Annotated in this window: 33 protein-coding genes and 1 riboswitch; of the genes, 18 read left to right on the plus strand and 15 right to left on the minus strand. The window is 68.9% G+C overall.

The window, feature by feature from the left end; translation table 11 throughout:
* The first annotated feature begins 153 nt into the window (after positions 1-153).
* From ACFWP7_RS11090 to ACFWP7_RS11100, 3 genes are all read left to right on the plus strand, one after another.
* The gene (locus tag ACFWP7_RS11090) at positions 154-6996 is read left to right on the plus strand and encodes an RHS repeat-associated core domain-containing protein (RefSeq protein WP_384379478.1); all 6843 of its coding nucleotides are present in this window, start codon (positions 154-156) and stop codon (positions 6994-6996) included.
* A gap of 210 nt (positions 6997-7206) precedes the next feature.
* Positions 7207-7416, plus strand: a complete 210-nt coding sequence (locus tag ACFWP7_RS11095) for a hypothetical protein (protein ID WP_384379481.1) — start codon at positions 7207-7209, stop codon at positions 7414-7416.
* A gap of 455 nt (positions 7417-7871) precedes the next feature.
* A complete protein-coding gene (locus ACFWP7_RS11100; protein WP_384379484.1) occupies positions 7872-8459 on the plus strand; it encodes an immunity 21 family protein in 588 nt (195 codons plus the stop codon).
* Positions 8460-8486: 27 nt separating this feature from the next.
* Here ACFWP7_RS11100 and ACFWP7_RS11105 read toward each other — a convergent pair whose 3' ends face one another.
* From ACFWP7_RS11105 to ACFWP7_RS11115, 3 genes are all read right to left on the minus strand, one after another.
* Complete coding sequence (locus ACFWP7_RS11105; protein ID WP_384379486.1) at positions 8487-9251, minus strand: transposase; 765 nt, start codon at positions 9249-9251, stop codon at positions 8487-8489.
* A gap of 72 nt (positions 9252-9323) precedes the next feature.
* On the minus strand, positions 9324-9521 hold the full coding sequence (locus ACFWP7_RS11110; protein ID WP_384379489.1) for a DUF397 domain-containing protein: 198 nt from the start codon (positions 9519-9521) through the stop codon (positions 9324-9326).
* Positions 9522-9532: 11 nt separating this feature from the next.
* On the minus strand, positions 9533-10387 hold the full coding sequence (locus tag ACFWP7_RS11115; RefSeq protein ID WP_384379492.1) for a Scr1 family TA system antitoxin-like transcriptional regulator: 855 nt from the start codon (positions 10385-10387) through the stop codon (positions 9533-9535).
* Between the two features lie 246 nt (positions 10388-10633).
* Here ACFWP7_RS11115 and ACFWP7_RS11120 point away from each other — a divergent pair, with 246 nt between their 5' ends.
* The 4 genes from ACFWP7_RS11120 to ACFWP7_RS11135 all read left to right on the plus strand — a co-directional run bounded on the left by ACFWP7_RS11120 (position 10634) and on the right by ACFWP7_RS11135 (position 15562).
* Positions 10634-11113: an ATP-binding protein gene (locus ACFWP7_RS11120; RefSeq protein WP_384379495.1), complete on the plus strand. Its 480-nt coding sequence runs from the start codon at positions 10634-10636 to the stop codon at positions 11111-11113.
* Between the two features lie 92 nt (positions 11114-11205).
* A complete protein-coding gene (locus ACFWP7_RS11125) occupies positions 11206-11808 on the plus strand; it encodes a Uma2 family endonuclease (protein ID WP_384379498.1) in 603 nt (200 codons plus the stop codon).
* 138 nt (positions 11809-11946) lie between these two features.
* Positions 11947-13671 (plus strand): succinic semialdehyde dehydrogenase, encoded by a 1725-nt coding sequence (locus ACFWP7_RS11130; protein WP_384379501.1) that lies wholly within the window; start codon positions 11947-11949, stop codon positions 13669-13671.
* 49 nt (positions 13672-13720) lie between these two features.
* The gene (locus ACFWP7_RS11135; protein ID WP_384379504.1) at positions 13721-15562 is read left to right on the plus strand and encodes a GMC family oxidoreductase N-terminal domain-containing protein; all 1842 of its coding nucleotides are present in this window, start codon (positions 13721-13723) and stop codon (positions 15560-15562) included.
* An 84-nt stretch (positions 15563-15646) separates the two neighbouring features.
* On the opposite strand, the gene ACFWP7_RS11140 is transcribed toward ACFWP7_RS11135, so the two are convergent.
* On the minus strand, positions 15647-16681 hold the full coding sequence (locus tag ACFWP7_RS11140) for an LPXTG cell wall anchor domain-containing protein (protein ID WP_384379507.1): 1035 nt from the start codon (positions 16679-16681) through the stop codon (positions 15647-15649).
* Between the two features lie 1179 nt (positions 16682-17860).
* Positions 17861-18154 carry a chorismate mutase gene (locus ACFWP7_RS11145; RefSeq protein WP_384379510.1) on the minus strand — a complete coding sequence of 98 codons (294 nt, stop codon included), beginning with the start codon at positions 18152-18154 and terminating at the stop codon, positions 17861-17863.
* Positions 18155-18605: 451 nt separating this feature from the next.
* On the opposite strand from ACFWP7_RS11145, the gene guaA reads away from it, so the two are divergent.
* Positions 18606-20186 (plus strand): glutamine-hydrolyzing GMP synthase, encoded by a 1581-nt coding sequence (gene guaA / locus ACFWP7_RS11150; protein ID WP_365437017.1) that lies wholly within the window; start codon positions 18606-18608, stop codon positions 20184-20186.
* A gap of 9 nt (positions 20187-20195) precedes the next feature.
* On the opposite strand, the gene ACFWP7_RS11155 is transcribed toward guaA, so the two are convergent.
* The gene (locus ACFWP7_RS11155; RefSeq protein WP_384379513.1) at positions 20196-20681 is read right to left on the minus strand and encodes a pyridoxamine 5'-phosphate oxidase family protein; all 486 of its coding nucleotides are present in this window, start codon (positions 20679-20681) and stop codon (positions 20196-20198) included.
* A gap of 219 nt (positions 20682-20900) precedes the next feature.
* Between ACFWP7_RS11155 and ACFWP7_RS11160 the strand changes: the two genes are divergently transcribed.
* A complete protein-coding gene (locus ACFWP7_RS11160) occupies positions 20901-21695 on the plus strand; it encodes a class II aldolase/adducin family protein (protein ID WP_384379516.1) in 795 nt (264 codons plus the stop codon).
* 93 nt (positions 21696-21788) lie between these two features.
* On the opposite strand, the gene ACFWP7_RS11165 is transcribed toward ACFWP7_RS11160, so the two are convergent.
* A complete protein-coding gene (locus tag ACFWP7_RS11165; RefSeq protein WP_384379519.1) occupies positions 21789-22670 on the minus strand; it encodes a DUF4429 domain-containing protein in 882 nt (293 codons plus the stop codon).
* Between the two features lie 198 nt (positions 22671-22868).
* Here ACFWP7_RS11165 and ACFWP7_RS11170 point away from each other — a divergent pair, with 198 nt between their 5' ends.
* A complete protein-coding gene (locus ACFWP7_RS11170; protein WP_384379522.1) occupies positions 22869-24206 on the plus strand; it encodes a hypothetical protein in 1338 nt (445 codons plus the stop codon).
* Between the two features lie 391 nt (positions 24207-24597).
* Here the strand turns inward: ACFWP7_RS11170 and ACFWP7_RS11175 are convergent, their stop codons facing one another.
* Together ACFWP7_RS11175 and ACFWP7_RS11180 are read right to left on the minus strand one after the other, a co-directional pair.
* Complete coding sequence (locus ACFWP7_RS11175; RefSeq protein WP_384379525.1) at positions 24598-25878, minus strand: MFS transporter; 1281 nt, start codon at positions 25876-25878, stop codon at positions 24598-24600.
* 150 nt (positions 25879-26028) lie between these two features.
* Entirely contained in the window at positions 26029-26274 is a 246-nt protein-coding gene (locus tag ACFWP7_RS11180) for a hypothetical protein (protein ID WP_384379527.1), read from the minus strand.
* Positions 26275-26398: 124 nt separating this feature from the next.
* On the opposite strand from ACFWP7_RS11180, the gene ACFWP7_RS11185 reads away from it, so the two are divergent.
* A complete protein-coding gene (locus ACFWP7_RS11185) occupies positions 26399-26929 on the plus strand; it encodes a DoxX family protein (protein WP_384379530.1) in 531 nt (176 codons plus the stop codon).
* Positions 26930-27060: 131 nt separating this feature from the next.
* Here ACFWP7_RS11185 and ACFWP7_RS11190 read toward each other — a convergent pair whose 3' ends face one another.
* Both ACFWP7_RS11190 and ACFWP7_RS11195 read right to left on the minus strand, forming a co-directional pair.
* The gene (locus ACFWP7_RS11190) at positions 27061-27297 is read right to left on the minus strand and encodes a hypothetical protein (RefSeq protein WP_384379533.1); all 237 of its coding nucleotides are present in this window, start codon (positions 27295-27297) and stop codon (positions 27061-27063) included.
* Positions 27284-28705, minus strand: coding sequence for a PspC domain-containing protein (locus tag ACFWP7_RS11195; protein ID WP_384379536.1), 1422 nt, complete (start codon positions 28703-28705; stop codon positions 27284-27286). Before ACFWP7_RS11195 ends, ACFWP7_RS11190 begins: the two co-directional genes overlap by 14 nt.
* A gap of 341 nt (positions 28706-29046) precedes the next feature.
* Between ACFWP7_RS11195 and ACFWP7_RS11200 the strand changes: the two genes are divergently transcribed.
* The 4 genes from ACFWP7_RS11200 (at position 29047) to ACFWP7_RS11215 (ending at position 31734) form a co-directional block, all read left to right on the plus strand.
* A complete protein-coding gene (locus ACFWP7_RS11200; protein ID WP_384379539.1) occupies positions 29047-30378 on the plus strand; it encodes a PspC domain-containing protein in 1332 nt (443 codons plus the stop codon).
* Entirely contained in the window at positions 30375-31157 is a 783-nt protein-coding gene (locus tag ACFWP7_RS11205; RefSeq protein WP_384379542.1) for a LuxR C-terminal-related transcriptional regulator, read from the plus strand. The genes ACFWP7_RS11200 and ACFWP7_RS11205 overlap by 4 nt, the downstream gene beginning before the upstream one ends.
* Positions 31158-31243: 86 nt before the next feature.
* Positions 31244-31462, plus strand: coding sequence for an RloB domain-containing protein (locus tag ACFWP7_RS11210; protein ID WP_384379545.1), 219 nt, complete (start codon positions 31244-31246; stop codon positions 31460-31462).
* Complete coding sequence (locus ACFWP7_RS11215; protein WP_384379548.1) at positions 31459-31734, plus strand: YgjP-like metallopeptidase domain-containing protein; 276 nt, start codon at positions 31459-31461, stop codon at positions 31732-31734. The genes ACFWP7_RS11210 and ACFWP7_RS11215 overlap by 4 nt, the downstream gene beginning before the upstream one ends.
* Here ACFWP7_RS11215 and ACFWP7_RS11220 read toward each other — a convergent pair whose 3' ends face one another.
* Positions 31735-32559 carry an L-histidine N(alpha)-methyltransferase gene (locus tag ACFWP7_RS11220; protein WP_384379551.1) on the minus strand — a complete coding sequence of 275 codons (825 nt, stop codon included), beginning with the start codon at positions 32557-32559 and terminating at the stop codon, positions 31735-31737. It abuts the gene before it with no gap.
* 28 nt (positions 32560-32587) lie between these two features.
* Here ACFWP7_RS11220 and ACFWP7_RS11225 point away from each other — a divergent pair, with 28 nt between their 5' ends.
* The gene (locus ACFWP7_RS11225) at positions 32588-34090 is read left to right on the plus strand and encodes a PLP-dependent aminotransferase family protein (protein ID WP_384379554.1); all 1503 of its coding nucleotides are present in this window, start codon (positions 32588-32590) and stop codon (positions 34088-34090) included.
* A 19-nt stretch (positions 34091-34109) separates the two neighbouring features.
* On the opposite strand, the gene ACFWP7_RS11230 is transcribed toward ACFWP7_RS11225, so the two are convergent.
* Complete coding sequence (locus ACFWP7_RS11230; protein WP_384379557.1) at positions 34110-35177, minus strand: NlpC/P60 family protein; 1068 nt, start codon at positions 35175-35177, stop codon at positions 34110-34112.
* A 402-nt stretch (positions 35178-35579) separates the two neighbouring features.
* Here ACFWP7_RS11230 and ACFWP7_RS11235 point away from each other — a divergent pair, with 402 nt between their 5' ends.
* The gene (locus tag ACFWP7_RS11235) at positions 35580-35933 is read left to right on the plus strand and encodes a hypothetical protein (RefSeq protein WP_384379560.1); all 354 of its coding nucleotides are present in this window, start codon (positions 35580-35582) and stop codon (positions 35931-35933) included.
* Position 35934: 1 nt separating this feature from the next.
* Here the strand turns inward: ACFWP7_RS11235 and ACFWP7_RS11240 are convergent, their stop codons facing one another.
* Together ACFWP7_RS11240 and ACFWP7_RS11245 are read right to left on the minus strand one after the other, a co-directional pair.
* Entirely contained in the window at positions 35935-36888 is a 954-nt protein-coding gene (locus tag ACFWP7_RS11240) for a tellurite resistance/C4-dicarboxylate transporter family protein (RefSeq protein ID WP_384379563.1), read from the minus strand.
* A 145-nt stretch (positions 36889-37033) separates the two neighbouring features.
* Positions 37034-38182: an NlpC/P60 family protein gene (locus tag ACFWP7_RS11245; protein ID WP_384379566.1), complete on the minus strand. Its 1149-nt coding sequence runs from the start codon at positions 38180-38182 to the stop codon at positions 37034-37036.
* 7 nt (positions 38183-38189) lie between these two features.
* Positions 38190-38361, minus strand: a riboswitch (cyclic di-AMP (ydaO/yuaA leader).
* Positions 38362-38839: 478 nt separating this feature from the next.
* Between ACFWP7_RS11245 and pcrA the strand changes: the two genes are divergently transcribed.
* Positions 38840-41332 (plus strand): DNA helicase PcrA, encoded by a 2493-nt coding sequence (gene pcrA, locus ACFWP7_RS11250; protein ID WP_384379569.1) that lies wholly within the window; start codon positions 38840-38842, stop codon positions 41330-41332.
* The last annotated feature ends 125 nt before the right edge of the window (positions 41333-41457 follow it).

The raw sequence follows: 41457 nt of genomic DNA on the forward strand, positions 1-41457 counted from the left end.
ACCTTTTTTTTTTTTTTTGTGGGGGGTTGGTTTTTTTTTAAATCCCACCGCTCAAAACCCCCGGGGGGGGGGGGGGGGGGGCGGGGCCCCCCCCCACCCACGCGTCGGCCTGCTCTTTTCACTTCCGCATCCCCCGATTCCCAAGGAGATGTCATGTCCTCGCCCCCCTGGTTCCGGTCTGCCAGACCGGCCTGGCGCAGGCGCAGCGGCCGACGCCGCGCCGCGCTGGTCCTCGGTCTGGCCCTGTCCATAGGTCTGCTCCCGCAGTACGCCCCCACCGATGCCGTGGCCGCCGGAGGCCAGACCAAGCCAAAGGCCCAGACCGAGCTGGACGACCCGGTCCGCGGCACGAACGCCAAGGCCAAGACCTACGACAAGGCCGACCCAGCTGAGCAGGCCGCCGTCAAGCACGCCGAGGAGGCCGCCTGGCCGAAGGCCGGCAGCGCGGACGTCGACCTCTCCGGCACGGCGGCCAAGGCCGGGGGTCTGCCCGTGACGGCCAAGGCCACCGGGGGCAAGGCAGGCGCTGAGTCCGTACGCGTCGAGGTCCTCGGGCGCGAGGCTGCCAAGGCCGCAGGAGTGGACGGCGTCCTGCTCACCGTCGCCCGCACCGACGGCGAGAGCGCCAAGGGCGCTGCCCAAGTCACCCTGGACTACGCGGACTTCGCGGACGCGTACGGCGGTGGCTACGGCTCCCGCCTGCGGCTCGTGCAGTACCCGGAGTGTGTGCTGACCACACCGGAGAAGAAGAGCTGCTCGACGCCGACGTATCTGAAGAGCAGCAACAACGCGGCGAAGCAGACACTGACCGCGCAGGTCACCGCCGCCGGTGACACCTCGGGCACGACGACCCAGCTGATGACCGAGGCGGCGAGCGCGTCCTCGGCGACGGTGCTGGCGGCCACCGCGAGCAGCGGCGGCGACCAGGGCGACTACAAGGCGACCGGTCTGTCCCCGTCCTCCGAGTGGGGCGTGGACACCAGTTCGGGCGCGTTCACCTGGTCGTACCCGATGACGGCGCCGCCGGTGCCGGGCGGACTTCAGCCCTCCGTCGGCCTGAGCTACAACTCCCAGTCGATCGACGGCCAGACCGCTGCCACGAACAACCAGGGTTCGTGGGTGGGTCAGGGCTTCTCCTACGACCCCGGCTACATCGAGCGCAGCTACAAGGGCTGCGCGGACGACGGCCAGGCGGCCAACCTCGGCGACCAGTGCTGGGCGTTCGACAACGCGACGCTCTCGCTCACCGGCGGCACCTCCGGTGAGATCATCAAGGACGACACCACCGGCGAGTGGCGGATCAGCAGCGACGACAACTCCAAGGTCGAGCACCTGACCGGCGCCACCAACGGTGACGACAACGGTGAGTACTGGAAGGTCACGACCTCAGACGGCACCCAGTACTTCTTCGGTCAGAACAGGCTGCCCGGCTACGCCACCGGCAACGAGGAGACCGGCTCCACCTGGACCGTCCCCGTCTACGGCGACGACGTGGGCGAGCCCTGCTACAACGCGACCTTCGCCAACGCGTACTGCACGCAGGCCTGGCGCTGGAACCTCGACCACGTCATCGATCCGCACGGCAACGTCATGTCGTACTTCTACGGCAAGGAGACCAACTACTACACGCAGGGCCTGAAGACCGCCGAGAACGGCAAGTCGTACGTCCGTGGCGGCTACCTCAAGCGCATCGACTACGGCCAGCGCGAAGGCAAGGTGTACTCCACCAAGCCGGCCGCCCAGGTCGTCATCACCACCGCCGAGCGGTGCATCGGTGACCTCACCGACTGCGAGGCGTCCGACCTCACCGACGCCACGGCCGCCGACTGGCCGGACGTCCCGTGGGACCAGAACTGCAAGGCCGACACCAAGTGCGCGGGCCAGAACTCGCCGACCTTCTGGACCCGTAAGAAGATCACGAAGATCACGACGCAGATCCGGACCGGCGACGCGACCTACAGCCCGGTCGACGAGTGGAGCCTCTCCCACGTCTTCACCGACAACGGCGACGCCTCGAAGTCGCTGTGGCTGAACGGAATCAGCCACACCGGGAAGGTGGGCACCGCCGTCTCGGTGCCGTCGGTCGAGCTGACCGGCATCCAGCTCGCCAACCGTGTCGACAAGGCCGGCGACAACCTGCAGCCCTTCTATCGTTTCCGGCTGGCCGCGGTGAAGAGCGAGGCCGGCAGCGTCCTCAGCGTCAACTACGCCGACACGCAGTGCACGACGAGCAACCTGCCCGCCGAGGACTCCTCGGCCAAGCGCTGCTTCCCGGTGAAGTGGACTCCGCCGGGTGTCACCGACCCGATCGTGGACTGGTTCCACAAGTACGTGGTCGCCTCGGTCGTCGAGCAGGACCTGACCGGCGGCAACCCGAACCAGGTCACGTCATACACCTACCTGGGCGACGCGGGCTGGCGGAAGGCCAAGGCCGACGGCATCACCAAGGACGAGTACCGCACGTGGGGCGACTGGCGCGGCTACGGCAAGGTCCGCGTCGAGACCTCCGACGGCACCAACTCCGCCTCCAACACCAAGACCGAACACACCTTCTTCCGCGGTCTCGACGGCGACGTGAACAAGGACGGCACCACTCGTTCGGCGACGGTGACCGATTCCAACGGCGTGTCGTACGAGGACTCGGACTGGAAGGCCGGGTTCGAGCTGGAGACGGTCACCTACAACGGCTCCGCCGTCACCCAGAAGTCGGTGACCGAGCCGTGGACCGCGGTGACCGCGACCGCCACCAAGAGCTGGGGCACCCGCAAGGCACGCTATGTGGCGAAGGACACCACCAACACCTACATCGCACTGAGCGGCGGCACTTGGCGCAACACCAAGTCCGTGACGACGTACGACCCCAAGACGGGTCGCGCCACCCAGGTCAACGACGTCGGTGAGGTCGGCGTCGCCGACAACCAGTGCACCCGCACCGAGTACGCGGACAACGCGAGCAAGAACATGTACGCGTATGTGTCGCGCACGGAGGTCGTGAGCGTCGACTGCGCGACCACTCCCAGTCGTGCCACCCAGGTCATCTCCGACGACCTGACCCTGTACGACAGTTCGACCACGCTGGGCACGGCCCCGACCAAGGGTGACCCGACCATCACCAAGAGGCTGACGGCGCACACCGGCACCCTGGCCACGTACCAGACGACCGCCGAGACGACGTACGACTCCTACGGGCGCCCCCTGACGGTCAAGGACGCGGACACCCAGACCACGAGGACCGTCTACACCGAGAACGCCTACGGCCTGGCCACGAAGTCCACGGTCACCAACACCCTGGGCTGGACGACCTCGACCGAGTACGCCCCCCAATGGGGTTTGCCGAGCGCCAAGGTCGACCAGAACAACCGGCGCACCGAACTGGCCTACGACGGCCTGGGCCGCCTGACCTCCGTCTGGCTCCCCGACCGCATCGGCACGACCGCGTCCCTCAAGTACGAGTACCTGATCCGTGGTACCTCGGGCCCGGTCGCCGTGCACACCCAGAAGATCGAGAGCGACGGCACCTCGTACGGCAGCGAGTGGACGCTGTACGACGGCCTCCTGCGCCCGCGCCAGGTACAGACCGAGGGCGAGGGCGGCGGCCGCATGGTCGCCGACACCATCTACGACGGTTCCAACCGCGTAGTGAAGATCAACGACACCTACTACACCACCGGCGCCCCGTCCGCCACGCTCTTCCAGCCGCTCAACGCGGACCTGGACGCGCAGACGGTCACGGAGTACGACGGCGCCAGCCGCGCCACGGCCTCGATCTTCAAGGTCGCGGGCGTGGAGAAGTACCGGACGACGTACACCTACGGTGGCGACCGGGTGACGACCAAGCCGCCGGCCGGACAGCCGACCACCACGGTCGTCTCCGACGCGCGGGATCAGACGACGAGCCGTATCGAGTATCCGGCGGGGGGCGACGCGGTCACCACGTCGTACGCCTACAAGCCCGCGGGTCAGCTGTCGACGGTGACGGACGACGCCGGGAACGTGTGGTCGTACGAGTACGACCAACTCGGCCGACAGAAGTCTGTTGTCGACCCCGACGTCGGCACCTCCTCGTTCACGTACGACGTCATGGACCGTCAGACGTCGGTGACGCTCAACGGCAACAAGACGTCGACGAAGTACGACGCACTGGGCCGCGCGATCGAGACCTGGCAGGGCGACACCGACACCGGCACCAAGCTGTCGGTGATGAAGTACGACACCCTCGCCAAGGGCGTGCTGTACGGCAGTTACACGTACAAGGACGGCGCGGTCTACTCGTCAGTGATCGATTCGGTCCTCGACGCGGACAACGACTACAAGCCGACCCTGACGAAGTACACCCTGTCCAAGACGGCCGAGCCGCAGTTGGGCGGTACGTACGAGTACGCCACTGAGTACAACCGCGACGGCTCGGTGCAGGGGCAGGGGCTGCCCGCGGCCGGTGATCTGGCAGGTGAGGCGCTGGCGTACAGCTACGACGAACTGCAGCGTCCGGCCGGCCTCACGTCCTCTCTAGGCGGCCACAATTACGTCACGGACGTGACCTATTCACCCACGTCCAACCTGGAGCAGCTTGAGCTGTACACAGGCGGCAGCACCGACAAGAAGACCTGGCTGTCGTACAACTACGAGGCGGGCACCGACCGGCTCAAGAACTCCAACGTCAGGGTGGAGGGCGGCGCGAGCGCGGCGTACGACGCCGACTACACGTACGACGCCAGCGGAAACATCCTCTCCATCGCCGACACGCCGAGCGGCGGCACGAGCGATGTGCAGTGCTTCACCTACGACGGACTGCGCCGCCTGACGGACGCGTGGACCTCGTCCACGACGCCCAACGGCGCCTCGGGAACGGGCAGTACGGAAGCGGCTTGCTCCTCGGGCGCATCCACCTCGACGGTCGGCGGGGCGTCCCCCTATTGGACGGAGTACGGCTACGACTCGATCGGTAACCGCACCGACGAGGTACTCCACGGCCTGAACGGCACGGGCACCGCGACCCGCACGTACAAGTACGGCGAGAACTCCGGCCCGAACGGGACGGACTCCGGACCGCACACGGTCTCGTCCGTCGTGGAGAAGACGGCGGCCACCAGCACCACGCCGGAGGTCACGTCCCAGGACACCTACACCTACGACGCCTCGGGCAACACCCACACCCGTGTCCTGTCCGGTGACACGCAGACCCTGGACTGGGACAAGCAGGGTGAGCTGACCCAGGTCAAGAACGCCGACGGCAAGGTGACGTCGTACAAGTACGACGCGTCGGGTGAGCGCATCCTGCGTGACACACCGGACGAGAAGACCTTCTACCTGCCGGGCACGGAACTCCACCTGGACAAGGCCACGTCCAAGGTGACGGCGACCCGCTACTACACCTTCGGCGGGGCGACGGTGGCGATGCGGGAGGCGGACGGGGTGCACTTCCTCGCCGCGGACCACCAGGGCACGGCGGAACTCTCCGTCGACGCCAAGACGGGAGCGACGTCACGCCGGCGCACGGACCCGTTCGGGAACGCGCGCGACGAGTCCTCGTCCTCGGGCTCCTCGTGGGTCAACGACAAGGGCTTCGTGGGCGGGACCATCCAGGAGTCCACGGGCCTGACGACACTGGGGGCACGCGAGTACGACTCCGACACGGGCCGCTTCATCTCGGCTGACCCGATCGTCGACTTCACCGACCCGCAGCAGATCAACGGTTACGCGTACGCCAACAACAGCCCGGTCACCTTCAGCGACGCGTCCGGTCTGCGGCTCGCGGACTGCGTCGGCGGCTGGAACGAGTGCGGGCCGGGTCCGAAGGAGCACTCGGGGGCGATAGCCGACACCCACACCAGCACCAACTCCGGGAGCGGGTCGACCTACACCCCCGCCGACGCGCAGGCGGACGAGGCCCGCGCCGCGGAGGACGCCGCCGCGCAGCGCGCGGTGGCCATCGCCAAGGAACTCGGCAAGATCATCGCCGACGAACTGGGCATCACGGACGCGCTGGACTGCTTCACGACGGGCAACCTCGGGGCCTGTGGAGCCACGGCGCTCAACGCGGTGTCCTCCTTGCTGGGCGGTGGCCCGCTGGCCCGTCTTGCGACGAAGTACGCGGCGCCGTGGAAGTGGAAGAAGGCCGAGGAGCTGGCGAAGCACGTCGTGGGGCTGGGCAAGAAGCTGTGGGCGGGCTTCAAGGACTGGCAGAAGGGCCGGAAGGCCACCAAAGCGGCCGAGAAGGCCGCCGAGGCATGCCTGAAAAAGACGCCCAACAGTTTCACACCGGGCACCAAAGTACTGATGGCCGATGGCACCACAAAGAACATCGAGGACGTCGACATCGGCGACGAGGTTTTGGCCACTGACCCGGAAACCGGTGAGACCAAAGCCGAAAAGGTCACAGCCGAGATCAAGGGCACTGGCCTCAAGCACCTCGTCAGGGTGACGGTTGACACCGATGGCAGCAAGGGCACGAAGACCGCATCGGTCACCGCGACCGACAACCACCCCTTCTGGGTACCCGAACTCGGCGAGTGGATCAAGGCCACCGACCTGGAGGCGGGGGAGGGGTTGCGCACCAGCGCTGGCGCACTCGTTCAGATCACCGCGGTCGAACGCTGGACCGCTCTGACAGCGACGGTCCACAACCTCACCGTGGGCACCGTGCACACGTACTATGTGCTGGCAGGGGTCACGCCAGTACTCGTTCACAACTGCAATATTTCGATGGGTGAGGCCGTCAGTCGTGGCGTGGCACACGTTGGCGACAATGCAACTGTGGTGCGGTCTGGCAGCGGCGGAGTTCAGTTCATGAGCGTGGCCACTGACGAGGCTGGTAATACGGTCAGGAAGATTGCTCGATTCGATGTGAACCCCAATAGTGCACACGTTCAGAAACTGGGGCCGCACCTTAATCTGGAAACTCAGATCAACGGAAAGAGTGTTACTAGTGGCCCGCTCAAGGATCCGCACACTGGAATCGATCCGTCCACGATTCGACCAGGCGACTACTGGCCCTAGTGCACTGTATGAGGCGTGATGTTGAAGGTATTGTGCGGCGATTCGACCGGGGAATTGGAGCTATCAGGAACCCGCTCCGACTTGCTGGTCTTGGGAAGAAGACTACGGGGTGGCAGGGGGGAAATCCTTCTGGCGAAGGTCTCAAATCCATTCCCGTACACCAGATCGTTGTCGCGGGTCGAAGTTCAGCCAGCGAGTGGGAAGATCAGGATGTCTTCCTCCGGAGATGGCGAAGCTCTGGTGGTGGAGGGTGGGCCGCAGTCCCTTTCTCTCCTTGCCGAGAACATCGAAAGCTTCGCTTTGGAGGCGGATCAGAGCGACCATCTTCATGTGGATTATTTCCCACAACATGACTATCTGGTCGAGGGGTCGAGCTCGCTGGTTGTCGCTATCGATAGTGATGCGATCCAGGCGTCCTGAATACCTGCGGGATTGCAGCCGTTACAGTTGATCGTGACAGCGAACCTGAAGCCCCATCAGTTGTGGTTGATGGGGCTTCAGTGGCGTTTGGCGGCAGTAGTTGACGGCAACATCAGTGAACGGGCGTTGCTCAGTGGGGCGTTCCGTCGCTACCGCCGGAGGTCGCCTGACGGCCAGTTGGGCAGTTCAGGTCTGCGCTCGAGGATGTCGAGGGCTTGGTGTTGGCGTCGGAGGCGTACGTGGGGGTAGACGGGTGGTGGTGACGTCGATGCCCCATAGACAAGTTATTCTCTGGCCACTCCTAGTTCGACGCCCCGTTTCAGGAGCAAAGTCGCCGTTGGGTGGCCTAAGGGCTGTCCCGTAACTGCAGGTTGCCGCAGGCCCTGGGCCGTTCCTGTCCTGAGTGCCAATCGGTCACCGTGGGCATTGTCAGTGGGCGCGGGCACACTGACGGCATGAGCGTTTCTTCGTCTACCGAAGCCCATGCGTCCGACACCTCTCCTGTCTGGGTGGAGTCGATGGGCGGGCCTTTGATCATCGTCCCCGTCTCCGCGTTGGCTGCATGGCGTGGCTGTACGGAGACCGGAGTCATGGCAGGAGATGCCACCGCTCCAGACGACTACGACAGAGCCTGCGCGGTGGACGATCTGGCCGGTGTGATCACTGTTGGCGAGAACGGTGCGCAGGCACTGGTGCTGGCGGATGAGCCGGCCACCAGCTGTTATCTACCTGAGCATCGAGCCTTCCTGCGGTGGCTTGCGGCCGACTCCGAAGCCGAGCTGAAGGCGGCGGCCAGGGCTGTGCTCGCAGACCCCGCCACCGAGTGGGAGGAGTGCGGCACGTGGTTGTCAGATGGTCCAGCCACACTCATGGACTCCGCCGAAGCAGGCTCCGAGCTGGACATCCAGTATCCCGGCGGCGGGATGCCCTCCCAGGCATCGGTTGCGCTGCCTGCCGGATGCTGGAGGGTCCGAGCTACCCATACCAAGGCGGACGACGAGAACTGGGTCGGCCTGGTCCAGATCCTGCCCATCGAACCTTAAGCGGTCAGTTGCTTCGGTTGAGTGCGGTCACGCGCTGCGTGCAAGGTTGTGTAAACGGGCGATGCCGAGCACCGCGTGGTGGACACCCTCGCCTTTCAACCGGCAGTCCCGGAGGATCTTCCAGGTCTTCATCCGCGCGAAGGCATGCTCGACGCGGGCGCGGACCTGCTTGTGTGAACGGTTGTGCTCCTGTTTCCAGGCGGCCAGTTCCTCGCCCGCCCGCCGACGGTGGGGCATGACGACGCCAGTGCCGGGATAGCCGCCGTCGGCGATGGTCATGGTCTTGCCGACAGCGGCCTTTACGCCAGATTCCTCCCATGCCTTGCAGTCATTGCGGTTGCCCGGAAGCGGCCGGCCGACTAGGACGACGAGGCGAGTGTCGGCATCGATGACGACCTGGTGGTTGGTGGAGTATCGGTAGTTCTTGGACTGTTCGGCCACCGTGTGGTCGCGGGTGGGAACCAGGGTGCCGTCCACAAGCACGGTGTCCTTGGCGAAGCGAAGCCGGGGCCGCAGCGCGAGGAGCGGGCCAACCTGATCGATGATCCGGTCGACCGCGGACTTCGAGATCCCGAACAGCGGAGCCAGTTGGCGCATCGTCAAGTTCGTCCGCCAGTAAGTCGTGACCAGCAACACCCGGTCTTCCAACGGCAGGCTCCATGGCCGACCTCGGCGCACGGCATCAGCTCCTTCGCGGCGCAGCGCAGTGACCAACGTACGGAAGCAGCGCGGGCTCAAGCCGGTGAACGGGCCTATCCAGGACGGCTCCGACGCCGTAATCACACCAGCCACATCAAGATCGTCTCACCTGTGGTCAGCCGTTACGGGACAGCCCTTAGACGAGGTGTGGGCGGTACAGCGTATTCAGTCAGCAATAGCGGGGCGGCCCGAGCTCCGCAAGGCGGCTATCAGCGTGCTGAACTGACATGGGCCAGTGGTGAGGGTGACCTCCGGTTCGTCGCTTTCGCGGAGGAGGATCGTTCCGGCGGGGGTAATGGCCACGTATACGCAGGCCGAGGCCTCCTGGCTATATGTGGACTTCTGCCAGTGCGGTTCGGGCATGGTGGGCTCCTTCAGAGGTCTCGGGCAAGTTGGGCGATGAAGTCGCGGGACTTGGTGGGCGGGAGCGCGGCTTGCTGCATGCGTTCCAGGACCAGGCGGTAGCGCTCCAATTGGGCTGGGGAGTCGATGAGTTCGGCGCCATGGTCCGTGTCCAGCTGAACGGTGTCGAGCTGGTGGACCGGGCCGTGGAAGTAGTCGATGCCCTGGCCGGAAGTGTGGAACGGGCCGCTGTCGAAGGGGACGACGGCGATTGTGACGTGGGCGAGTTCGCTCACCTCGTTGAGGTGGTTGAGCTGCGCTCTGACCGTGGTGCGGTCGCCGAAGCGCATGCGCAGAGCGGCTTCGTGGATGACCGCGGTGTAGGACGGGGGGTGTTCGCGGTGCAGGACTGCTTGGCGCTTGATGCGGTGCGATACGCGGTGCTCGATCTCGTGGGGCTTCAGCGGAGGCACGGTATGGCTGAACAGGACGCGGGCGTGATCGGTGGTCTGCAGCAGGCCAGGGATGTTGATGACGTGCGCCACGCGTAGGGCGGTGGCGTGGTGCTCCACCTCGGTGAGGTCCAGTACACGGGGCGAAAGGATGTCGCGGTACTCCTCCCACCAGCCGCGCCGACGTTCGCCGGTCATCGCCGCGAGGGCGTCGACCAGCGGCTCGTTCGTGCAGTCGTAGTGCCGGGCCAGTGTCCGCACCCGCTCGGCACTGACTCCGTAGCGCCCGGCCTCGATGTTGCTCACGCGTGACTGTGTGGCGCCCACCAGTGCCGCGGCCTGTGTGGCGGACAGATCCACGCGCTCGCGCAGCCTCCGCAGTTCGACACCCAGGCGACGGCGTCGGGCGGTGGGGAGAGGGCTTGGCTGCGGCATGAGCGGCGACTTCCCGTTCGTACATACGGCGTATGGGTCACCCACACGAAGGTAATAGGGTCTGCATTCCCTTCGATTCATGGAATGTAGTCCATGAACCGGTCTACGGTGAGTCCCAAGCCGCTCAACTGGCCCCACCGGTAAGCCGGAAGCGCCCCGCGCTGCCCACACGTACGCACGCGACATGCCACCGCCCCAGCCGGGCCAGTACAGCGAACCCAAGTCCCCCCACCGCAGGAGGCGTTCATGGTCACCGTATCCCCGCCGAAGTCCGAAGCGTCCGCATCTTGGGCGTACGCGCTCCAGCTGCCGAATGATCCGCTGGCCCCGCGGATCGCCCGAACCACCCTTCGGGCGGTCCTGACCGGACACGGCATGACTGAACTGACCGACATCGCCGAGCTGTTGACCTCCGAGCTCGTCACGAACGCCTGCCGCCACTCCACCGGCCCTGCCACCCTCCACCTCCGCGCCCTCGGCGGCATCCGCCTCCGGGTGAGCGTCTGGGACGCCAACCCGCACATCCCGCCGCCCTTCGGCGAGCGCCCCGGTCCGCTCCAGCCCGTCCCGGCCGAGGCGGACGGCGGACGTGGACTGTTCCTCGTATGCCATTACGCGGACGCGTGGGGCGGCTACCCGCTCGGGGACGATCTCTTCGGGCGGGGCGGGAAGCTGCTGTGGTGCGAACTGGGGCCACGAGGTGTCGGGCAGGCGGCTGTGGCGTGAGGGCGCCCGGGTGGAGGGCGGCCGGACTGCCCCGGCGCTACCGTGGAGCCAGCGACACGCCCTGTAATCAGCGGAGGACCGTGGTGACCACCATGAGCGAGCGCCCGGCGGCCATGGACCCTCCTCCGGCCGGAGCATTTGAGGACATGCTCCGGATCGTTGAGGAGCTGGACACGCCTGACGGCTACAAGGCCGAACTCATCCGGGGGAAGATCGTCGTGTCGCCGTGGTCGAAGCTGCGCTACCTGCGTCCCATGCGGAGGCTGCGCAGGCAGGTGGAGGCTCATGCACCTGAGGGGCATGTCGCGGAGACCTCGCCTTTTCTGTTCGTGTTCCCTCCCGCGGAGCGAGGCTTCGGCCCCGACCTCTTCGTCGCCGACGAATCCGCCTTCGACGCCGAAGGTCGGCATGCCGATGCCGCTGCCCTTTCCCTCGTCGCCGAGCTGACCTCCGTATCGACCAAAGACGCCGACTGGCTCGACAAGCTGGACACCTACGGGCGCGTCGTGCCCGTATACCTCGTGCTCGACATGCAGGCGGAGGAGATCACCGCCTTCTGGGACCCGTCCGAGAAGGGATACCGGTCGCGCACCACCGTCCCCTTCGGGAAGCCCCTCCACGTACCCGCGCCCTTTGACTTCGAGCTGAACACATCCGGGTTCGCCGCCCGCTCCGAGGGCAACGTCCAGGAGTGACCAACCCGTGATCACCACACCCCCAACGCACTGATCAGCGCATTCGTTGCCAGCGATCACTGGCGTCGTGTGAGTACCCGGTGAAAGCCGATTACCGACGGGTACCCAAAGGGCCCCGCCGGGCATACCCTGCGGCTCATGACGGACTCGCAGGCTGCGGAGCAGGCCACGGAAAAGACCGGCACGGACGAGACGGCCGCAACGGCCGCAACGGATGCGACGGCCGCAACCGACGAGACGGCCGCAACCGGCGACACCAGCGCCACCGGCGCAGCCATCGGCACCAACCCCCTCGCCCCCGCCCCTCTAGGCGCCCGCACCGCCGCCGACGTCGTCACCCCCGAGCTGGTCGCGCAGCTCACGAAGGGGGTCGTCGGATCGGGACGGACCGCCAACCACACCCCGTTCACGGGCGAAAAGTTGGCCGATCTGCCCGAGTCCACCCCCGAGGAAGTGGCGACCGCCTTCGAGCGGGCCCGCGCGGCGCAGGTCGCCTGGGGCGCCACTCCCGTGCGGCAGCGCGCCGCCGTACTGCTCCGTTTCCACGACCTCGTGCTCGCGCGCCAGGCCGAGGTCCTCGACCTGATCCAGCTGGAGACCGGCAAGGCCCGGCTGCACGCGCACGAGGAGGTCCAGGCTGTCGCCGTGGCCGCGCGGCACTACGGCCGCAAGGCCCCTTCCTACCTCCGGCCCAAGGGGCACACCGGCGCCATCCCCACCCTCACCAAGGTCACCGAACTGCGCCACCCGCGCGGTGTCGTCGGCCAGATCGCGCCCTGGAACTACCCCCTGGAGCTGTCTGTCGGCGACGCGCTCCCCGCCTTCGTCGCGGGCAACGCCGTCGTCATGAAGCCCGACACCGAGACCTGCCTCACCGCCCTCTGGGCCCGCGACCTGCTCATCGAGGCCGGGCTGCCCGCCGAGGTGTTCCAGGTCGTCATCGGCGAGGGGCCCGTCGTCGGACCCGAGATCGTCAAGCACGCCGACTACGTCTCCTTCACCGGGTCCACCCGGACCGGCCGCGAGGTCGCGCAGGGCGCCGCCGCCCGTCTCGTCGGCGTCTCGCTCGAACTCGGCGGCAAGAACGCCATGTTGGTCCTTGAGGATGCGGACATCGACAAGGCCGCCGCCGGCGCCGTGCGGGCCTGCTTCTCCTCCGCCGGTCAACTCTGCATCTCCATCGAGCGGTTGTACGTCCACGAGGACATCGCCGATGTGTTCGCGGAGCGGTTCACCGCCCGCACCAAGGCCATGCGGCTCGGCACCTCCCTCGCGTACGGGGCCGACATGGGCTCGCTGGTCGGCGAGCGGCAGCTCGAAACCGTGACCCGGCATGTGGACGAGGCCGTCGCCAAGGGGGCGAAGGTAGTCGCAGGCGGGGTCGCCCGGCCCGACATCGGGCCCTACTTCTACGAGCCCACCATCCTCGACGGCGTCGAGGCGCCCATGGCCGTCTGCGCCGAGGAGACCTTCGGGCCCGTCGTCTCCCTCTACCGTTTCAGGACCGAGGACGAGGTCGTCGAACTCGCCAACTCCACGGCGTACGGCCTCAATTCCTCCGTCTGGACCAAGGACGGGCGGCGCGGTCGCGCGGTCGCGGCCCGGCTGCGCACCGGAACCGTCAACGTCAACGAGGGCTACGCGCCCGCGTACGGCAGCGTCCAGTCGCCCATGGGCGGCATGAAGGACTCCGGCCTCGGCCGCCGCCACGGCTCCGAGGGCATCCTCAAGTACACCGAGGCGCAGACCGTCGCCCACCAGCGGCTGCTGCCGATGGCGCCCTCGCTCGGCATGGACGACGAGAAGTACGCGGCGTTCATGAGCCGGAGCCTCAGGGTGATGAAGGCGCTGCGCCTCCGGTAGATCCCAGATCTGAATAGTTCTCAAAAGTTCTCAACGAGGAGAGCGGCACGTGTCACAGGAGAACTCTGCCCAGCAACCGAATGACCGTGCGAACGACGAGAAAGACGGCGCGTACGACGACGGCGCGTACGACTACGACGTCATCGTCGTCGGCTCCGGCTTCGGTGGGTCGGTCACGGCCCTCCGGCTCACCGAAAAGGGCTACCGCGTAGGCGTGTTGGAGGCGGGTCGCCGTTTCACCCGTGGCTCGCTGCCCAAGAACTCCTGGGACCTGAAGAACTACCTCTGGGCACCCAGGCTCGGCCTGTACGGCATCCAGCGCATCCATCTCCTGGGCAACGTCATGGTGTTGGCCGGTGCCGGCGTCGGCGGCGGGTCCCTGAACTACGCCAACACCCTCTACGTACCGCCGAAGGCCTTCTTCGAGGACCCGCAGTGGAAGGACATCACCGACTGGGAGGGGGAGTTGAAGCCGTACTACGACCAGGCCCGGCGGATGCTCGGCGTGCGGCTCAACCCGACCATGACCCCCTCCGACGTCCATCTCAAGGCGGCCGCCCAGCGGATGGGCATCGGCGACACCTTCCACATGGCGCCGGTCGGTGTCTTCTTCGGTGACGGGGAGGACGCGGACGGAACGGCCAAGGCCAGGCCCGGCGGCGAAGTGGAAGACCCCTACTTCGGAGGCGCCGGACCCGCCCGCAAGGCCTGCACGGAGTGCGGCGAGTGCATGACCGGCTGCCGGCACGGCGCGAAGAACACCCTCAACGAGAACTATCTCCACCTCGCGGAGAAGGCGGGCGCAGTCGTCCATCCCATGACGACGGTCGTGTCCGTCACCGACGACTCGCAGGGCGGGTACGCCGTCACCACTCTGCCCACGGACGAGAAGCGCAAGGGCGACGGGCGGATGTTCAAGGCCCGCAGGGTCGTGATCGCCGCCGGCACCTACGGCACGCAGACCCTGCTGCACCGTATGAAGTCGAGCGGGCAACTGCCTTACATCTCAGGCAGGTTGGGCGAGCTGACCCGCACCAACTCCGAGGCTCTGGTGGGCGCGCAGACGGACAACCGCCGGTACCGCAAGGCGCACGGCAAGCCGAAGGCCGACTTCACCCAGGGCGTCGCGATCACGTCCTCGATCCACCCCGACGAGAACACCCACATCGAGCCCGTCCGCTACGGCAAGGGCTCGAACTCGATGGGCAGCTTGTCCATCCTCCAAGTCCCCTACACGGAGGGCTCGTCGCCGTCTCTGGGATGGCTGGCCAATGCCGCGAAACACCCCCTTCTCCTGCTGCGCATGCTCTCCAACCGCCACTGGTCCGAGCGGACCATCATCGGTCTTGTGATGCAGTCGGTGGACAACTCCCTGACGACATACCTGAAGCCGAAGGGCGCGGGGAAAGGCCTGTTGACGGCACGTCAGGGACACGGTGCCCCCAACCCCCGGCAGATCAAGGCGGCTTCGGAGAGTGCGTCCGCGATCGCCGCCGAGATCAACGGCTTCGCGGGCAGCAACGTGGGCGAGCTGATGGGTACGCCGCTCACCGCGCACTTCCTGGGCGGCTGCCCGATCGGCGACTCGGCGTCCTCCGGGGTCATCGACCCGTACCACCGGCTGTACGGCCACCCCGGCATCTCGGTCGTCGACGGCGCCGCCGTCTCCGCCAACCTCGGCGTCAACCCGTCGCTCACCATCACCGCCCAGGCCGAGCGCGCGATGTCGTACTGGCCCAACAAGGGCGAGGCCGACCCGCGCCCGGTACAGGGAGCGGCGTACGAGCGTCTGCGGCCGGTCGAGCCCCGGAACCCCGTCGTCCCCGCGGACGCGTTCGGCGCGCTGAAGCTGCCGTTCCTGGGGATGCCGACGGTGCCACCGAAGTCGTAACTCCCGCCGGTCACAGAAAGAAGGACCTGCACCCCCCTCCGAGCGCAGGTCCTCATTCAGCTGTGGCCACTGGGCCGAGCCGCGTTACGCGGTCGCGCCACCAGACCTGCGGCGACGGACCACGTACAGCGCACCCGCACCGGCGACGACGGCGACACCGCCGGTGAGGCCGATCAGCGGCAGCGCGGACGAGGAACCGGTCTCGGCGAGCGAGCCGGAGGCGTCTACCGTCCTGGCGTCGCTGATCTCCTTCGCACCGCCGGTCCGCGGCTTGGCGTCCGGCGGGCTGCCCGCGTCCGAGCCGGCGGCGAGGATGTCGAAGAAGTAGATCCAGCCGTTCGGGTCGTCGGCGACCCAGCAGCCCTCGTCGTCCGCGTACTGGGCGAAGCCGCCGGTCACGCCGATGGCGTCCGGGACGTCGCCGCTGACGCTGAGGCGCAGCTCGTACGAGGTCGACTGGCCAGCGCCGAGCGAGAACGGGGTGAAGGTGCCACCCTCGCCCGCGGCACCCGCGACCTCCCGCCAGGTGCCGGAGTCCTTGTCGAGGACCTGCACGCTGATCTCGCCGGAGTAGTCCTCCTCGTCCCAGCCGATGGCCGCGACACCGATCAGCGGAGCGATGTTCGTGATGGTGTCGTCGCCGTGGTTGGAGATGTCGAACGAGAACGTCGTCCAGCCGCTGCCCGCGACGATCGTGTCCGGCAGACCCGACAGGCCGCTGGTCAGGTCGGTGCTGATCTCGGTGAGGTCGTTCCCGTCCTCGTCGACACAGAGCTCGGGCTCGTCGCTCTCATCCGGAGTGCTCTGAGTGGGAGTCGGCGTGACGGGCGGAGTGCTGTCGCCGGCTGGCGGGGTGGTGTCCTCCGCGGCGGGCATCGTGTCCTTGGCCGCGGGAGTGGTGTCCTGCGCCGCGGGCGTCGTGTCCTCGGCCGCCGGGCTGGTGACGTCCTCGGCGGGCGTGGTGTCCTCGGCCGCAGGTGTGCTGTCCTGCGCCGCGGGGCTGCTCTCCGCCGCGGCCGGAGGATCGGTGTCCGCGAACGCGGCCGGCGCCGACAGGAGCGCCAGCGGGGCCAGGGCAGCCGTCGCGGCCGCAACGGCCATGGCACGACGAAGCTTCATGAAGACCTCGGGAAGTCTGGTGCACCGCGAGGCCGCGGTACTCAGCGGGGGCCTTCGCGGTGGGGCGCGGGTGTGGCCGTTGGTAGCAGGTGTGACACGAGCAACCTGTGAATGGTTGTGCCGACCTTCACAGGACCTTTATGTGGGGTCGGTCACATGGGGCGGGTCACGCAGACCAGTCGTCATGGGCGGGTCACGCAGACCAGTCGTCATGGGCGGGTCACGCAGACCGGTCGTCTTGGGGCGGGTCACGCAGACCGGTCGTCTTGGGGCGGGTCACGCAGACCAGTCGTCATGGGCGGGTCACGCAGACCGGACGTCATCGGTGGGTCGCGCAGGCCGGCCGTCGTGGCGGGTCATGCAGACCGGTCGTCACATGGAGTGGGCATTTGGAGTGGGCATGCGAAAGGCCCCGCGGTGGGGGTAACCCCCTGCTCGGACGGAATCCGTGAGCTGGGGGCGGAGCCGCGGGGCCCTTCGGCGTCAGCACCGACGTCAGGGCAGCGCCGGTGCCGGGGAGCGGCGCCGGGGGGTGCGCCGCTGGTCTGGGGGGCCGCCGGTCGGCGCCCCGGCGCACTGGGGGCGCGCGCGTGGTGTCGACCAATGGCAGTAGTGGAGCAATTCGGTTGTGTTGCGGGGGACTTGAGCTGTTCTCGCATCGTGCGGGATGGGCGACGGACTCCGCAACCGTTACGACCGCAGCTGAACAGATTCCGCCGGTCGGCCCCGGGCGTCCCCGGAGCCGGCCGTTCTCTTGGGTGACCGGGCTGCTGTCCCCTGCCGTCCGGTCCCAACCCTGGAGCGAGGTCCCACGACGCACGGCACGTTCCGTACGTCTCATCGCTCCAGCGAAGCCACGCGTGGTTTTTTCGGGCCCGCCCCTGGCTGGCACGGACACCGGGACCAACGAAGCCGCCGCGGAGGCGGTCACGCGCCGTACGGGTGAGAGGGCATGCGTACGTGCGTACGGCGTCGTACGGAGCGCACATGCGGCCTCCGCGCGGAACCATCAGGCGCGGTCTCCGCGCGGGAGCTCCAGGCGCGGCCCCCGTACGGAACGTCGGACTCGGCCCCGTACGGAACGTCGGACTCGGCCCCGTGCGGAACGTCGGACTCGGCCCCGTGCGGAACGTCGGACTCGGCCCCGTGCGGAACGTCGGACTCGGCCCCGCGCGGAACTCAGACGCGGCCCCGGCACAGCTCCAGGAGCGTCATCGCCAGCGAGGTGCCCGGCTTGCCCAATGCGTCCCTGTAGTGGCCGAGGATCTCCATCTCGCGCGAAAGGTTCACGCGCCGGCCGCCGGAGGAGATCCGGGCCTCCTGGATCACCGCCGAGACGGCCATCCGTTCCTGGACGAGGCCGATGATCCGGTCGTCCAGGGCGTCGATGCGCTCACGGGCACCGGTGATCGTGTCGGCGGCCTCGTCGGTGCGGGCGCCGGTCTTGTCGAGTACGTCGGCCGCGTCGGCCATGGTGGGGCTCCTCTTGCGTCTTGTGGTGACGGGGTGCCCCGGAGCGGCGAGGTCCGGAAACGGCAGGCGCCCCGGGCCTTGTCGGCCCGGGGCGCCTGGGAAGTCGCTTGTCAGTTGCTCAAGCAGCACGACCATGGCAGCCGGTGGGCCGGTTGCCATAGGTAAAGACGAAGTTCGTCGCGTGCGTGAGCATGGGAGCAGTATGCAGGGCCGGGGCGTCCTGGCCAAGGCGGTTCGGATGCTGAGACGGGGTCTGGATTTTCAGCCCGTCCGGCGTGCGGCGTCCGAGGACGAGCGCGTTCAGCGCGATACGGGGCCTGGGGGCGGAGCCCCCAGGACAAGGGACGGGCAGGGGGCGGAGGGGGCGAAAAAACCTCCCCAGCCACCCCCCACCCGCACCCCCGGTAGACTCGCCCCCACACACCCTTTGCTCACCGCCGGAAGGCAAACCGTGCCAGAAGTGTCCCCCGCCGCCCCCGACACCGTCCTGGTCGTCGACTTCGGTGCGCAGTACGCCCAGCTCATCGCCCGCCGCGTCCGCGAGGCCCGGGTCTACAGCGAGATCGTGCCGAGCACCATGCCGGTCGAGGAGATGCTCGCCAAGAACCCGGCGGCGATCATCCTCTCCGGCGGCCCCTCGTCGGTGTACGCGGAGGGTGCCCCCCGCCTCGACCGCGCGCTGTTCGAGGCGGGCGTCCCCGTCTTCGGCATGTGCTACGGCTTCCAGCTGATGGCGACGACGCTCGGCGGCACGGTCGACAACACCGGCGCCCGCGAGTACGGCCGTACGCCGCTCCATGTCTCCAAATCGGGCTCCACCCTCTTCGAGGGCACCCCCGACGAGCAGTCGGTGTGGATGTCGCACGGAGACGCCTGCTCCGCCGCCCCCGAGGGCTTCACGGTGACCGCCTCCACGGACGTCGTCCCGGTCGCGGCCTTCGAGAACGACGAGAAGAAGCTGTACGGAGTCCAGCACCACCCCGAGGTGATGCACTCCACGTACGGCCAGCAGGTACTCGAACACTTCCTGTACCGGGGCGCGGGCCTCACCCCGTCCTGGACCACGGGCAACGTCATCGACGAGCAGGTCGCGCTGATCCGCGAGCAGGTCGGCAGCAAGCGGGCCATCTGCGGGCTGTCGGGCGGCGTGGACTCCGCCGTCGCCGCCGCCCTCGTACAGAAGGCCATCGGCTCGCAGCTGACCTGCGTGTACGTCGACCACGGCCTGATGCGCAAGGGCGAGACCGAGCAGGTCGAGAAGGACTTCGTGGCCGCGACCGGCGTACAGCTGAAGGTCGTGGACGCGCAGGAGCGGTTCCTCGCCGCGCTCGCCGGGGTGTCCGACCCCGAGGAGAAGCGGAAGATCATCGGGCGCGAGTTCATCCGGGTCTTCGAGCAGGCGCAGGCCGACATCATCGCCGAGGCCGCGGCGGGCGAGGACGTCGCCTTCCTGGTGCAGGGCACGCTCTACCCGGACGTGGTCGAGTCCGGTGGCGGCACCGGCACAGCCAACATCAAGTCCCACCACAACGTCGGCGGCCTCCCCGAGGACCTCGAGTTCGAGCTCGTCGAGCCGCTGCGCAAGCTGTTCAAGGACGAGGTGAGAATGGTCGGGCAGGAGCTCGGCCTGCCGGACGAGATCGTCCAGCGCCAGCCCTTCCCCGGTCCCGGCCTCGGCATCCGCATCGTGGGCGAAGTGACCAAGGAGCGGCTCGACCTGCTCCGCGAGGCCGACGCGATCGCCCGTGAGGAGCTGACCGCCGCCGGACTCGACCGTGAGATCTGGCAGTGCCCGGTCGTGCTGCTCGCGGACGTCCGCTCCGTCGGCGTCCAGGGCGACGGCCGCACGTACGGCCATCCGATCGTGCTGCGTCCGGTGTCGAGCGAGGACGCCATGACCGCCGACTGGTCGCGTCTCCCGTACGACGTCCTCGCCAAGATCTCGACCCGCATCACGAACGAGGTCGCGGACGTCAACCGGGTCGTCCTCGACGTGACCTCGAAGCCGCCGGGCACCATCGAGTGGGAGTAGTCCCGACGCTCATCTGCGCCTGAGAGTCCGCACCTGCTCTCCGGGCTTCCAGATCTCGACGACCAGATACGTGTCGTCCTGGACGTAGGTCCGTACGACCTCCGTCAGCTCGGTGCGGAAGAGGTGGAACGGCTGCGGCGGTTCCACCTCTTTCACGTATGCGGCCTTCGCCTCGGAGTCCTCGACCTCGACCGCCCGTCCGCCGATCCGGACGTCCCCGCTCGCCATCTGCGCGTCCGCCCCCGGATTCACCTGGAGCGCGAAGCGTGGGTCACGGCGCAGGTCCAGCGCCTTGAGCGAGCCGGGCATCATGCCGAGCCACAGCTCGCCGTGCAGGAAACGGACTTCGAGGCCGGAGGTGCGGGGAGAACCGTCCTTGCGCAGGGTCGCCAGGGTGTGGTGCGTGAAGGCCGTGAACCGGTCCTCGGCCGCGCTGGCCAGGTCGGGTTCCGCGGCGGTGAAAGCCGCCCAGTTCGATGGCGTCGGATGAGTCATCGGATGAGTCATACGACGAGTCTCGCGTGGCTACCCGACATCTTCTGTCCGGTATTCGCGTGCTCTCGGCGACTTTCCGGGTGCTCTCGGCGGCCGAGGGCACCCGGGACTACCCGGGACTTGTAACGGTTGCGCACTCTCTTCACGGAACGGCCCTGTTCACCTGGGCTGACCGAGGGTAACTTCCGCTCCGTACCGGACACGCCCGCTGGAGGACATATGCACGGGCCCACCCCGCCCCTGCCCCTACCCACCGACCGGCTGCGGTTCGCCATGCCGCCGAGGCACGAGTCGACGGACGACGAGCGGCGGCACCGCAAGGAGCGGCTGGCCGGGGCGCTGCGGCTCTTCGGACGGCTCGGGTTCGAGGACGGGGTCTCCGGTCACATCACCGCGCGCGACCCCGAGTACAGCGACTGCTTCTGGGTGAACCCCTTCGGGATGCCGTTCAAGCACGTCACCGTGAGCGACCTCGTCATGGCCAACCAGGACGGGCAGGTGATCGACGGCAGCTACCACGTGAACCAGGCGGCCTTCACCGTGCACGCCCAGGTCCACGCGGCCCGTCCCGACGTCGTCGCCGTCGCCCACTGCCACTCCGTGCACGGACGCGCCCTGTCCGCCCTCGGCGACCTGCTCGACCCGATCACCCAGGAGAGCTGCGCCTTCTACGAGGACCACGCGCTGTACGACTCCTACACCGGTGTCGCCGTCGACGCCGAGGAGGGCCGCCGGATCGCCTCCGCACTCGGCACCGGCAAGGCCCTCGTGCTGCGCAACCACGGGCTGCTGACGGTCGGGGACTCGGTGGACGCGGCGGCCTGGTGGTTCCTGTCCATGGAACGGTCGAGCCAGGTGCAGCTCACCGCGCTGGCCGCGGGCCGGCCGATCCTCATCGACCACAAGCAGGCGGTCGCCACGCGGGAGCAGCTCGGCGGCGATCTGGTCGCGTGGATCAACTACCAGCCGTTGTGGCAGGACATCAGCCGGAGCGAGCCCGATCTCCTTTCGTAGGGGGTTCGTTCGCGGCCTTCCGTCGGGGATTCGTTCGCCGTCTTCCGTCGGGGGTTCAGGGCGGGGGTTCCGTCGGGAGTCCGTGGCGGGGGTTCAGAACCCCCGGAGCACCGCCGCCTTCGTCGCCGCGAACTCCTCGTCCGTGAGCACGCCGTCGCGGTGCAGCTCGCCCAACTCCCGCAGGCGGCGCAGGAGTACGTCGTGGTGGTCGGCCGGGGGCGGTGCGGCGGGGGCGGGTTGGGGGCGGTCCACGTACTCGCCCGTGCGGGTGGACGGATGCGGCAGGCGTGCGGTGACGGCGGTGGCGACGAGCGCCGTGAGCAGGTCGCGGCGGGTGCTGCCCCACAGATCGAGGGCGTACGGGTCCTTCTCGGTCGGCAGTTTGGAGAAGACGGTCTCGCCGGTCACGAAACGCAGAAAGCCGTCCTCGTAGCCGGAGTTGGGCAGCCACTCGACCCGGACCAGGTCACTCACGCCGATGATCCGCGGACCCGTCGCCCGCTTGACCCGGTCGGAGGTGTCCGCCCAGTCGATCCGCACCTGCGAACCGTCGAACGACACCGTGCCGTCGCTGGAACGGACCGAGACGGGGACCGGCGGGCCCGGGAGGAGATATGTCTTCGCTGGTTCCTGGGGGACCTGGTCGAGGAGCAGCGCGTGGCGGATCTCCTCGGCGATGTACTCCGCGACCCCGGAACGGTCGATGTCGACCGCCAGCCGGTAGGGGTCGGCGGCGTCGGGCAGCCGGCCACCGGTCGCCTGGAGGAGCGGGTCGGCGCCCTCGCGCAGCCTCAGCCGCAGGCGGCCGCGCTTGCGTTCGGGTTCATAGACGATTCCTGAGATAGCCTCCAGGGAAACAGCGATCTCTCCATACGTCTGCCGGAACAGCGGCACGGAGCGGTGCAGTCCCGGCGTGATCCTGACCGTGTTGCCGTCGAAGGCCCAGGTCCCGTCACGCTGGATGATCTCGGCCATACGCGAATTCTCGCAGCCGGGTCAACACGGGCGCTTGTGCATCACCCGCGCTGACCGGACCTGCCGGATGCGGGCCGTGTTCCGTACGGCACAATGCGCTGTCATCGCGGCGCAGTAGTAAGGCAGTTGTACGGCAGTCAGGCGTACGGAAGGTCTGGCCGCAAGGGAGTTCTTGGCGCGGGGAAGGCGGCAGCGGACGTGGCGGTGCAGGAGGCGAGACACGGCGCGGAGCGTGGTGCGGGGTCCGGTGACGGGCTTGGCGCCGGACTGGGTTCCGGGCTGGGTTCCGGACAGGGCACACACGGGGGTGGGTGCACCTGCGGGGACTGCCCGCACGGAGCCCGCGAGGGGCACCGGCGCGCTGTCGCCGCATTCCTCGCCAAGCGCGACGAGTTGGCGTCCGGGCACGGGCTGCCCATCGCCGTCGCCCACTCGGCGTCCGCGTCCCGGCAGTGGGTCTCGGACGAACTGACCCAGGCCGCGGACATCGTCGCCGAGCGCGGCCGCGTCGACGGCGAGGCGTGGCTGGCGCGGCTGTGGCGGCGTACGGCCTTTGTCGTGTGGGGAGCTACCGTCACGCTGCTCCTGGTGCAGGCGCTCACCGCCATCGGCGCGGGGTGGACGGCCGCGCGGACGGCCGGGCTGCTCGCGGCTCTTGTAGTGGGCGGGGCGCTGACCGGAGCGGGTTATCTCCACCGGGCGCGGGGTGGCGCTCTTGCCCCCGCCATCGGCGAGGACAACCGTCTCTCCACCTCGCGTGTGGTGGCGGGGAGTTGGGTTCTCTTCGTCGTGTACGCCGTCCTCGTGCTCGTCGGGCAGTTGGCGGCGGCCTCCGCGCACGGCACCCGCGACGAACTCATCGCCGGTCTCGAACTCGCCCGGGGCGCCGGGGTGGTGACCGTCGTCGCCGTGGTGTGCGGGATCGCCGTGCTGGTGCGGCGGGTGGTGGGGCTGCGGGTGCTCGGCCAGCGGCTGCAGAAGGTGCGGGCGGATCGGCCGCGGGCGTCCGATCTTCTGACCGACGACTCCGGGCGGGGGTCCTTCGCGGACATCCAGTACGTGGTGATCGTCGCGGTTGCTCTGGTGTTCGCTGCGGTGCGGTTGGCCCGGCGGCCCTCGCAGTTGCCGGATCTGCCGTGGGGGCTGGCGGTGCTGGTCCTGGTGTCCGCCGCCACCTATCTCGCCGGGAAGTACGCCGAGGGCGGGAAGCCGGTGATCCTCTCCGTCGTCCGCTCCCGTGAGGCGGGCGACCTCGACGCGCCGATCCGTACCGGGGACGACATCGAGATCCGGGGGGCCGGGTTCGTGCCGCCCGGCGCGCAGACGGCGGACCGGCTGTCGCGGATGGTGGTACGGATCGGGCCGGTCCACGTCCATGTGCCGTTGGTTCCCGTGCCCGGGGGGTTCAGCAATCCCACGGACGCGGTCCTCACCGTGCCTGTGCCGGTCGATGTGGAGCCGGGGCGGGTGGAGGTGCAGGTGGTTACGGCTGCGGGGGTCGAGACGAATCGGTGCGTGATCGATGTGACGGACTGAGGGACCGACGGCGCCTTGTGCGGGTGGGTGCTGTTCGGTGCGTGTGCCGGTGGGTGCGTGGTGTTCGGTGCCGGTGCGTGCTGTTCGGTGCCGGTGGGTGTGTCGTCCGGTGCGTTTGCCGTCTGGTGGGTGGGTCGGGGGCGTGCCGGTACGTCCCGCCCGTCGCCGACGGATCAGACGTCGGGCAGGTGCGGGGGTCCGGTGACGCGGGCGTACGCGACGGGCATCTGGACGTACCGGCACGCCTCCTTCCGTCGTTGTTCGGCTGCGGGTCGTGGGGCGGCGGCAATGCTTTTCGGCTCCGGCCCGGCGGTCCTTGAGCTCTTCAGCTCCGGTCGGGGAGATCTTTGAGCTTGTCCGGAAGTAGTGGCAGGTGCGGGTCGGCACTTCGCTACGGAGAGTCGGCCTGGGTTGGGGCCGGTTCCGGGACCCGTTCCGCCGCGGGTGCTGGAATGCCTGCGGCGGAGGTGTGCGCTTGGCGCCAGGGCAGCAGGAGTGCACTCGACAAACACAGCACGCCGGCGATGAACAGCGCACCACGGACGCCTGCCGCCTCGGCGATGAAGCCGCCGACGATCATGAAGACTGCCTGGCAGATTTTCGAGCTGACGGACCAGGAGGTGCCCACGCGGGTCATGAACGCGTCCTGTGTTGCCGCCATGCGGTAGGTGGTGAACGACGGGTTGAAGACGCCGGCGGCGAAGAGCAGCCCGAAGTCGGCGGCCACGATGATGAACACGCCGAGAGCGCCGGAAGGCGCCAGCGGCAACAAGATCGTCCAGAGTGTGCGTGCGACGCCGGACAACAGCAGGATCCGGCGCTGCCCGAACCGCCGGGTGAGCAGCGAGGTCAGGCGTGAGCCCAGAACGCCACCCAGGCACGGCAGCCCCAGAGCGAGGCCGTACTGCCACGGTGCGAGGCCGAGGTCACGCAGCATGAGGACGGCAATCAGCGGTGACGTCATCATGATGGAGCCGCCGAAGAGCAGCGAGTTGCAGAACAGCGAGCGCAATCCTCGATGCTGCAGGATGTACTGCCAGCCTGCGGCGATGTCGCGGCCCAGATGAGGGGCGGCGGATGGCGGTGGCGCGGGTTCGGGTCGCCGGATGCGGCGGATGCCCAGGGCGGATCCAAGGAAGGACAGGGCGTCGGCCGCCACCGTCGCGGTAGGGCCCAGGACACCGACCAGGAGCCCGCCGACGGGTGGCCCGGCGCTGACGCTGATCCAGTTGGTGGTCTCGAACAGGCTGTTGGCACGAAGACGGCGGTCGGGCAGGACGAGCGCCTTGAGGTGCGCGCCGCTCGCCGCGTCGAACGCGACTGCCGCGGCCGTCTGAAGGATGCCGACGGCACACAGATGGACGAAGGTGAGCACGCCGAAAGCCGCCGCGACCGGAACGCTCACCAGCACGGCACAGCGGACCAGATCAGCAGTGATCATGACGGGCCGCTTGTACTGGTGCTCAATACGGACACCGAGCGGAAGAGCGATCACGGCGCTGGCGGTGGCCGACAGAGCGGCGAGCAGCGAGACTTGGAGCGCCGAGGAATGCAGCACCAGGAGGGCGACCAGCGGCAATGCCCCCATGGCGATGGCACTGCCCGCAGCACTGATTGCGTAGGCGCCCCACAACCGCCGAAAATCCGGCCCGAGCGTGACCTGCCGTGCCAATGCATCCTCCCCCACCTATGAAGGCAGTCAGCATAGGGACTTGGACCGCCCGCCAAGCTCGGTCATCTCTTCACCGCGAGCTTCGGTACAGGGATCAGAAGCAGGCTCTGCCCCCTGCCGCGCGGCGGCCGGTGCTTCCCGGGCCTGGCATCAGTCGGGGATGCGGATGAACGCCAGGAGGCGCAGGCTGCGCCACCAGGCGCCCGGTGTGTCGGGGGCCGCCAACGAGCCTGCCACCTGCCGGAGCACGGTCTCCAGTACCTCTCCACCAAGCCGGATGCGGGCCCGGCGCAGCGACGAGCGGTTGATCGGGGCCAGAGCCCGACTGCCCGGTATGCCGCTGGTCGGTATGCGTAACGAGAAAAACCACGTCGGACACCCGCGCCGGGTGGCCATGGCGCCCCGGTCCCTGGAGGGTGGACAGGAAAACGGGCACACCGATCCTTGAGCGGGTGCCTGCTGTCGTACGTATGGTCTGTTGAGGGGTCAACGGAACGCGGGCGAGAGGCGGCGGAGAGCGATGACTCACAGTATGCGAACGGATACCCCCAGCCCCTATCTCGACGGGAGGCGGGACTGGCGGGACTCCGCCACCCGATACGCCCTGCTTCCCCTGCGCGTCTTTCTCGGCGTCACTTTCATCTACGCCGGCCTGGACAAACTCACCAACAGCGCGTTCATGGCGGACTCCGGCGCCGGTTCGATCGGCGACATGATGCGCTCGGTCCGGGACTCCTCGGCGATCCCGGCCCTCGTGGATCTGTCGCTGAAGAATCCCGTCGGCTTCGGCTATGCCATCGCTTTCGGTGAACTCGCCGTCGGTATCGGCACCTTGATCGGCCTGCTGGCCCGCCTCGCCGCCTTCGGTGGCGCCCTCATCTCCCTCAGCCTGTGGCTGACCGTGAGCTGGGCCGCCGACCCGTACTACTACGGCAACGACCTGATCTATCTGATGGCCTGGCTGCCCCTGGTACTGGCAGGCGCCTCGGTCTTCTCCGTGGACGCGGGGCTGAGGGCGAGGCGCAGGCAACGGGCCGGCGGTTATCGCTAGGACCTCCGGCCTGGGCGCAGGCTGACACCTTCCGGGGCGAGCGTCGTTCGGCGTCCGTCCCGGTGTGTGTCCCGGTGCCGGTTGGCGTTCCGGCACCGGTGGGCGGCTGTGTGTGGAGAAGTCCGACGTGGTTAACCTTCCTTGCCCGGCGCCGTCACCGGTGCCCGGCGTGACCTGCGGCGTCTTCGTACGGCGTGGGTCAGCAGAGCGACCGTGCCTGCGAGGCAGAGGCCGAATGCGACGACGGGGATGATCGCGAACCACGGTGTCTCCCACAGGCCGCCCGCGTCGCCGGCGTAGATGACGCCCGCGAGGGTGAGGAAGCAACCCGCGACCAGTTTTCCCGGCTGGAACTCATGACGTCGCACGGGTCACCTCCGCCTGGCCGACGCCGACCTGGAGGTCGAGGTCGAGCGTGCCGCCGTTCTTGTCGGCGGTCGCGGGGGAGAGTGTCACGCTCTTGTGCTTGCCCGGCTGCACGTCCACGTCCTTCTTGTCGTCGCCCGGCAACTGGATGTCTCCGACGCCGACATCGACGGTCAGATTCACGGTCACGTCCTTCGGGACGATCACCTTGAGATGGCCCGCACCCACCTCCGCGTTCGTCGACACCGTCTGGCCCTTGGCGAGGTCGAGGCCCGTCAGGTCCAGGGTGCCCACGCCCGTGCCGAGGTCGTACGACTCCTGTATGTCGGCCACGGCGGTCGGTGTCCAGTTCGTGCGCACCCAGTGGGTGCTGATGTCCTTCGGCAGCGCGGCGGAGCCGGCGAGCAGGCCCGCGGTGATCAACGCGAGGAAGATCGAGCCCGCGCCCGTACGCCCCTTGAACGCGCTGATCGCAATGCCCAGGCCGAACACGATCAGCGCACAGGCCAGGCCGGTCTGCAGGCTGGTGCCGAGCGTGTGCTCCTCCCACGTCAGGCTTGTGCCGAGGATGCCCGCGATGAGCGCGAGCACGAACACCCAGCCGCCGATCCAGCGTGGGCCGGACGGCTTGGGCTGCCGGGCCGTGCGTATGTCCGGGCGGCTGGTGCCCCGGGCGATGTTGAGCGCGGCAGCCGCGTCCCGGTCCTGGGCGTCCGGCGGTCCCCACAGATAGCCGGTGCCGCCCACATGGGAGCCGTCCTTGATGATCGGGTCGCGCCACCAGGAGGGGTAGGAGGCGGGGACGGGCGGTGCCTGCGCCTCCGGCGGGGCGTCGGCGACGGCCTGGGCGGCGAGCGGGTCGGGGTCGGGCGCGCCGCGCTGCTGCGACCAGAACCCCGCGCCCGCCAGGAGCAGGGCGAGGACCACGGCGAAGGTCAGTACCCCGCCGTTGTTGAGCATCGAGAGGAACACCCCGCAGCCCACCAGGGCGAACAGCACGGCCGTCAGCGCCTGGCCGTCCACGCGGCCGGTCAGGAGCTTGCGTACCTCGTTCTCCTCGTCATCGTCGTACGGCACGAACAGCCACACGAAGCCGTAGAAGATGAGGCCGATGCCGCCGGTCGCGGAGAGCACCGCGAGCACGATCCGGAAGATCACCGGGTCCATGTCGCACTGCCGCCCCAGCCCGGCGCACACCCCGCCCAGCATCTTGTGGCGCCGGTCGCGGCGGAACTTGAGGGGCGTGCCTGGTGCGGTCGTCGCCGTCCCGGCCGTGACCCGGTCCTCGTGCGTGCGCGGCTCCTCACCCGGGGCGGGCGGTACGGCGTCCCGCGGCCCGGGACCCGGGGGCGGGGCGGCCGGGCCGCGGGCGGGGTCCGGCTCCGCCGCCGCGTGCTGGTGGTCTGTCATGCGTCCATGGTGACGGGCGGGGAGGCGCGGCGGCAGTCGGGATGACCCTGGCCGAACCCTGATTTCGGCCCTGAGGGGGGCCGGGGAGCTGTTCGAGCAGCGGATTCTCGAAGATCAGGGACCGGGTTGCTGGGGTTCAGGCACCGGGTTCCTCCCGAATCCGGCATCGGGTTGCTGGGGATCAGGCGCTGGACTCCTGCGGAATTCGGCATCGGTTGCTGAGGATCAGCCACTGGGTTCCTCCCGAATCCGGCATCGGGTTTTCGAGGTGCGGGCGCCGGTCTCTCGAAGATCAGATATTGGTTTCCCGAAGATCAGGGGAGTCTCGGGGGTCGACCCTGATGCCCGGGCCCGCCGGGCGTGTGAACATCGATGGCATGCCGGAAGCCGCAGCCATCCCCCTGGACGCCCCGCGGCCCCCGCGCAAGCTCTACCGCAGCAGCGACGGACGCTGGCTCGGGGGCGTGGCGCGCGGGCTCGCCGGGCATCTCGGGCTGCCGGTGATCTGGGTGCGGCTCATGTTCGTCGGCCTGTTCATGGCGGACGGGCTGGGGGCGCTGCTGTATGCCGCGTTCTGGTTCTTCGTGCCGCTCGGCGTCGGCGGGGTGGGAGGAGCCGGCGGGCGTACGCCGGGCATCTCCACCGAGACCGCTCCCGACGGCCGCCGCAGACTCGTGGCACGCAAGCCGGACAAGGGGCAGATCGTCGCGCTCCTCCTCATGGTCGTCGTGGCCATGGTCTTCGTCGGCAATGTGAACCTGGGCGGCGGAGCGAAGGCGTATCTGTGGCCGACCGTGCTCGTCGGCGCGGGCGTCGCCCTGGTCTGGCGTCAGGCGGACAATGCGCGGCGGGCCCGCTGGGTCGAGGTCGGCCGTCGTCGGCGCACGCTCACGCTGCTGCGTTCCGCGGCGGGCGTCCTGCTGGTCACAGCCGGTGTGTCCGGGATATTCGTCCTCCAGGGCTCGGCCGCTCACCTCGGCTCCGTCCTCCAGGCGGCACTCGCGGTCCTGGTCGGCATAGCGCTGCTGGCCGGCCCCTATCTCGTACGCATGACACAGGACCTCTCCGAGGAGCGTCTGATGCGTATCCGCGCCCAGGAGCGGGCCGAAGTCGCCGCCCATGTCCATGACTCGGTGCTGCACACCCTGACCCTGATCCAGCGCAACGCGGACAATGGGAACGAGGTACGGCGTCTGGCCCGCGCCCAGGAGCGCGACCTGCGTACCTGGCTCTACAAACCGGAGGGCACCGGAAAGGATGAGGCGGACGAGCCCGACACCCTCGCCGAGGCGGTCCGGCGCAATGCCGCGGAGGTCGAGGACAAGCACGGCGTCCCCATCGAGGTCGTGGTCGTCGGCGACTGCCCTCTGGACGACGGCGTTTCCGCGCAGATGCAGGCCGCGCGGGAAGCGATGGTGAACGCGGCCAAGTACGGTGGCGAGGGCGGCGCGGTACAGGTCTTCGCCGAAGTCGAGGGCACGACGGTGTTCGTGTCCGTCCGCGACCGCGGCCCCGGCTTCGACCTCGACGCGATACCCGCCGACCGCATGGGCGTCAGAGAATCGATCATCGGCCGCATGGAGCGCAACGGCGGTACGGCGCGGCTGCGCGCGGTGCCGGACGGCGGCACGGAGGTCGAGCTGGAGATGGAGAGGGCGGAGAGGACGTCATGAGAGACACGAACGGGCCTGTGGAGTCCGGCAGTTCTGCCGGTGCGGAGGAGACCCCTTCGGCCCCCGTCGCGTCCGGAGAGGCCGCGGACGTGGCCGGGCCGGCCGCTGCCGGGAGTGGGCGGCATGCGCGGGTCGTGCTCGTCGACGACCACCGCATGTTCCGTACGGGAGTTCAGGCCGAGATCGGGGAGACCGAGCGGACCGGCGTCGAGGTCGTCGGCGAGGCCGCGGACGTCGACCAGGCGGTCACGGTCATCACGGCCACGCGGCCCGAGGTCGTGCTGCTGGACGTGCACCTGCCGGGCGGCGGTGGTGTCGAAGTGCTGCGCCGTTGCGCCCCGTTGATGGGCGACGCCCAGCAGCCGGTCCGCTTCCTGGCGCTGTCCGTGTCGGACGCCGCGGAGGACGTCATCGGCGTGATCCGTGGCGGCGCCCGGGGCTATGTCACCAAGACGATCACCGGTACGGACCTCGTGGAGTCCATCTTCCGTGTCCAGGACGGAGACGCGGTCTTCTCGCCGCGCCTGGCAGGGTTCGTCCTCGACGCGTTCGCCTCGACCGACGCCCCGCCGGTGGACGAGGACCTCGACCGTCTCACCCAGCGCGAGCGCGAGGTCCTGCGCCTCATCGCCCGCGGCTATGCGTACAAGGAGATCGCCAAGCAGCTGTTCATCTCCGTCAAGACGGTCGAGTCCCATGTGTCCGCGGTGCTGAGGAAGCTCCAGCTGTCGAACCGGCATGAGCTGACCCGGTGGGCGACTGCTCGGCGGCTGGTGTGACCCGGGGGGCCGCGGCCTGACGCGACTCTCCGGTAGGCGTGTGAGCGATCACGCGGAAACCCTGTGCGCGACGAGAGGAGGACGGCATGCTGCTGCGGTGCCGCGTGGCGAACGTGAGATCGCTGCGCGACGAGCAAGAGCTGTCCTTCGTAGTGCCGCAGGGCGAGGGGTTGTGGTGCCTCTTCGACCGGGACAGGCACGAGGACATTCCGACCGCTTTCGCGCGGGCGCGGAAGGCGGAGTTGCATGTCGCCTACTCCCACCCCTGTTTCGAGCTGTGGCGGCAGTCCCCGAACCCGCAGTGACGGTTCGGGACGTCGGGAATCGGTGGGGAACCTACCGGCCGGGCGAGGGAGAAGTCGGGAAGATGGCCCTTCACTGGGCTGTCTTCCAGTTGCCTGCCCACCTTGTCGACTACGTGATCGCTCACGAGCTGGCGCACATCGAGGTGTCCGGACACGGCCCCGACTATTGGGTTCTCCTCAAGCGCGCCATCCCCGAGTGTGAGGCAAGAAGAGAGGAACTCGACGACCTGGGCCGACGACTGTGGCTGGGGCAGGCCGCTGAACAGGGCTGACTATCTGGATGGCCGGTTCACGGCGAGGGCTTTGAAGAACGTGTAGTGGAACGTGCCCTCGGCGGTGGCCGTGCGGTGCAGGTCCGCGATGCCACGGTCCCAGTCCGACGAGTTCATCAGCCCTGCGGCGAGGGCGTCCTCGCGTATCGACTCGACCATGGTGATGAAGGTGTTGCGGGTGAAGCCGTTCACCAGGGCGGGGCGGGAGCGGTCCGCGTAGACCGTATGGGGCCGGACCACCACCTCCTCGTAGCCGGCGGCGGTGACGAGCGGATGTAGCTGGCGGCCGATCAGGGCGTTGCCGCCTGCCGTGGCCTGGAGCTGGACCTGGCAGTCGATTGTTGCGTGGGCGTATGCGCTGTGGGGGTGGAAGAACGTCGAGCCGTGGTCGCCCTCGATGACGGTGAGAGTGCCGCCGGGGCGCAGCACGCGGCGCAGCGCGGTGAGAGCCCGGCGTGGGGCGGTCAGGTGCTCCAGGACGAAGCAGACGAAGACGTGGTCGAACTCAGCTTCTGGGAAGGGTAGTTCGAAGAGATTCGCCTGGTGCCACGAGACGTGTGCGTCGGGGGCGTACTCCGTTACGTGGGTGCGCGCCTGGGCGAGGGAATCGGCCGAGATGTCGACCGCCGTGAAGTGCGCCTCCGGGCTCGCCGCCAACAGGTGCACCGTCTGTGCACCTACACCGCAACCGACCTCGAGGACCCTGCTGCCCGCGGGGTACACCGTGCCCGAGTGCAGCAGGGCCGCCAGGGTGTCGGCCTGGTCGCCGAGGCGGCGGGTCTCGTGGGTGGAGTAGCCGTGTACGTAGTCGGTAGGTGTGGTCATGGGTCGAGCCTCGTCTGACAATGGCTCGGTGAACAGGTCCAATGGAGATCCTGAAGACAGGTCCATAATCACCGAGGCGTCCGGGTCGGACTTTCTCCAACTCGACATCGGTCAGGCCCCGTTCCGTGGTCGTGCCGACTGGCTGGCGGGGCAGTTGCGGCGGGCGATCTCCGACGGACGGCTGCCTCTCGGGAGCCGGCTCCCGGCGACGCGGGTCCTTGCCGCCGAGCTCCGTGTCTCGCGCGGGGTGGTGACGGAGGCGTACCAGCGGCTGTCCGAGGACGGGCGTGTGGAGGGCCGGGGCCGGAACGGGACGGTGGTCGTGGCGGCGCCCGCCGACACGTCACGGTCGACCTTCGCACCTCAACAGCGGGGTCGGCGGCGCCTGTTCGCCGACGTTCCAGGCGACGACATCTTCGACCTGATCCGCTCCGCCCCCGCCCGTATCGACCTCTCGCCCGGCGTCCCCGACCTCACGGCCTTCCCCCGGGCGGCCTGGCTGCGTGCTGAGCGGGAGGTGTTCGGGGGGCTGTCCGCTTCGGGGTTCGGTTACGGGGATCCGTGCGGGACCCCGGAGTTGCGGCGAGCCGTGGCGCACTGGCTGGCACGGAACCGGGGGATCAGGGCCGAGCCGGACGAGGTGATCGTCGTCGCGGGGACCGCGCAGGCGCTGACGCTGCTCGGGCAGGTGTTGCGCGAGGACGGCGTGGAGGAGATCGCGGTGGAGGACCCCGGCTCGCTCGGGGTCCGGCAGCATCTGCAACGGCAAGGGCTCCGTACGCCGCCTGTGTCCGTCGACGCCGAGGGCATCCGGGTGGACGAACTGAGTGCATACGGCGCTGTGTTGCTTACTCCGGCGCACCAGTTCCCAACCGGGGTGGTGCTCGGGGGCGCACGGCGCCGGGAGCTGATGCAATGGGCCGAGGACGGCGGGCTGATAGTGGAGGACGACTACGACGCCGAGCACCGTTACGATCGGCCGCCCGTGCCCGCGCTGCGGTCGATGCTGCCGGAGCAGGTCGGCTACGCGGGCAGCGTGTCCAAGCTGCTGGCTCCCGCCCTGCGTACGGGATGGGTGCTCCCGCCGCTCCGCTACCGGGACGCGCTGATCGCCGCGAAACGCTTCGCCGACCTCGGCAACCCCGCCCTGCCCCAACTCGTACTCGCCCGGCTCATGGAGTCGGGCGAACTGGAGCGGCATCTAAGGCTGTTGCGCCGCCGTCATCGCCGCCGCCGCGATGCCATGATCGCGGCGATCCGGGACCGGCTGCCGGGCGCTGTCGTCCACGGCGCCGCGGCGGGTCTCCACCTCCTGATCACCTTCGAGGGGCGGGAATTCGACGGGGCGCGGTTCCTGGACACGGACCTTGCGGCGGCCACGCTGGTCCGTGGCGTGAAGGTTCACCCACTGTCCTGGCACCGACAACGCGCAGGTCCGCCCGGCGTGCTCCTCGGCTACGCCGCATCCTCCGCGCCCGCCATCATCGAGGGCGTGGCAGCAGTCGGCGACGCGTTGCAGGAAGTCCGCTGAGACCGTGCCTCGTACCCCCTCACGCCACCCGGGCAGCCCCCGCGAACGGCATCTGGTCGACCGGAGCCAGTCGTACCGGCGCGCTCGGGTTGGGGGCGTGGATCATCTGGCCGTTGCCCACGTAGATGCCCACATGGCTGATGCCCGAGTAGAAGAAGACCAGGTCGCCCGGGAGGAGCTCGGAGCGTGCGACGCGGCGGCCGGCGTTGATCTGGGCGTAGGTCGTCCGGGGGAGCGCGATGCCTGCGGCGCGGTACGCGGCCTGGGAGAGGCCGGAGCAGTCGAAGGCGTCGGGTCCGGTGGCGCCCCAGACGTAGGGGCTGCCGAGCTTCCCGTAGGCGTACGAGACGGCGGCTGCCGCACGGGAGTTGGGGGCGGCGACGGAACCGGCCGGGGCCGCAGGGCTGGTCAGGTCACGAGCTGAGGAGCGTGTGGCGCGGTCGCTCGAGTCGCCGGTTTCCCCGAGCCGGGCGCGCTCTTCGTCGCTCAGGCGGCCCAACAGCTGTCGTGCCGCGTCGAGTTTCCCGGTGACCGTCTTCTTGTGCCGCTTCAGCTCGGCCTGCCGCGACGTGAGCGAGGACAGCTCGACGTGCGCTGCCCCGCGCAACTGCGCGATCTCCCTCAGCTGTTGACGTACGCGATCCACGGCAGCCGCCTGCCTGCTGCCCGCCCGTTCGGCGAACGCGGCACCTTCCAGGTACTGGTCGGGATCGTCGGAGAGCGCGAGCTGCAGCGCGGGGTCGAGGCCGCCGTTGCGGTACTGCGAGGCGGCGATCGAACCCAGCGCGTCGCGCGCCGAGTTGAGGTGGTCCTCCTTGCGTGCCGCCTCGTCCTGGAGTATGCCGAGCCGCTCCGCCGCCTTGCCGGCCTTCTCCTTGGCGCCGTTGTACTTCTCGGTGGCGACCTCCGCCTCCTCGTACAAGCTGTCGACCTTGGCCTTCACCTGTGCCGTCGACAGCTGGGGCTCGGCGTACCCCGTCCCGTCGAAGGCGGTGGCCGTCGCCGCGCCCGCGAGGGCGATCGTCGCGGCTGTGCGGGCCTTGCTTCCGCCGAGCGGGCGCTGCTTGGGCTTGCGGTGCGCTGCCACGAGGGCCCACATCCTTCCGTACGGCCACCGGAGCAAAAGCCCGGGCGGTCAGCGGTTACGCGTCCGGCGGCGGCCCACACAGGGGGAGCGGGCCGCCGCCGGACCTTCTCGGCGAGGTGTCCGGTTGCCGCCCCTGGCCAGGGCGGCGACGGGGAGCCGGGCACCTGGTGGAGGACGCTAAACCTGAGCGTGAGGGCTTGGTAACGCCATGTACGCAATTGACGCCACTGGATCACTCGATGATCACAAATGGCTGTAAAACCCATGCGCTGACGTCGACTTCACCGACTGTGATGACCGATGCGGCGAATCCGGGACAACCGGGCGTGCACCGGTGCTATGGGTTACACGGGGTGGGCCGGTGACAAGAGGGACCGGGGTGTACGCATAGGCTCCGGCCTCATGGACGTACTCATCCATCTCTTCGTCGGCCTGCACATCATCGGTATCGCCTCGCTCCTCGGTGGCTTCCTCACCCAGATGAAGGCGATGGGCCGGGGCACGGCCCGTTTCGTCCCCGCGATGCTGCACGGCGCGCTGACCATGCTGGTCACGGGCGTCGTGCTGGTCGGCCTCAACCAGGCGGACGACCAGCCGGTCAACAACATCAAGATCGGCGTGAAGCTGACGCTGCTGATCGTGATCCTGGGGCTCGTCTATGTGAAGCGCGACGACGAGAAGGTGGAGAAGGGGCTCTTCGGGCTCGTCGGACTGCTGACGACGGCGAACATCTTCATCGCGGTGTTGTGGACCTGATTCAGCGCGGTGCTGCGGATCTGACGGCCCCGACCGACACCGCCAGCCAGCCGGCCACCGCGATCCACAGCAGTACCTCTCCCAGCCCCTCGGTCCACGAGACGTCGAGGGCGTTCGAGACCGCCAGGGTCGCCACCGCCGCCATCCCCAGGGGGAACACGGTCGCCCAGCGCCGCACGTCGTAGCGAAGGCGTGGCCGGGCCAGTTCCGCGGCGGCCAGGACGCAGGACCAGGCGAGGCCGAGGACGAGCAGGGCGGTGGTGACGGCGCGCAGGACGCCGTTGTCGTCGCCGTTCCACAGGTACGCGTCGACGTTGTGTGCCGCGACGAGCCTGGCCCCGGTCAGCGCCGAGACGGCGAGCGCGCCGCCCGCGATCCAGTGGTCCCCGGCGCCCGTCACCACCTCCCTGATGTCGAAGCGCGCGAACGCCACTCCGTAGAGCACGATCCCGAGCCAGAACAGCACCAGCGCGGCATGCGCGAGCCAGTTCGCGCCCATGGCCGCGGCGAGCGTGGCGCCCAGCACGGAGAGCCCCTGCGTGGCCACGCACACGAGGAACACCTCGCCCGGCATACGACGACTCCAGTGCCGTACGACGACGAGGAGCAGCGCCGGCCACAGCACGGCCGACAGCGCCAGCAGGGCCTCGGCGACCTCCTGCCACCCCAGCGCGGACAGCCGCATGCCGAGGACCGTCGTCGCCGCGACGGCGGTGAGCGCGGGGGGCGTGCTCGCCTCCGTCGCCCAGCGCGACCGGTCCCGTACCAGCCGTACGACGAAGTCCGCGGCGAGCGCGAGCCAGGCGACGGACGCCAGGGCCAGTGCGGCACGGGACAGCGTCTCGTAGCCGGTCAGATGCAACCCGAGCGAGATGGTGCCGGTCGCCATGACGGCGGCGCCGGCGGCCGGCGGCCACTCGGCCCACCAGGTGCGGGGCTGGGAGATGGCTGGCATGGGCCCGATGCTAAGGATCTTCGGGTGGGTTGCCCGCGGGGCACGCGCGCGGGGGAGAGGAAAACGCGGGGCACGCACGCGTGGAACACGAAAACGTGCTCCACGCGCGTGCGTGCCCTGCGGAAGGTGTCGCGCGGGCGATGGATTACGCGGGCCGTACCACGCTGTGGATGGCCGACTCGCCGTCGTAGAAGATCGACTCCTCGCGGACGTACGCGCCCGGCTTCGGGGCGTGGATCATCATGCCGTTGCCCATGTAGAGGCCGACGTGGCTGACGTCGCCGTAGAAGAAGACCAGGTCGCCGGGCTGGGCTTCGGAGAGGGAGACGGTCGTGCCGGCGGTCACCTGGTCGTAGGTGACGCGCGGGAGGGTGACGTCGGCGGCCCTCCAGGCGGCCTGGGTGAGGCCCGAGCAGTCATACGAGCCGGGGCCGGTGGCGCCCCAGACGTACGGCTTGCCGACCTGGCCGCGGGCGTACGAGAGGGCCTTGGCGGCCTTCGTCGCGTACGCGGCGTCGGCGGTGGTGGCCGAGCCGGAGGAGGTGCCGGTCGTCGCGCTCGACGACGACTCCTGGGCCGCCTGTGCCGCGGCGGCTGCCTGCTGCTGCGCCAGCTCCGCCGCCTCGCGCTCGGCCGCCCTGCGCTGTTCCTCCTCGATCGCGGCGAGCCGCGCCTTCTCCTCGACGGTCAGCTGCGAGAGCAGCTCGCGCGCCTTGGCGAGCTTCTGCTGGACATCGGTCTTGGACGCCTGCAGGGCGTTCTGCGAGGTGGTCAGCGTCTCCAGGCTCTGGGAGGCCTCCGTACGCGTCTCGGTGGCGGCGGCCTGCTCCGTGACGTAGTCGTCGACAGCCGCCTTCCGGCGTTCGGTCAGACGGCTCATCAGCTGGGTCTGGTCGAAGTAGTCCTGCGGATTGTCCGCCAGCAGGAGAGAGCCGGCGTCGGGGGTCGCGGCCCCGGTGCGGTACTGCGTCGCGGCGACCGAGCCCAGCTCCTCACGCGCGGTGTTGAGCTTCTCCGTGCGCTGGGCGACGTCGTCGAGGAGGGTGTCGACCTTCTTGCGCTGCTTGGTGGTCTTCTCCTTGGCCGCGTTGTACTTGTCGGTGGCCGATTCGGCCTGCCGGTAGAGGTCGTCGACCTTCTTCTCGACCTCTTCGAGGCTCGGCTCGGACTCTTCGGAGGGCGCGGCGTTCGCCGTCTGGGAGAGCAGGGCCACCGAAGTGAGGGCCGCCGTGGCGAGAACGGGGGCCGTGCCCGCCACGCGCGAACCCGGGAACCATTTGCGTTGCGACGCCAAGGGAGGCGACTCCTTCCATCATCCGCCTACCGGGTTAGCTGTCGGGTTCGGGCGGGTGGTTCGGAAGGGTTGCCCTACGGTCTCTGCCCGACAAGGCAGTTGGACCGATTCACCCCAAGTTCGGTGGGTCCCCGGTTCCGGCTGCCACGAGGGCGCACCGAATTCGGCGGAGGCCACCGCGGCCCGGCGACGTTCGCCGGTGGGGGTCGGGCGGCCTGATCAGCACGCTAGCCAACTCGTGCGGCTTCTGTGAAGGTTGATGTTCGAAATGCCCGATACATTTTCGTGACCATAGTCATGAGGTTCGTCACCCCTCGTCAATTCGGCGGGGTATCGGGTGAGTTGCGCGGAGGGCGATGTCCTCGCTCTCTTTCGGGCGGTCGCGGCGGGGTGCTGCCCCGGCGGGCGTCGCCGTGAACTCGTACGGCTGGAATGTGCACGGGCGGGAAGGTGTACGGGCTGGAATTCGTACGACGGGAGGGCGTACGGCGGGGAAGGCGTGCGTTTGGGCCTGGCTGGTCGCAGGCTGTGACGGTGCGGTTCCGGAGGGCCGTCGGGCCTGGAGGGCCCCTCGGCCGCTGAGTACCGTCACGAGTTCCGGTCGAGTTTTCGGGGTGGCGGCGGGGTGTCAGTGGGGCCGCCTAGACTCGGAGAGCGATGAGCAGCCTCTTTGATGACAGCTTCCTGGCGGACCTCAAGCCCTCGGCGGCGCATGAGGAAGAGCCCCCGCCGCCCGAGGACGGGACGGCCGAGCCGCTTCCGGACGACCTGTTCGGCGGCCGCTTCGACGTGCCGCCGAGCCGCGACGCGTACTACCGCGACGGCGCCCCGCGCCCCGTCGTGGACGCGGCCGCGCTCCTGGACGGGCTGAACGAGAACCAGCGGGCGGCCGTGGCGCACTCCGGCTCCCCTCTGCTCATCGTGGCCGGTGCGGGCTCCGGCAAGACCCGCGTGCTCACGCACCGGATCGCCTATCTGCTGGGCGAGCGCCAGGTCCACCCCGGCCAGATCCTCGCGATCACCTTCACCAACAAGGCCGCGGGCGAGATGAAGGAGCGCGTCGAGCACCTCGTCGGCCCGCGCGCCAACGCCATGTGGGTGATGACCTTCCACAGCGCGTGCGTGCGGATCCTGCGCCGCGAGAGCAAGAGGCTCGGTTTCACCTCGTCGTTCTCGATCTACGACGCCGCCGACAGCAAGCGGCTCATGGCCCTGGTCTGCCGTGACCTGGACCTCGATCCGAAGCGTTTCCCGCCGAAGTCCTTCAGCGCCAAGATCTCGAACCTGAAGAACGAGCTGATCGACGAGGAGGACTTCGCCGCCCAGGCCACCGACGGTTTCGAGAAGACCCTCGCCCAGGCCTACGCGATGTACCAGTCGCGGCTGCGTGAGGCCAACGCGCTCGACTTCGACGACCTGATCATGACGACGGTCAACCTGCTGCGCGCCTTCCCGGACGTCGCCGAGCACTACCACCGTCGCTTCCGGCACGTCCTGGTGGACGAGTACCAGGACACCAACCACGCGCAGTACGCCCTGGTGCGCGAACTCGTCGGCACCTCCGGGCACCCCGTGGACGTCCCGCCCACCCCGCACGACCTGCCGCCCGCCGAGCTGTGCGTCGTGGGCGACGCCGACCAGTCGATCTACGCCTTCCGCGGCGCCACCATCCGCAACATCCTCCAGTTCGAGGAGGACTACCCGAACGCGACGACGATCCTCCTGGAGCAGAACTACCGCTCCACCCAGACGATCCTCAGCGCGGCCAACGCGGTCATCGAGCGCAACGAGTCCCGCCGCCCCAAGAACCTGTGGACGAACGCGGGCGCGGGTTCGAACATCACCGGCTACGTCGCCGACACCGAGCACGACGAGGCCCAGTTCGTCGCCGACGAAATAGACCGTCTCACCGACGCGGGCGACGCCAAGGCGGGCGATGTCGCGGTCTTCTACCGTACGAACGCCCAGTCCCGTGTCTTCGAAGAGGTCTTCATCCGCGTCGGCCTGCCCTACAAGGTCGTCGGCGGCGTCCGCTTCTACGAGCGCAAGGAGGTCCGGGACGTCCTCGCCTATCTGCGGGTGCTGTCGAACCCGGAGGACTCCGTTCCCATGCGCCGGATTCTCAACGTCCCCAAGCGCGGTATCGGTGACCGCGCCGAGGCGATGATCGACGCCCTCTCGCAGCGCGAGAAGATCAGTTTCCCGCAGGCGCTGCGACGCGTGGACGAGGCCTACGGAATGGCGGCCCGCTCCACGAACGCGGTCAAGCGGTTCAACACGCTGATGGAGGACCTGCGGACGATCGTGGAGTCGGGCGCGGGCCCGGCCACCGTCCTGGAGGCCGTACTCGAACGCACCGGCTACCTCGCCGAGTTGCAGGCGTCCACCGACCCACAGGACGAGACCCGGATCGAGAACCTTCAGGAACTCGCCGCCGTCGCCCTGGAGTTCGAGCAGGAGACCGGTGAGGGCGAGACCCCGACCGGCCTCGCTGCCTTCCTTGAGCGGGTCGCGCTCGTCGCCGACTCCGACCAGATCCCCGACGAGGAGGACGGCAACGGCGTCATCACCCTCATGACCCTGCACACCGCCAAGGGCCTTGAGTTTCCCGTGGTGTTCCTCACGGGCATGGAGGACGGCGTCTTCCCGCACATGCGCGCGCTGGGTCAGGTCAAGGAGCTGGAGGAGGAGCGGCGCCTTGCGTACGTCGGCATCACGCGCGCGCGGGAACGGCTGTATCTGACGCGGTCGTCCCTGCGCAGTGCGTGGGGGCAGCCCTCGTACAACCCGCCGTCCCGCTTCCTGGAGGAGATCCCGGAGGCCCACCTGGAGTGGAAGCGCACGGGTGCGATGGGCCCCGCCTCGTCGAGCCCCGTGTCGGGCGTGACCGCTTCACTGTCGTCGTCTCTCTCGGCCTCGCGTTCGCGGTCCGCGGCCTCGGGTGCCTCCGGGTTCGCGACGCGACGCGGTATCGCGGAGAAGCCGGTGGTGTCGCTGGCGGTCGGCGACCGGGTCACGCACGACCAGTTCGGCCTGGGCACGGTCGTCGAGGTGAAGGGGACGGGCGCGAACGCCGAGGCGACGGTCGACTTCGGGGAGCCGAAGCCGAAGCGGTTGCTGCTGCGGTACGCGCCGGTGGAGAAGCTGTAGGCACGTCGGCGGGGGTATGCCGGCGGGGGTGCGGGGGAGGGGCGAGGGCGCGGGCCGCGGGTTGGGGTCCGGCGGTTACGTCTTGCGCCAGGTCCGGGCCGGGTGGGGATCTGGTGGTTTCGCCG

The organism is Streptomyces sp. NPDC058470 (assembly GCF_042721055.1).
Lineage (GTDB): Bacteria > Actinomycetota > Actinomycetes > Streptomycetales > Streptomycetaceae > Streptomyces.

Coding starts and splice junctions, on each gene's coding strand:
- ACFWP7_RS11205 (WP_384379542.1), top strand. CDS start 30,375: ATGAGAGACACGAACGGGCCTGTGGAGTCCGGCAGTTCTGCCGGTGCG.
- ACFWP7_RS11185 (WP_384379530.1), top strand. CDS start 26,399: ATGACTCACAGTATGCGAACGGATACCCCCAGCCCCTATCTCGACGGG.
- ACFWP7_RS11130 (WP_384379501.1), top strand. CDS start 11,947: ATGACGGACTCGCAGGCTGCGGAGCAGGCCACGGAAAAGACCGGCACG.
- pcrA (WP_384379569.1), top strand. CDS start 38,840: ATGAGCAGCCTCTTTGATGACAGCTTCCTGGCGGACCTCAAGCCCTCG.
- ACFWP7_RS11160 (WP_384379516.1), top strand. CDS start 20,901: ATGCACGGGCCCACCCCGCCCCTGCCCCTACCCACCGACCGGCTGCGG.
- ACFWP7_RS11145 (WP_384379510.1), bottom strand. CDS start 18,154: ATGGCCGACGCGGCCGACGTACTCGACAAGACCGGCGCCCGCACCGAC.
- ACFWP7_RS11125 (WP_384379498.1), top strand. CDS start 11,206: ATGAGCGAGCGCCCGGCGGCCATGGACCCTCCTCCGGCCGGAGCATTT.
- ACFWP7_RS11195 (WP_384379536.1), bottom strand. CDS start 28,705: ATGACAGACCACCAGCACGCGGCGGCGGAGCCGGACCCCGCCCGCGGC.
- ACFWP7_RS11180 (WP_384379527.1), bottom strand. CDS start 26,274: ATGGCCACCCGGCGCGGGTGTCCGACGTGGTTTTTCTCGTTACGCATA.
- ACFWP7_RS11090 (WP_384379478.1), top strand. CDS start 154: ATGTCCTCGCCCCCCTGGTTCCGGTCTGCCAGACCGGCCTGGCGCAGG.
- ACFWP7_RS11235 (WP_384379560.1), top strand. CDS start 35,580: ATGGACGTACTCATCCATCTCTTCGTCGGCCTGCACATCATCGGTATC.
- ACFWP7_RS11240 (WP_384379563.1), bottom strand. CDS start 36,888: ATGCCAGCCATCTCCCAGCCCCGCACCTGGTGGGCCGAGTGGCCGCCG.
- ACFWP7_RS11165 (WP_384379519.1), bottom strand. CDS start 22,670: ATGGCCGAGATCATCCAGCGTGACGGGACCTGGGCCTTCGACGGCAAC.
- ACFWP7_RS11095 (WP_384379481.1), top strand. CDS start 7,207: ATGTCTTCCTCCGGAGATGGCGAAGCTCTGGTGGTGGAGGGTGGGCCG.
- ACFWP7_RS11210 (WP_384379545.1), top strand. CDS start 31,244: ATGCTGCTGCGGTGCCGCGTGGCGAACGTGAGATCGCTGCGCGACGAG.
- ACFWP7_RS11220 (WP_384379551.1), bottom strand. CDS start 32,559: ATGACCACACCTACCGACTACGTACACGGCTACTCCACCCACGAGACC.
- ACFWP7_RS11100 (WP_384379484.1), top strand. CDS start 7,872: ATGAGCGTTTCTTCGTCTACCGAAGCCCATGCGTCCGACACCTCTCCT.
- ACFWP7_RS11200 (WP_384379539.1), top strand. CDS start 29,047: ATGCCCGGGCCCGCCGGGCGTGTGAACATCGATGGCATGCCGGAAGCC.
- ACFWP7_RS11110 (WP_384379489.1), bottom strand. CDS start 9,521: ATGCCCGAACCGCACTGGCAGAAGTCCACATATAGCCAGGAGGCCTCG.
- ACFWP7_RS11155 (WP_384379513.1), bottom strand. CDS start 20,681: ATGACTCATCCGACGCCATCGAACTGGGCGGCTTTCACCGCCGCGGAA.
- ACFWP7_RS11140 (WP_384379507.1), bottom strand. CDS start 16,681: ATGAAGCTTCGTCGTGCCATGGCCGTTGCGGCCGCGACGGCTGCCCTG.
- ACFWP7_RS11115 (WP_384379492.1), bottom strand. CDS start 10,387: ATGCCGCAGCCAAGCCCTCTCCCCACCGCCCGACGCCGTCGCCTGGGT.
- ACFWP7_RS11120 (WP_384379495.1), top strand. CDS start 10,634: ATGGTCACCGTATCCCCGCCGAAGTCCGAAGCGTCCGCATCTTGGGCG.